Annotated in this window: 49 protein-coding genes and 1 pseudogene (1 of these 50 running past the window's edge); 17 read left to right on the top strand and 33 right to left on the bottom strand. The window is 35.7% G+C overall.

Annotated features, from left to right (window positions below; translation table 11 throughout):
• The 3 genes in view from dnaX to FKR84_RS02385 are tightly spaced (at most 9 nt apart) and all read left to right on the top strand, a layout consistent with a single transcriptional unit that may run on beyond the window.
• A protein-coding gene (dnaX, locus tag FKR84_RS02395) for a DNA polymerase III subunit gamma/tau (protein WP_141420597.1) crosses the window boundary here: on the top strand, window positions 1-756 show its end. The gene continues 960 nt to the left of window position 1, outside the view; 756 of the gene's 1,716 nt are visible here — the last part of the coding sequence; its start codon lies off the left edge, out of view; the stop codon is at window positions 754-756.
• Window positions 757-758: 2 nt separating this feature from the next.
• Window positions 759-1,340: a tRNA-(ms[2]io[6]A)-hydroxylase gene (gene miaE / locus FKR84_RS02390; RefSeq protein WP_141420596.1), complete on the top strand. Its 582-nt coding sequence runs from the start codon at window positions 759-761 to the stop codon at window positions 1,338-1,340.
• A gap of 9 nt (window positions 1,341-1,349) precedes the next feature.
• A complete protein-coding gene (locus tag FKR84_RS02385) occupies window positions 1,350-1,964 on the top strand; it encodes a class I SAM-dependent methyltransferase (protein WP_141420595.1) in 615 nt (204 codons plus the stop codon).
• A gap of 135 nt (window positions 1,965-2,099) precedes the next feature.
• On the opposite strand, the gene FKR84_RS02380 is transcribed toward FKR84_RS02385, so the two are convergent.
• From FKR84_RS02380 to dnaK, 10 genes are all read right to left on the bottom strand, one after another.
• A complete protein-coding gene (locus tag FKR84_RS02380) occupies window positions 2,100-2,924 on the bottom strand; it encodes an alpha/beta hydrolase (RefSeq protein ID WP_141420594.1) in 825 nt (274 codons plus the stop codon).
• A 40-nt stretch (window positions 2,925-2,964) separates the two neighbouring features.
• Window positions 2,965-3,858: a Ppx/GppA phosphatase family protein gene (locus FKR84_RS02375; RefSeq protein WP_141420593.1), complete on the bottom strand. Its 894-nt coding sequence runs from the start codon at window positions 3,856-3,858 to the stop codon at window positions 2,965-2,967.
• Window positions 3,859-3,868: 10 nt separating this feature from the next.
• Window positions 3,869-5,932 carry a polyphosphate kinase 1 gene (gene ppk1, locus FKR84_RS02370; RefSeq protein ID WP_141420592.1) on the bottom strand — a complete coding sequence of 688 codons (2,064 nt, stop codon included), beginning with the start codon at window positions 5,930-5,932 and terminating at the stop codon, window positions 3,869-3,871.
• A complete protein-coding gene (locus tag FKR84_RS02365) occupies window positions 5,932-6,417 on the bottom strand; it encodes a SixA phosphatase family protein (protein WP_141420591.1) in 486 nt (161 codons plus the stop codon). The genes ppk1 and FKR84_RS02365 overlap by 1 nt, the downstream gene beginning before the upstream one ends.
• A gap of 12 nt (window positions 6,418-6,429) precedes the next feature.
• Window positions 6,430-7,077: a pyridoxamine 5'-phosphate oxidase gene (gene pdxH / locus FKR84_RS02360; protein WP_141420590.1), complete on the bottom strand. Its 648-nt coding sequence runs from the start codon at window positions 7,075-7,077 to the stop codon at window positions 6,430-6,432.
• A 60-nt stretch (window positions 7,078-7,137) separates the two neighbouring features.
• Window positions 7,138-8,043 (bottom strand): ribonuclease Z, encoded by a 906-nt coding sequence (locus FKR84_RS02355; RefSeq protein ID WP_141420589.1) that lies wholly within the window; start codon window positions 8,041-8,043, stop codon window positions 7,138-7,140.
• A 9-nt stretch (window positions 8,044-8,052) separates the two neighbouring features.
• Window positions 8,053-8,391 carry a ribonuclease Z gene (locus FKR84_RS02350; protein WP_141420588.1) on the bottom strand — a complete coding sequence of 113 codons (339 nt, stop codon included), beginning with the start codon at window positions 8,389-8,391 and terminating at the stop codon, window positions 8,053-8,055.
• A gap of 4 nt (window positions 8,392-8,395) precedes the next feature.
• Entirely contained in the window at window positions 8,396-9,325 is a 930-nt protein-coding gene (locus tag FKR84_RS02345) for an aspartate carbamoyltransferase catalytic subunit (protein ID WP_141420587.1), read from the bottom strand.
• A 4-nt stretch (window positions 9,326-9,329) separates the two neighbouring features.
• Complete coding sequence (gene pyrR / locus FKR84_RS02340) at window positions 9,330-9,869, bottom strand: bifunctional pyr operon transcriptional regulator/uracil phosphoribosyltransferase PyrR (protein WP_141420586.1); 540 nt, start codon at window positions 9,867-9,869, stop codon at window positions 9,330-9,332.
• Between the two features lie 184 nt (window positions 9,870-10,053).
• On the bottom strand, window positions 10,054-11,982 hold the full coding sequence (gene dnaK / locus FKR84_RS02335; protein ID WP_141420585.1) for a molecular chaperone DnaK: 1,929 nt from the start codon (window positions 11,980-11,982) through the stop codon (window positions 10,054-10,056).
• Between the two features lie 226 nt (window positions 11,983-12,208).
• On the opposite strand from dnaK, the gene FKR84_RS02330 reads away from it, so the two are divergent.
• Complete coding sequence (locus FKR84_RS02330) at window positions 12,209-13,642, top strand: L-serine ammonia-lyase (protein ID WP_141420584.1); 1,434 nt, start codon at window positions 12,209-12,211, stop codon at window positions 13,640-13,642.
• Window positions 13,643-13,710: 68 nt separating this feature from the next.
• Here the strand turns inward: FKR84_RS02330 and pgi are convergent, their stop codons facing one another.
• From pgi to FKR84_RS02285, 9 genes are all read right to left on the bottom strand, one after another.
• A complete protein-coding gene (pgi, locus tag FKR84_RS02325; RefSeq protein WP_141420583.1) occupies window positions 13,711-15,318 on the bottom strand; it encodes a glucose-6-phosphate isomerase in 1,608 nt (535 codons plus the stop codon).
• Window positions 15,319-15,321: 3 nt separating this feature from the next.
• The gene (locus FKR84_RS02320; protein ID WP_141420582.1) at window positions 15,322-16,173 is read right to left on the bottom strand and encodes an N-acetylglucosamine kinase; all 852 of its coding nucleotides are present in this window, start codon (window positions 16,171-16,173) and stop codon (window positions 15,322-15,324) included.
• Window positions 16,173-17,174, bottom strand: a complete 1,002-nt coding sequence (gene gap, locus FKR84_RS02315) for a type I glyceraldehyde-3-phosphate dehydrogenase (protein WP_141420581.1) — start codon at window positions 17,172-17,174, stop codon at window positions 16,173-16,175. The genes FKR84_RS02320 and gap overlap by 1 nt, the downstream gene beginning before the upstream one ends.
• An 11-nt stretch (window positions 17,175-17,185) precedes the next feature.
• A complete protein-coding gene (gene pfkA, locus FKR84_RS02310; RefSeq protein ID WP_141420580.1) occupies window positions 17,186-18,172 on the bottom strand; it encodes a 6-phosphofructokinase in 987 nt (328 codons plus the stop codon).
• A gap of 140 nt (window positions 18,173-18,312) precedes the next feature.
• A complete protein-coding gene (locus FKR84_RS02305) occupies window positions 18,313-20,139 on the bottom strand; it encodes a CocE/NonD family hydrolase (RefSeq protein ID WP_233357655.1) in 1,827 nt (608 codons plus the stop codon).
• A gap of 217 nt (window positions 20,140-20,356) precedes the next feature.
• On the bottom strand, window positions 20,357-22,414 hold the full coding sequence (locus FKR84_RS02300) for a protein-disulfide reductase DsbD family protein (RefSeq protein ID WP_141420578.1): 2,058 nt from the start codon (window positions 22,412-22,414) through the stop codon (window positions 20,357-20,359).
• A complete protein-coding gene (gene tilS, locus FKR84_RS02295) occupies window positions 22,414-23,724 on the bottom strand; it encodes a tRNA lysidine(34) synthetase TilS (RefSeq protein ID WP_141420577.1) in 1,311 nt (436 codons plus the stop codon). The genes FKR84_RS02300 and tilS overlap by 1 nt, the downstream gene beginning before the upstream one ends.
• Before the next feature lie 58 nt (window positions 23,725-23,782).
• Window positions 23,783-25,075 (bottom strand): aminodeoxychorismate synthase component I, encoded by a 1,293-nt coding sequence (gene pabB / locus FKR84_RS02290; protein ID WP_233357641.1) that lies wholly within the window; start codon window positions 25,073-25,075, stop codon window positions 23,783-23,785.
• 2 nt (window positions 25,076-25,077) lie between these two features.
• Window positions 25,078-25,620, bottom strand: a complete 543-nt coding sequence (locus FKR84_RS02285; protein ID WP_141420575.1) for an NADPH-dependent FMN reductase — start codon at window positions 25,618-25,620, stop codon at window positions 25,078-25,080.
• A gap of 94 nt (window positions 25,621-25,714) precedes the next feature.
• Between FKR84_RS02285 and FKR84_RS02280 the strand changes: the two genes are divergently transcribed.
• The 6 genes from FKR84_RS02280 to FKR84_RS02255 all read left to right on the top strand — a co-directional run bounded on the left by FKR84_RS02280 (window position 25,715) and on the right by FKR84_RS02255 (window position 31,884).
• A complete protein-coding gene (locus tag FKR84_RS02280; RefSeq protein WP_141420574.1) occupies window positions 25,715-26,602 on the top strand; it encodes a LysR family transcriptional regulator in 888 nt (295 codons plus the stop codon).
• A gap of 67 nt (window positions 26,603-26,669) precedes the next feature.
• On the top strand, window positions 26,670-27,608 hold the full coding sequence (locus tag FKR84_RS02275) for a YeiH family protein (protein WP_141420573.1): 939 nt from the start codon (window positions 26,670-26,672) through the stop codon (window positions 27,606-27,608).
• 216 nt (window positions 27,609-27,824) lie between these two features.
• The gene (locus FKR84_RS02270) at window positions 27,825-28,928 is read left to right on the top strand and encodes an IS4 family transposase (RefSeq protein ID WP_141420572.1); all 1,104 of its coding nucleotides are present in this window, start codon (window positions 27,825-27,827) and stop codon (window positions 28,926-28,928) included.
• Between the two features lie 60 nt (window positions 28,929-28,988).
• Entirely contained in the window at window positions 28,989-29,333 is a 345-nt protein-coding gene (locus FKR84_RS02265; protein WP_141420571.1) for a hypothetical protein, read from the top strand.
• Window positions 29,334-29,433: 100 nt separating this feature from the next.
• Complete coding sequence (locus FKR84_RS02260; protein ID WP_141420570.1) at window positions 29,434-29,841, top strand: hypothetical protein; 408 nt, start codon at window positions 29,434-29,436, stop codon at window positions 29,839-29,841.
• A 3-nt stretch (window positions 29,842-29,844) separates the two neighbouring features.
• Complete coding sequence (locus FKR84_RS02255) at window positions 29,845-31,884, top strand: T9SS type A sorting domain-containing protein (protein ID WP_141420569.1); 2,040 nt, start codon at window positions 29,845-29,847, stop codon at window positions 31,882-31,884.
• A gap of 79 nt (window positions 31,885-31,963) precedes the next feature.
• Here the strand turns inward: FKR84_RS02255 and lpdA are convergent, their stop codons facing one another.
• Both lpdA and FKR84_RS02245 read right to left on the bottom strand, forming a co-directional pair.
• Window positions 31,964-33,364, bottom strand: a complete 1,401-nt coding sequence (gene lpdA, locus FKR84_RS02250) for a dihydrolipoyl dehydrogenase (protein ID WP_141420568.1) — start codon at window positions 33,362-33,364, stop codon at window positions 31,964-31,966.
• Window positions 33,365-33,508: 144 nt separating this feature from the next.
• Window positions 33,509-33,967 carry an Lrp/AsnC family transcriptional regulator gene (locus tag FKR84_RS02245; protein WP_141420567.1) on the bottom strand — a complete coding sequence of 153 codons (459 nt, stop codon included), beginning with the start codon at window positions 33,965-33,967 and terminating at the stop codon, window positions 33,509-33,511.
• Window positions 33,968-34,125: 158 nt separating this feature from the next.
• Here FKR84_RS02245 and FKR84_RS02240 point away from each other — a divergent pair, with 158 nt between their 5' ends.
• The gene (locus tag FKR84_RS02240; RefSeq protein ID WP_141420566.1) at window positions 34,126-35,325 is read left to right on the top strand and encodes an aminotransferase class I/II-fold pyridoxal phosphate-dependent enzyme; all 1,200 of its coding nucleotides are present in this window, start codon (window positions 34,126-34,128) and stop codon (window positions 35,323-35,325) included.
• Window positions 35,326-35,330: 5 nt separating this feature from the next.
• Here FKR84_RS02240 and FKR84_RS02235 read toward each other — a convergent pair whose 3' ends face one another.
• Window positions 35,331-36,650, bottom strand: coding sequence for a hypothetical protein (locus FKR84_RS02235; RefSeq protein ID WP_141420565.1), 1,320 nt, complete (start codon window positions 36,648-36,650; stop codon window positions 35,331-35,333).
• Between the two features lie 270 nt (window positions 36,651-36,920).
• On the opposite strand from FKR84_RS02235, the gene FKR84_RS02230 reads away from it, so the two are divergent.
• The 4 genes from FKR84_RS02230 to FKR84_RS02215 all read left to right on the top strand — a co-directional run bounded on the left by FKR84_RS02230 (window position 36,921) and on the right by FKR84_RS02215 (window position 41,576).
• Window positions 36,921-37,508, top strand: coding sequence for a hypothetical protein (locus FKR84_RS02230; protein ID WP_141420564.1), 588 nt, complete (start codon window positions 36,921-36,923; stop codon window positions 37,506-37,508).
• A 33-nt stretch (window positions 37,509-37,541) separates the two neighbouring features.
• Complete coding sequence (gene trmD, locus FKR84_RS02225) at window positions 37,542-38,219, top strand: tRNA (guanosine(37)-N1)-methyltransferase TrmD (RefSeq protein ID WP_141420563.1); 678 nt, start codon at window positions 37,542-37,544, stop codon at window positions 38,217-38,219.
• 114 nt (window positions 38,220-38,333) lie between these two features.
• Window positions 38,334-38,705 (top strand): 50S ribosomal protein L19, encoded by a 372-nt coding sequence (gene rplS / locus FKR84_RS02220; protein ID WP_141420562.1) that lies wholly within the window; start codon window positions 38,334-38,336, stop codon window positions 38,703-38,705.
• Window positions 38,706-39,347: 642 nt separating this feature from the next.
• Window positions 39,348-41,576, top strand: a complete 2,229-nt coding sequence (locus tag FKR84_RS02215; RefSeq protein WP_141420561.1) for an NADP-dependent isocitrate dehydrogenase — start codon at window positions 39,348-39,350, stop codon at window positions 41,574-41,576.
• A gap of 278 nt (window positions 41,577-41,854) precedes the next feature.
• Here the strand turns inward: FKR84_RS02215 and FKR84_RS02210 are convergent, their stop codons facing one another.
• The 5 genes from FKR84_RS02210 to FKR84_RS02190 form a co-directional block, all read right to left on the bottom strand.
• On the bottom strand, window positions 41,855-42,313 hold the full coding sequence (locus tag FKR84_RS02210) for a DUF4168 domain-containing protein (RefSeq protein ID WP_141420560.1): 459 nt from the start codon (window positions 42,311-42,313) through the stop codon (window positions 41,855-41,857).
• A 178-nt stretch (window positions 42,314-42,491) separates the two neighbouring features.
• Complete coding sequence (locus FKR84_RS02205) at window positions 42,492-43,388, bottom strand: NAD(P)-dependent oxidoreductase (protein WP_141420559.1); 897 nt, start codon at window positions 43,386-43,388, stop codon at window positions 42,492-42,494.
• 77 nt (window positions 43,389-43,465) lie between these two features.
• Entirely contained in the window at window positions 43,466-45,007 is a 1,542-nt protein-coding gene (locus FKR84_RS02200; protein ID WP_141420558.1) for an acyl-CoA carboxylase subunit beta, read from the bottom strand.
• 17 nt (window positions 45,008-45,024) lie between these two features.
• Complete coding sequence (gene accC, locus FKR84_RS02195) at window positions 45,025-46,470, bottom strand: acetyl-CoA carboxylase biotin carboxylase subunit (protein WP_141420557.1); 1,446 nt, start codon at window positions 46,468-46,470, stop codon at window positions 45,025-45,027.
• A gap of 111 nt (window positions 46,471-46,581) precedes the next feature.
• Entirely contained in the window at window positions 46,582-47,067 is a 486-nt protein-coding gene (locus FKR84_RS02190) for an acetyl-CoA carboxylase biotin carboxyl carrier protein subunit (protein ID WP_141420556.1), read from the bottom strand.
• A gap of 348 nt (window positions 47,068-47,415) precedes the next feature.
• Between FKR84_RS02190 and FKR84_RS13540 the strand changes: the two are divergent.
• A pseudogene (locus FKR84_RS13540) lies at window positions 47,416-47,640 on the top strand (hypothetical protein); the annotation flags it as partial.
• A gap of 84 nt (window positions 47,641-47,724) precedes the next feature.
• Here the strand turns inward: FKR84_RS13540 and FKR84_RS02180 are convergent.
• From FKR84_RS02180 to FKR84_RS02160, 5 genes are read right to left on the bottom strand one after another with little or no spacing between them, the layout of a single operon-like run.
• A complete protein-coding gene (locus FKR84_RS02180) occupies window positions 47,725-47,958 on the bottom strand; it encodes a YgaP family membrane protein (RefSeq protein ID WP_233357640.1) in 234 nt (77 codons plus the stop codon).
• A 20-nt stretch (window positions 47,959-47,978) separates the two neighbouring features.
• On the bottom strand, window positions 47,979-48,284 hold the full coding sequence (locus FKR84_RS02175) for a hypothetical protein (protein WP_141420553.1): 306 nt from the start codon (window positions 48,282-48,284) through the stop codon (window positions 47,979-47,981).
• Window positions 48,285-48,287: 3 nt separating this feature from the next.
• Window positions 48,288-51,482, bottom strand: coding sequence for an efflux RND transporter permease subunit (locus FKR84_RS02170; protein ID WP_141420552.1), 3,195 nt, complete (start codon window positions 51,480-51,482; stop codon window positions 48,288-48,290).
• Between the two features lie 7 nt (window positions 51,483-51,489).
• On the bottom strand, window positions 51,490-52,578 hold the full coding sequence (locus FKR84_RS02165; protein ID WP_141420551.1) for an efflux RND transporter periplasmic adaptor subunit: 1,089 nt from the start codon (window positions 52,576-52,578) through the stop codon (window positions 51,490-51,492).
• Window positions 52,579-52,613: 35 nt separating this feature from the next.
• A complete protein-coding gene (locus tag FKR84_RS02160) occupies window positions 52,614-53,921 on the bottom strand; it encodes a TolC family protein (protein WP_141420550.1) in 1,308 nt (435 codons plus the stop codon).
• A 200-nt stretch (window positions 53,922-54,121) separates the two neighbouring features.
• On the opposite strand from FKR84_RS02160, the gene FKR84_RS02155 reads away from it, so the two are divergent.
• A complete protein-coding gene (locus tag FKR84_RS02155; protein ID WP_141420549.1) occupies window positions 54,122-54,565 on the top strand; it encodes a PepSY-like domain-containing protein in 444 nt (147 codons plus the stop codon).
• A 77-nt stretch (window positions 54,566-54,642) separates the two neighbouring features.
• On the opposite strand, the gene lon is transcribed toward FKR84_RS02155, so the two are convergent.
• Entirely contained in the window at window positions 54,643-57,093 is a 2,451-nt protein-coding gene (lon, locus tag FKR84_RS02150) for an endopeptidase La (protein ID WP_141420548.1), read from the bottom strand.
• Window positions 57,094-57,671: the final 578 nt, after the last annotated feature.

Raw genomic sequence — 57,671 nt, 5'->3', positions numbered from 1 at the left:
CTGGCAAACGATTGTGATTTAAAATACAAAACGAGCAGAAATCCGCGGTTGTTGGTAGAACTTTGCTTAATGCAACTTGCCTCGTTAACTTACGAAGGCCAAAAAAAAAAGTCTAAGTCCTTCATAATTCCGGCAAAGAATTTTGTTACGGCTCCTAAACCAATCCGTAAAGAAGCTAAAAATCTTATCCGTGAAAACGAAAATCCCAAAGCTTCTCCCGTAAACACAGAAAAAGCTCCGCAAACGCAAAATGCCGCTAGCGAGCCGACCACAACTATAAACCCGGTAAAAGATAAAAAACGAACTTCGGCGTTTTCTTTGAGCAGTATAAAAAAGAAAAAAGCGCTGGAAGAAGAAAAAAGAAAATTAAAAGCCGCGGCAGAAAAAACGATAGATGAAAGCTTTACGGAAGAGCAAGTTGTAGAAGCCTGGTTAGATTATACCGAAAAACTTAAAAATAAAGGCAAGAAAATATTGGCATCTATCTTAGAAACAGACAAGCCAAAATTAAACGATAAAATTATTTCTATAGAATTGCCCAATGCAACGATGAAAACAGAATTGGAGCGCGCAAAAGGGCCGTTAATGCGGTATATTAAAGAAAAATGCCAAAATAGTTTTATTCGTTTAGATATTCTGGTTAACGAAGAAGTTTCTAAAAAATATATTTTTACTAATAAAGAAAAATACGAAAAATTAAAAGAAAGCAATCCACTTTTAGACGAATTACGACTCACATTTGATTTAGATATATAATTATGTTAGGATTAAAATTACCAACAGATCCGCGTTGGGCAAACGTTGCAGAAAAAAATATAAAAGAAATTTTAATAGATCACGCTTATTGCGAACAAAAGGCGGCTTCTACCGCTATTTCTTTAATAGTAAGCTTTCCCGAATATACTGAACTCGTGCAAGCTATGAACGATTTGGTACAAGAAGAAATGAGCCATTTTAAAATGGTGCACGACAAAATTATAGAACGTGGTTACACGATGGGGCGCGACAGAAAAGATTATTATGTAGTAGAACTTCTAAAATTTTTCCCTAAAGGGGGAAGCAGAATAGACCAAATGGTGCACAGACTATTATATGCAGCATTAATAGAAGCAAGAAGTTGCGAGCGTTTTAAACTTTTATCTGAAGAATTGCAAGAACCCGAACTTAAAAAGTTTTATAAAAAATTAATGATTAGCGAAGCAAACCATTATACCATGTTTTTAAATTTTGCCAGGAAATACGGCAATACCGATGAAGTAAATAAAAAATGGAATGCTTTATTAGATTATGAAGCAAAAATAATGTTGAGCTTTAGCGAAGGAGAAAGCATACACGGTTAATAATGTAATATGAATAAGCGAGTAGAACATTGGCAAGAAGTTTATAAAAATAAAGATTTGCAAGAGGTGAGTTGGTATCAAGAAAAACCAGAAACTTCTATAGCGTTAATTCAAAAAGCAAACCTAGACAAAAGCGCCGCCATTATAGACGTTGGCGGTGGTAACAGTCGTTTGGTAGATTATCTTTTAAATTTAGGCTATACCAATTTAAGCGTATTAGATATTTCTGAAGCTGCTCTTAAAAACGCACAAAAACGTTTGGGAGAAAAAGCAAAGCAAGTAAACTGGATTTTGGCAGATGTAACAGATTTTAAATCAGATGCTAAGTTTGACTGTTGGCACGACAGAGCAACATTTCATTTTTTAAACAACCAAGAAGATATAGAAAAATACCGTAGCCTATGCAATGCTTCTATAAAACCAAACGGTCAACTTATTGTTGGTGCTTTTAGTAAAAAAGGACCAACAAAATGTAGTGGTTTACCTACAGCCAATTATTCGGCAGACGGCTTGTCTTCTATTTTTGAACCAGAATTTAGAGCGGTAGATTGTTTTACCAAAGACCACCTTACGCCGAGGAATAAAGTACAAAATTTTCAGTTTTGCGTTTTCCTTAAGGAATAAAAAAGTAAAGATCAAAATGTAATTACGTATTTATTTACTTAATATTCAACGGTTTAAAGTTATTGGAATTGTCAGTTTAAGCGTAGGCGAAAACTCTTTATCGTTAGAAAACGTATACAGTATTGTAGCGCGTTTTTATTTCCCGATGAATTCAATTCCGTCGATTAATGATTTTAATCCAGAAGTTGAATGATTTTGATTATCGTAAATTTTCATTCCTACTTTTTGATTTTCGGATTTGTGTTTGTCCAAATATTCTTTTAACCATTCCACATTTTCACGATAACCATTGGCATCATTTAATCCTGCTGTTATGAACATAGAATTGAATTCTAAACTGCCTTTTTCTTCGATTGTTTTAAAAATAAAATGTTGGTCATACATTGTGCTTGGACTTGCTGAAATATAATTTTCAAATATCTCTGGTCTTAATACAGCAAACGATAAAGAACCTAAACCTCCGAGAGAATGTCCAAATATTGTTTTTTGATTAAATTTTATTTTATATTTTTCTTCAACAGACGGAATGAGTTCGTTACCAACAAAGTCAGCAAATCCATTGAATTTTCCAGTTCTCGAATATAAATCCTCAAAACCTTTTTCAATATTAGTTGTATCCTTTGTAGGCGTGTAGTAAGTCCACCTACTTTCTTTAGTGCTTGGCAGTGAAATAATTACTGTAGGATAAATTTTATCGCCAAATTCATAAAGTGAAATAACATTCTTTGCAATTCCAGAATAATCATCACCGTCCAACAAAACCAATAAACTTAAACTGTCTTTTTTAGTTTCTAGATTTTCTGGCAAAATTACTTTATACGGAATATTTTGTTTTAGGCTTTTAGATTGAAATGTTTCTAATTCAGATGATTTTATTATTTCTTTTTCAATCTCAGGCTTTATCGAATTGTTACAAGATATTATCAAGATTGATAGTAAAAGAAATATTGTTTTTTTCATTGATTTTGTTTTTTCAAATGTACTACAACTGCAAAAAAGCTTAATTTTTGTATTCGTTATAAAGCGATTTTACAATGCCATCTGCCAGACCAATTTTTGGCACATAAACCTTGCGCGCCCTACTCCATTTCATTGCAGACAGATAGATTTTGGCTGCCGGGATAATCACATCTGCCCGGTCTACATTTAAACCTAATTCTGCTACGCGTTCATCATAAGTTAAAGATTGTAGTAATTGGTAATAGGAACTCAAATACAGAAAAGACAAAGGTTTGCCAGGTTTCTTTCCGCTAGACTTAAAAATATTATTAATGTTACCACCAGAGCCAATTAGCGCTATTTTGGTATAATTTTTAGTAGTTTTTTTAACCCAGTTTTCTACTTCTTTCCAAAGTTTATCTTCTACCAAATTGTTTAATAAACGCACGGTTCCTAATTTAAACGATTTAGAAGCAACTGTTTTTCCGTTAGAATAAAAAGTGAGTTCTGTGCTACCGCCGCCCACATCTACGTACAAATAATTTTTATCTTTTTGAATTAATTCGTGCAAATCTGTTGCAGCAATAATAGCCGCTTCGTGATCGCCATCTATTATATCTATTGCTATACCGGTTTTTTCTTTAACTTTTTCTGCCAGAAGAGAACCATTTTCTGCATCGCGCATAGCCGAAGTTGCACAAGCTTGATAGCGTTCTATTTTATGGCTTTTCATAAGTAAATCAAAAGCTTGCATGGTGTCTTGCATACGTTGCATATTTTCTTCAGAAATACTTCCGTTTACAAAAACATCTTCTCCCAAGCGTATAGGTACGCGCACCAAACTTGTTTTTTTAAAAGTAGGTTCTTTATTTTCGGGTTCGGTAATGGTAGAAATTAAAAGTCGAACTGCGTTGGAGCCTATATCTATGGCTGCATATTTTTTTATACGTAACAAACTATTTATTTTAAGCGTTTAACTGGTTTAAATAATAATCATACATAGTAAACTGGCTGCGCATTTTTGGCGCATCGTTATGCCGATAAACATTTTCTTTTTCTGCTGAAAATTCTCTGGCTTTCACGTTATCATTCCACGAAATGTTAAACGTATCTAACAATTCTTCCTGAATGTCTTTTTGGTAAATAGGGCAAGTAATTTCTACTCTATAATCTAAATTTCTACGCATCCAATCTGCAGAAGAAATAAAGGTTTTCGGGTGTCCGCCATTTTCAAAAATAAACAAACGCGGGTGCTCTAGATGTTTATCTATTATACTAATGGCTTCAATGTTTTCACTCATTCCGGGTACACCGGGAATTAAACAACAGATACCTCTAACTATTAATTGTATCTTTACTCCTGCTCTACTGGCTTCGTACAATTTATCAATCATTTGATAGTCTGACAAACTGTTAAGTTTTATTTTAATACCTGATTTTTTTCCGCTTTTAGCATTATCAATTTCAGTCTGAATTAACTCTTCAAAACGTTCTCTGCTATAATGTGGCGAAACAATAAGGTGTTTGTATTTATTTACTTTGTAATTGGTCTCAAAAAAGGAAAATACTTTATCTACATCTTTTAAAATAGCTTGACTGGCGGTAAACAGTGTATAATCTGTATAAATTTTTGCCGTACTTTCGTTAAAATTGCCCGTGCTTATAAATCCGTAACGTTTTACTTTTTTGCCCTCTAACCTGTCTATAATACAGGCTTTACAATGCACTTTTAAACCCCGAACGCCAAAAATTAATTTTACACCCTCGCGTTGCATTTGCTCGGCATATTTAATGTTATTTACCTCATCAAATCTTGCTTTTAGCTCTATTGCAACCGTAACTTTTTTGTTATTTTTTACTGCATTTATCAAAGAACTGGCAATGTGTGAAAATTCGGCAAGACGATAAATAGTAATTTTTATATATTTTACTTTGGGATCTATTGCAGCTTCGCGCAAAAATTTAACCGTGTACGAAAAAGTATGATAAGGCGTAAATTGCAGAAAATCTTTTTCAGCTATTTTTTGCAGTAAACTTCCGTTTAACGGTAAATTTTTTATTGGTAATGGCGAGAATTTCTTATATAATAAGTCTTTGGCACCCAGGCTGGGAAACTTCATATAATCTCTGCGATTGTGATAACGCCCGCCGGGAATAACACTATCACTACGGTCTATGCCCATTTTTAAGAGCAAAAATTGCAGCGTGTCTTCATCTATAGTTTTATCAAAAACAAAACGCACCGGATCGCCTTCTAACCGATCTTTAATACTAGATAAAAGCTTTTCTATGTAACTTTTATCTATATCTCCGGCCATATCTAACTCGGCATCTCGCGTAATTTTTATCATATGCGCAGAGATACTTTTATAATCGAAAATGCTAAATAAACTTTTTAGGTTATACCGAATTAAATCGTCTACGATTATAATATATTTCTTACCATCTTTTGAAGGAAGCTCGACAAAACGATCTATCTCAAAAGGAATTTCTATTAGAATGTAGCGCTTTTCGTTAAGCTGATTTTCTTTGGAATTTAAAATCATTTTTACGGCCAAATAAGCTGCGCTATCTTTTAAATGTGGAATTTCTTTTAGATCGTTTAAAATAATGGTTACCAAAGCCGGACTCACTTTTTGCAAAAAATAATCCTGAATAAAACGGGCTTGTTCTTCGTTAATTTCAGTTTCCCGAATAATATGAATATCGTGTTTGGTTAACTCTTCTTGTATATTTTTTAAAATCTCTAAACTTTCGCTTTGTTGGTCTATTACAATTTGGGTAATCTCAGTAAGAAGTTTATTGGCTGTTTTTCCTCCCAATACCTTTTTACCGCCTTTTCCTGCTTGCTTTATTCGCTTTACGGTAGCGTAACGTACTTTAAAAAACTCATCTAAGTTGTTAGAGAAAATTCCGAGAAATCGTAAGCGTTCTATTAATGGCACGCTTTTATCTGCTGCTTCTTGCAAGACTCTCCCATTAAATTGCAACCAACTTAATTCGCGATTTATATATTTATTTTTCAGCATTATTTAAAGTTTCGCGGAAAAAGACTTAACAAGGTTCTACCATCGTTAATTTTGCTCCAGCTATCTGTGTCAAAATCTATAACCACCAAACCGGTAGTTGGCACATTGTCAAAACTTTTACTACCTAATTGATTAACGGTTTCGGTTATGGCAGGATTGTGCCCAAATAGCATTACCTTATCTAAATTATCGTCGAGGTTTTTTATGAAACCGATTAAATTACTAGCATCAAAAGTGTAAAGATCTTTGATAACTGTAAAATTTTCGTCCTTTATATCTAAGCCTTCTTTAAACAATTCTGCGGTTGTTAATGCACGTACGGCATGACTTGAATAAGCTTTAATAGGTTTTTGCAAATAAAGTTTAAAAGCTTTTATAATAAGCTCTGCATCATTAAAACCACGTTTTTTTAACGGACGTTTATTATCTGGCAAATCTTCTTTCCAAGATGATTTGCCGTGTCTAACAATAATTAGTTTTTTCATAATATAATTGGTTTAAGGAGCCAGTCTAGTTGCTGTCCATTCGCCGTTCTGGTTTTGGCGATATAAAAATCTATCGTGCAAGCGGTTGGGCCTACCCTGCCAAAACTCTACACTGTCTGGTTTTACTAAATAGCCACCCCAACTTGCCGGACGCTTTATGGCCTCGTCGGCATATTTTTCTTCTAAACTTTTTAAGTTTTCTTCCAAAACTTCCCGATTTTCTATAGGATCGCTTTGCGGAGAAGCCAATGCTCCCAGTTGACTCCCCTTTGGTCTGGAATTAAAATAAGCATCAGATTCTTCTTCGCTAACTTTAGAAGCCGTGCCTTTTATAATTACCTGACGTTCTAGTCCCGGCCAAAAAAAAGACAAACAAACTTTGTTATTATGCGCGATGGCTTTGGCTTTTTCGCTGTTATAATTAGTATAAAACACAAACCCTTCTGCTTTTACTTTTTTTAAAAGTACAACCCGGTTTTTAGGAAAACCATCTTTACCAAAAGTACTCAGATGCATTGCATTAGCTTCTTCTACACTGCCATTTTCTTCTACTTCGTCAAACCATTTTTTAAATAAATCTATAGGTTGCGCCGCCAAATCTTCACGCTCTAAAGCGTACTTTTGATAGCTTTTTCGGTAATTTTCTAAGTTTTTTTCCATACTGCAATTTACAAGAATTCGCTTTAAGGAAAAAGTGATTTAGCAAAGTTTACATAAGATTTAAAACTCAAAAACCTTTCCGTCTTGCGCCAAATAAACAGGGTTAAAATAACGGCTTGCTTCTTCCTTAAAGATTTCTATACTTTTATATCGTGTAGAATAATGCCCTATAATTAGATTTTTTGCGTTGGCTTTTTTTGCGATAAGAGCTGCTTGGTTTGTGGTAGAATGTTTGGTGCTTTTCGCCAAATCTTCATGTTTTTCTAAAAACGTGGCTTCGTGGTATAAAGCAGTCACATTTTGAATTTGATTGGCAATTTCTGGTTTGTAAACAGTATCACTGCAAAAAGCATAGCTTTTGACAGGCGGGGGCGCAGAAGTGAGCAACTCGTTTTTTACAATGCTGCCATTGTCTAAGCGTATATCTTTTCCTTTTTTTATACTGCGATAATAGGCAACATCTATATCGTATTTTTGCACTTCTTCTATCAACAATTTACGATCGCCGGGTTTTTCCGTAAAGAGAAAACCATTTGCATAAACCCTGTGCTGTAAAGGAATTGTCTGTACGCTAACTTTATCGTCTTCAAAAATAAGTTCTGGTTCTTTACTTTCTAACTCGTGAAAATAAAGCGGATAGCTTGTATAGCTTTTGGAAAGTTTAAGTTGTAATAAAATAATTTGCTTAATACCTTTTGGACCGTAAATATGCAATTCTGTCTGTCGGTTAAGCAAACTAAAAGTAGAGATTAACCCAATTAATCCAAAAAAATGATCGCCGTGCAAATGCGAGATAAAAATCTGTTTTATTTTATTGAATTTTATCTTCTGCTTTCTAATTGCAACCTGCGTTCCCTCTCCGCAATCTATTAAAAACTGGCGGTGGTTTAAAGTTAAAACTTGCGCTGTTGGATTGTTAAATGTGCGCGGGGTGGCAGAATAACAACCCAAAATATCCAGTTGCATAAAGTTGTTTTAAAAAGCGCCCAAATCGCGCTCTATTTCTTCCATTTGTATAACATCTGCAGCCTCTTTTAGCGTAGGAACAACCATTAATTCTGCCGGCACTTCATCTATATTTATTGTATCGTTGGCAATTACAAAAGAGTTTTTTGCTGCGCGCTGTCTATTAGAAATTGGCAAAAACAAGAGTAATTCCTCTAACTTTAGCTCGCCATACTTTAAAATATCTACTACAATATTTTTGTTGGCAATTACATTATCTGCGTGTTTTTCTAAATAATTTGCAAAACCTTTTACATTATTTTTTTCGTCTTCGACAATTATGTAATTATCTTTTTCAGTAACTTTCATATTCTTAGTTTTTAATTTTAGAAGCCAATAAATAAATTACGGCCATTCTTACCGCTACTCCATTTTCTACTTGGTTTAAAATAATAGAGTGTTGAGAATCTGCCACATCACTGGTAATTTCTACGCCGCGATTTATTGGTCCCGGGTGCATAATTACAATCTCTTTAGATAAAGAATCTAATAATTTTTTATTAACGCCAAATTGTTGCACATATTCTCTAGTACTAGGAAAATAACTTATCTCCATCCGTTCGTTTTGAACACGTAACATGTTTGCAACATCACACCATTTTAAAGCTTTTTGCAAATTGGTTTCTACTTTTACCCCCAGGCTTTCTATATGCTTGGGAAGCAAAGTTTTTGGTCCGCAAACCTTTACTTCTGCGCCCTGTAATTTTAGGGCAAAAATATTACTTAGCGCCACTCTACTATGCAAAATATCGCCAACAATTACTATTTTTTTTCCTGCTACCTCGCCCAATTTTTCTCGAATACTATAGGAGTCTAATAAAGCTTGTGTTGGGTGCTCGTGCGCGCCATCTCCGGCATTAATAATTGCAGATTTTACGTGTTGCGATAAAAATACGCTTGCTCCAGGATTGGGGTGCCGCATTATTACCATATCTACTTTCATAGACAAGATATTGTTCACCGTATCTATTAAGGTTTCTCCTTTCTTTACGGAAGAAGATGCCGCCGAAAAATTAACAACATCTGCGCTTAAGCGTTTTTCTGCAAGCTCAAAAGAAAGTTTGGTACGCGTACTGTTTTCAAAAAAAAGATTGGCAATGGTAATATCTCTAAGCGAAGGAACTTTTTTAATAGACCTATTAATAACTTCCTTAAAATGATCTGCTGTCTCAAAAATTAGCTGCAAATCTTCTTTAGAGAGGTATTTAATTCCTAATAAGTGGTTTACACTCAACTCGCTCATCGCTTTATTTATTTATCAGGTAAACGCAATCTTCGCCGGTGTTTTCTTCCCAGTTTACAATTACGCGTTCTTCATTTATTGCATCTACTTGCCTGCCGTTATAATCTGGCTGTATAGGCAAATGTCTGCTAAAACGTCTATCTATTAAACTTAATAATTCTATTTCTTTGGGACGGCCAAAAGATTGTATTGCCGTTAAAGCTGCCCGAATGCTTCTTCCTGTGTATAAAACATCGTCTATAAAAACCACGCGTTTATCTTCTACCAAAAAATCTATTTTAGTTTTGTTGGCTTCCAAAGGTTTTTCGCTACGTCTGAAATCGTCGCGATAAAAAGTAATGTCCAACTTTCCTAAACATACATTTTTAATAGCGTATTCTTCGGTTAAAATTTTATGTACGCGGTTTGCCAAAAAAACACCCCGTGGTTGAATACCAATTAAAACCGCATCCGAAAAATCGTCATAATTTTCTATTAGCTGACACGCCAATCGATGTAGAATAATATCAATTTCGGTAGCGTTTAAGAGTATTCTCCGGCTCATTTAAACATAATTTTTTGGCATTCAATACAAAAATAGACAAAATAATTAGTTTAGCTATCAAAGCTTTCGGGCTTTTAAAAAACTAAGTAATGGCTTTGGATAATTTCGGTTTACCGAAGAAAAAATTTATAAAAAAAAGCGCAACATTGCTGCTGCGCTTTTTTCTATATAAGAGAAGACTATATTATTTAACTTCTTCGAAGTCTACGTCTTCTACGTCGTCACCTTCTTTACTTTCGCCTTGAGCACCGGTTGCGCCTTGTTGCGGACCACCTTGTGCTCCTTGCGCGCCACCTTGTTGTTGTGCTTCGGCTTGTGCTTTATACATTTCTTCAGAAACACTTTTCCAGGTTTCATTCAATTTATCTAAAGCAGGTTCTACTTTTTCCAACTCTTTGGTTTCGTATGCTTTCTTTAATTCTTCTAAAGCATCTTCTACCGGTTTTTTCTTATCGTCAGACAATTTATCGCCAAAGTCTTTTAATTGCTTTTCGGTTTGGAAAATCATCGCATCTGCTTCGTTAAGCTTATCTACTTTTTTCTTTGCTTTTTCGTCTGCTTCTGCGTTGGCTTCTGCTTCTTTTTTCATTTTATCGATTTCCTCTTCGGTTAAACCGGAAGAAGCCTCAATACGAATATCTTGCGATTTTCCTGTAGCTTTATCTGTAGCGCTAACGTTTATAATACCGTTGGCGTCTATATCAAAAGTTACTTCAATTTGAGGAGTTCCTCTTGGCGCTGGTGGTATACCGTCTAAGTGAAATCTACCAATTGTTTTATTGTCTGCCGCCATAGAACGCTCACCTTGTAAAACGTGAATTTCTACAGAAGGCTGGTTATCTGCTGCGGTAGAGAAGGTTTGTGATTTTTTAGAAGGAATTGTTGTGTTTGCTTCAATAAGCTTCGTGTTTACACCACCCATAGTTTCAATACCTAAAGAAAGTGGGGTAACATCTAACAATAATACATCTTTTACATCACCGGTTAAAACACCACCTTGAATAGCTGCACCAACTGCTACAACCTCATCTGGGTTTACACCTTTACTTGGTTTTTTACCAAAGAAATCTTCTACTGCTTTTTGTACTGCAGGAATTCTGGTAGAACCTCCTACTAAAATTACCTCATCTATTTCGTTTTTAGAAATACCGGCATCTTTTATAGCTTTTTCGCAAGGCACGATGGTTCTTCTTACCAAACCTTCTATTAGCTGCTCAAATTTAGAACGCGTAAGTTTTCTTACCAAGTGTTTTGGTCCGCTTGAAGTTGCGGTAACATAAGGTAAGTTGATTTCTGTTTGCGTTGCAGAAGACAATTCTATTTTAGCTTTCTCTGCGGCTTCTTTTAAACGTTGCAAAGCCATTGGGTCTTTACGTAAGTCTATATCTTCGTCTTTAATAAACTCTTCTGCCAACCAATCTATTACGGTTTCGTCTACATCGTCTCCTCCTAAATGCGTATCACCGTCTGTAGAAAGTACTTCAAAAACGCCATCTCCCAATTCTAAGATTGAAACATCGTGCGTACCACCACCAAAGTCAAATACGGCAACTTTTTGGTCTTGACCTTTTTTGTCTAAACCATAAGCTAAAGCTGCTGCAGTTGGTTCGTTTATTATACGTCTAACTTTTAACCCGGCAATTTCTCCGGCTTCTTTAGTTGCTTGACGTTGCGAGTCGTTAAAATATGCAGGAACGGTAATTACTGCTTCGCTCACATCTTGTCCTAAATAATCTTCGGCAGTTTTTTTCATTTTCTGAAGAATCATTGCCGATAATTCTTGCGGAGTATATAAACGTCCGTCTACATCTACACGAGGCGTATCATTATCTCCTTTTTTTACTTTGTAAGCTACTCTTCCTGCTTCTCTTGAAGACTCAGAGAATTTGTTCCCCATAAATCTTTTTATAGAAGAAACAGTTTTTTCCGGATTGGTAACTGCTTGTCTTTTTGCGGGATCTCCAACTTTAATTTCACCATCTTCTACGAATGCAATAACTGATGGGGTAGTACGTTTTCCTTCGGCGTTTGGAATAACCGTAGGTTCGTTACCTTCCATAACAGCAACACAGGAGTTGGTAGTACCTAAGTCTATACCTATTATCTTACTCATAATTATTATTGTTTAGTTTTTTCAATTTTTAATTCGGTTAGTCTAAGTCAAACCTTGTGCCACCAAATTTTTTATGACAGACTGTCATTTTTAAACCTAAAAAGCTACGTATTTTGACATAAAGCCGTATTCTGTTGGTTAATCTATTTTTAAACGCTAACTTCTATAAAAGTTCAAAAAAATCTGTCATATTTGTAAGACAAGAGATAAAATAATAGAAGCGTTTATGAGAAAGATAGAGTGTATCAGTATTTTTGATATGTTAAAAATAGGAGTTGGTCCATCCAGCTCCCACACCTTAGGGCCTTGGCGTGCTGCGCAACGTTGGATAGCCGAATTAAAAGAAAGCAAGCGTTTTGAACAAATAATAACTGTAAAAGTAGATTTATACGGTTCTTTATCGTTAACCGGAAAAGGTCACGCCAGTGATGTCGCTTCTATTTTAGGTTTGTGCGGTTATGATCCTGTCACGATGGATTTGACCATATTAGATGCAACGATAAAAAAAATACAAGAAGAAAAAACAATGCGCATAAACGGAGAGAAAAAAGTAGATTTTGATCCTGAAAACCAGATAATATTTAATAAGAAGTTTTTAGATTTTCATCCTAATGGAATAAAATTTACCGCGCATTTAGAAAATGGCAAAAAAACATCTTCTACCTTCTTTTCTATAGGTGGCGGATTTGTTGTAAAAAAAGAACGTAAAAACACTAAAAAGAAACAAGAAAACTTTCGGCAGTTTCCATTTTCTATAGAAAAAGCAACTGATCTTTTAGCCTTTTGTAAACAAGAGAACAAAAGTATTTCTGAAATTGTATTGGAAAATGAGCGCTCCTTACGCAGCGATGAAGAGATAGACAAGAATCTTCACGATATCTGGGATGTGATGCTAGAATCTATGTACATAGGTTGTCATACAGACGGTATTTTACCGGGCGGATTAAAAGTGCAACGCCGTTCTCACGCTATGCATAAGCGCTTGATGGGTGATGTTACTTACGATAATCCGCAAGAATGGTTAGAAGCCATTAGAGAAACAAAAGTTGCTTTTAGACAAATATTAAAATGGGTAAGTTGTTTCGCCATTAGCGTAAACGAAGTAAATGCAGCTTTAGGTCGTGTGGTTACTTCTCCTACCAATGGCAGCGCAGGAACTTTACCGGCTGTTTTAATGTATTATTTGACCATAGAAAACCACCAAGCTACTTTTAAAGACATAAAACAATTTATGCTTGTAGCTGGCGAAATTGGCAGTTTATTTAAAAAAGGCGCTACCATATCTGCTGCAATGGGAGGATGCCAAGCAGAAATTGGTGTTTCTTCTAGTATGGCAGCCGGCGCTTTAACCGAGTTAATGGGCGGCACGCCAGAACAGGTTTTAATGGCAAGCGAAATTGCAATGGAACATCACTTAGGCCTAACCTGCGACCCTATTGCTGGCTTAGTGCAAGTGCCTTGCATAGAACGTAATGCTATGGGAGCAATAAAAGCTATAAATGCAGCAGAAATTGCTCTAGATAGCGATGCCAGCAAAGCGAAAGTACCTTTAGATAAAGTAATAGAAACTATGTGGGATACCGCAAAAGATATGAGTTCTAAATACAAAGAAACCTCTGAAGGCGGTTTGGCAGTTAGAGTAAATTTAAGCGATTGTTAGATTGAAAAAAATCATAAAAAAAGGCTTGTTTAAGTAGTGTAAACAGGCCTTTTTTTTTATGGAAAAACTTATTGCTTTAAATATTCCTTTAAAAGTTGCGAAGTAGAACTGTCTTGATTCTTAGCTATTTTTTTACTTTCTAATTGAGGAATTATTTTTTTATTCAATTCTTTACCAAGCTCTACTCCCCACTGGTCATAACTAAAAATATTCCAGATTACGCCTTGTACAAAAATCTTATGTTCATACATCGCCAACAAACCACCTAAATTTTTTGGATTTAATTGATCTATAAGAATACTGGTGCTGGGTTTATTACCTTCAAAAACTTTATAAGGTTCTTGACGCGTTTGTTCCGCTTCAAGTAAATTTTTTATTTCTTTTTGAACTTCTTCTTGCGTTTTGCCTGTTAAAAGTGCCTGGGTTTGCGCAAAAAAATTGGCCATTAAAATAGTATGATGCTTTTGGTTGTGATGCAAGGCTTTTTTAAAACCAATAAAATCTATTGGAATTAACTTTGTACCTTGATGCAGCAATTGAAAAAATGCGTGCTGTGCATTGCTCCCTGCTGCCCCCCAAACAATAGTTCCGGTTTCATAATCTACTTTTTTACCGGAACGGTCTATTTGTTTCCCGTTACTTTCCATTACGGCTTGTTGTAGATACGGTACTAATTTTTCTAAATAATGCGTGTACGGAATTACCGCTTCTGTTTCTGTTTTAAAAAAATTATTATACCAAACACTTAACAAACCTAAAACTACCGGAATATTATCTTTAAAATCTGCTTTACGGAAATGTCTGTCCATTTCTTCAGCGCCGTCTAAAAGTTCTTGAAATTTAGAAAAACCCAAAGCGCAAGCAATAGATAAGCCAACAGAACTCCACAAAGAAAACCTGCCACCTACCCAATCCCACATAGGAAAAGTATTTTCTTTTGAAATACCAAAATCTTTCACACCATCTAAATTTGCAGAAACCGCTACAAAGTGTTTTTTTATAGCTTCTTCTTCTGCGGTATTAAGAAACCACTCTTTTATTGTGTTAGCGTTGGTTAAGGTTTCTTGGGTGGTAAAACTTTTAGAAACAACGATAAACAAAGTTGTTTCAGGATTTAATTTTTTCAATATTTCGGCCGGGTGGTCACCGTCTATGTTTGATATAAAATGGGTGTTTAAATGGTTTTTATAAAAGCTTAAAGCTTCTACTACCATTTTAGGTCCTAAATCGCTACCGCCAATACCAATATTTACAACATCTGTAAAAGCTTTTCCGGTATAACCTTTTTTTACTCCACTTATAACCTCTCTGGAAAAGCCTTTAATTTTTTGCAAGTTTTGTTTTACTTCTACCGGTTTTTTCAAGCTTCGCAAAGCGGTATGACTTACTGCTCTGTTTTCTGTATGGTTTATCTTTTCTGCATTAAATTGTGCTTCTATCGCTTCTTTTAATTGCATTTCTTCGGAAAGCTGTACCAAAAGATCTATGGTTTTTTGCGAGATTCTATTTTTAGAATAGTCTACAAAAAAATTATCTGCTTTAATGCTAAATTTTTCTGCCCGCCGAGTATCTTCCATAAAGAAATCTTGCATTTTAGCATCTTTAATTTCCGTAAAGTGCTTTTCTAACTCTTTCCAGGCTTTGGTAGTCGTAGGATTTTTAGCAATTAATGCCATTTATTAATTATTTTTTTTATGATAAGTTATCAATCCGTCAATTGGTTTGCGTTGAATTTTCCCAAGGACTAAATTCTTACTTTTTAAACAATTTTCAATAATATCTTCCGAAAATTTTGCAATAGAACCTACAAAATGAACAGGCAGGTTTTTATCTTTCTCTAAAGTCAAAATTCGGTTATCTATAAATTTATTTATTCCGGCATTTAAAAGCGTATTAAAGTAATTTGGATAATCTGCTTTGTGTTGAAAAATAAACTTTGCAAAGTTTGCCAAATAAGTATTTGGATTGGGTTGGTGGTATAAATTTTCCTTTATAATATCTGCGTCAAGCGCATAGTTTTCTTGAAAAATACTTGCCAAATCTGCTGGTATTTTTGCATAATAATAATCGCGAATGAGCTGCTTACCAAAATAATTTCCGCTGGCTTCATCCATAATAATATAACCCAGAGACGGCATTGGTAAATGCGCTTTTTTGCCGTCAAAATAACAGGCGTTAGAGCCGGTACCCAAAATACAAACTATGCCCGGTTGGGTTGTAACGGCCAGACAAGCGGCTAAAATATCTTCGTGAATATACACCTTGGCAGTAGGAAACATTTTTTTTAAAATAACCTCTATAGTTTTAGCAGGTTTTGGCGTACCGCAACCTGCCCCATAAAAATAAAGCTTCTTTATTTTGTTACCCAATTCTAGAAGTTGTGCATTTTCGCTTAAATGCTTTTGCATAGAAGCTACCGAAAAAACTGAAGGATTTAAACCTTTGGTTTTTGTTTGCAAAACCACTTTGCCCTCGGCATCTAAAACTACCCAATCACATTTGGTCGAACCGCTTTCTGCCAATAAAATCATTATAATTTTGCCGCGTAAATAAGCAGATCTACCAACTTACTGGCGTAGCCATATTCGTTATCATACCAGGCAATTAATTTAAAGAAATTTTCGTTTAATTCCATACTAGCGCCGGCGTCAAATACACAAGTTCGAGGTTCTGAAACAAAATCTTGCGACACGACTGCTTCTTCGGTATAACCTAAAATTCCTTGCAAATTGGTTTCTGCTTGTTCTTTAAATACTTTTTTTATTTCTTCTAAGCTCGTAGCTTTTTCTGTACTTACTGTTAGGTCTACAACAGAAACGTTTGGGGTTGGCACGCGCATAGCCATTCCCGTAAGTCTTCCTTTCAATTCTGGTATTACTTTGGTTACCGCTATTGCGGCTCCGGTAGTAGTAGGTATAATGTTATTCATTGCGCTGCGGCCAATTCTGTAATTCTTTTTAGAAGGCGAATCTACTACAAACTGCGAAGAAGTAGACGCATGTACCGTAGTCATTAATGCTTCTTCTATTCCAAAAGCTTCGTGCATAACTTTTGCCAACGGCGCCAAGCAATTGGTAGTACAAGATGCGTTGCTAATTACTGTTTCTTCCGCAGTTAATTCATCATGATTTACGCCCATAACATACATTGGCGAGTCTTTAGATGGTGCAGAAATTAGTACTTTTTTAGCGCCGGCCTGTAAATGTTTGCTCGCACTTTCTTTAGTTTTAAACATACCTGTGCAGTCTATAATATAATCTGCTTCTATGGCATTCCATTTTAAGTCTTCCGGATTTTTTTCTGCGCTAACGCGGATTTCTTCGCCGTCTACTACCAAATTACCATTTTTAATAGAAATCTGCGCATCAAATTTACCGTGTACGGAATCGTGTTTTAAGAGATAAGCCAACTGTTCTACCTCTACCAAATCATTAATTCCTACAATGCGGATATTTTCATTTTTATGGGCAATTCTAAAGGCCAAGCGTCCGATGCGACCGAAGCCGTTTATTCCTAAATTTATTTTTTTCATAGTATATTTTTTTAAATCGATGTTATATCTGAAACTCTTAAAAGGTCTAAATCTATTTCGTTATGACCTGATATAGCTTCTTTAAAAGGTACTGCGGTTATTTTTTTATGCTGTATACCAACCATTATACCTCGTTGATTGTTTCGTAAAGCTTCTACCGCGCCAATACCTAATCTGCTGGCCAAAACCCTATCGTAACAACTCGGGGAGCCGCCACGCTGAATATGGCCTAAAACCGTTACCCGGACTTCATAATTTTCTAAGCTGCTTTCTATATAATCTGCTAGCTCAAAAATGTTTTTTCCTATTTGGTCGCCTTCCGCCACGACGATAATACTGGATGTTTTTCCAGATTTTCTACTGCGTTGCAAAGATTCTAACAACCGGTCTTTTCCTAAATTTTCTTCAGGAATCAGAATTTCTTCCGCCCCAGCGCCAATACCGGCATTTAAAGCAATATCTCCGGCATCGCGCCCCATTACTTCTACTAAAAATAGTCTGTTGTGCGAATTTGCGGTATCTCTAATCTTATCTATTGCATCTACTACGGTATTTAGTGCAGTGTCGTAACCAATCGTAAAATCTGTGCCGCGAATATCATTGTCTATGGTACCGGGAATACCAACTATTGGAAAATCAAAACTCTCACCAAAGTATTCTGCACCTTTAAAAGTTCCGTCACCACCAATTACCACCAGAGCATCTATTCCTTGCTTTTTAAGATTGTGGTAAGCTTTTTGTTGGCCCTCGGGAGATTTAAATTCTTCTGATCTTGCAGATTTTAAGAACGTACCACCCCGGTTGATTAGATTTTTAACAGACCGTGCGGTAAGTTCTTTAAAGTCGCCTTCTATTAAACCTTGGTAACCTCGATAGATTCCACTACAGTTAATTTTGTAGTAAGCACAGGCTCTTGTTACCGCTCTAATGGCCGCATTCATTCCAGGAGAGTCGCCCCCGGAAGTAAGCACGCCAATGTGATTCAATTGTTTCTTCATACCCTTCAAAGTTATTCGATTTTATTTTGAAATCCTAATGTAATCAGCTAGGCAGATGTAAAAATTGACAAAAATCAGTCTTCCAAGACCAACTGATTATTTTCTGTTATCAGCTTTAGAAAATTTATAGGATAAGTGCTTTATTTCTTCAACCACAAAAATTCTATGGCAGAATCTCCAAAAACCGTGTGTGTTTGTTTTTTAAAATCTTCTTTTTTTGCCTTAAAAATATTATCTACATAAGTTTGCGGATTAATATCTATTAAAGGAAACCAAGTGCTTTGGACTTGAATTTGAAGTTTATGTCCTTTTTTAAACGTGTGGTTTATGTCTTGTAACGTTATATTTACATCGGTTTTTTTATTGGGTGTAAAAGCATCTGGGTTTTTAAAGCTTTTTCTAAATCTGCCTCGCATTACTTCGCTGCGCACCAGCATATGGTAATTGCTCATTTGTAAATGATCCTGAGTCTCTTCTGTGTTTTCTGCATCGGGCGGAAAAACGTCAATAACTTTTACTACCCAATCTGCAGCAGAGCCAGTGGTTGCAACTTTTAATTTGGCCAAAATATCTCCGCTAAATTTCATGTCTTTCTCTAATACTTCTGTTTCGTAAACCAACACATCTGGTCTTCTAGCGGCAAAACGTTGATCGTCTGTCATATACTTACGCGGCGTAAAACCAACCTTAATATCTTCGGAATATGGAACGGGTTTCTGAGGATCGCTAACAAAATTGTTTTTAAAACTTGCGTTTGGTAAACTTTTTAACTTTTGTTCTTTCCCTAAATAAAAAGTCTTTTTTTGCGTATTTTTTGGCGGCCAGTTTTTATATCTGTTCCACTTTTTTGTTCCAGTATCAAAAACCAATGCCTCCGGTAAATCTATGTTTTTTGGATTGGTGTTTTCTTTTAAAAAAAGACGAAAAAATTTAGCTTCTATATTTTTTTGATAATCTAAAGAAATATCATCACCAAAATATACATTTCCTACAGCTTGGCGTTTTTTAGTTCGCGCCCAATCGCCATGGCTCCAAGGTCCAAAAACCAATGTATTATAAGTATCGCTGTTTTTCTCAATAGTTTTATAGGTATTAAACGGGCCGTACAAATCTTCTGCATCAAACAAACCACCAACCGTCATTACTGCAGGTTTAATTTCTGTGTTTTCTAAATGCTGAATTATTCCGCGAGACTGCCAAAACTCATCATAATTGGGATGCTCTTTAAGTTGTTGCCAAAAAAAGTTGTCTTTATAATGCTTGTCTAATTTACTAAGCGGGGTGTTATCTAAGAAAAATTGGTATTGGTCTTTGGTACCCAATTTAGGAAAATTGTACCAAGCTTTATCTGTGGGACCATCGTGTTGCTCACCAAAAAGCGCAGTTGCCACCCAATAGCTTAAAAAGTATGCTCCGTTATGGTGAAAATCATCAAAAAAGAAATCGCCAATACTAGCTTGCGGAGAAGCTGCTTTTAAAGCCGGATGTTCAGACAACAACGAATAGGTGGCATAAAAACCGGGATACGAAATTCCCCAGGTTCCTACTCTGCCGTTATTGTTTTCTACATTGTTTACCAACCATTCTATCGTATCATAGGTGTCGCTGGCTTCGTCTATTTGGTCTCCGCTTTTATTAGGGATAAAAGCTCGCATATTATCATAATCTCCTTCGCTCATCCAACGGCCACGCACATCTTGATAAACCACAATATAACCTTCTTTCATCATAAACTCATTGGGACCAATTTTAGAACGAAATTCATTTTCGCCATAAGGCCGTGAACTATATGGCGTGCGTTGCATCACAATAGGATATTTCTTAGAAGTATCTTTTGGCGAATAAATTGTGGTGTGCAATTTCTTGCCATCGCGCATTTCTATAGTTACTTCTTGTTTGGTATAATGTTCTTTTACAGCATAAGTTTCCGGATTTTGTCCGTAAAGCAAAACACTGCCAAAAAGCATAAAAAACACTAAAAGATAGGAGAAGGATGATTTCATAAAGGTGATTTTTTCAGTTAAAAAAAGGAAATAAAAATATGAATTTAAAATAAGTTCTATAAAGGTAAGAATTGCTTTTTCTTTACGGAACTAAAAAGCCGTCTCAAACTTTTAAAAGTCATGTCTGCTATTTTGACAAACTTTTCTGTTGAGACGGCTTTATTAGATTCTTTAAACAAGTTTAATTTTTTGTTTCTTTAAAATTGTCTAAACCTTCTTGCAACCAACTATTATATTCTTCTACATCTGGCGTGTAGCCAACATGCGAATTAAGCGGGTTGCCTTCGTGGTCTAACATAATATAATAAGGTTGCGCATTGGTGCTATAATGCTCTATTTGAAAATCACTCCATTTATTACCAATGGTACGTATGCGTTTTCCGGTAGTTTTACTAGTATACTGCTCGTCTTCTGGCAACTCTTCTTTAATATCTACGTAAAGCGAAATTAAAACCATATCGTTTTTAAGTTTAGTTAAAACCTGTGGTTCACTCCAAACTCTTTCTTCCATTTTACGGCAATTAATACAAGCTTTCCCTGTAAAATCTAATAAAACAGGAAGATTATTTTCTTTAGCATATTTCATTCCGGCTTCATAATCTGTAAAAGCCAAAATATCGTGCGGTCCTAATTCTGCATGTTCCGGAAAATCTCCTTCTGGCATCGTGTTTCCAAAACCGGTAGATTTTGTGTTTCCAACTCCGTATGGAGATTCGCTATAATTCATTGGTGGTGGGAAACCGCTAATAATCTTTAATGGTGCGCCCCATAAACCGGGAATTAAATAAATAGTAAAGCTTAAAACTACCAAACCAAAACCTAATCGGCCAACAGAAATATGCGTAATTGGCGAATCATGTGGTAGTTTTAATTTACCGAATAAGTACATTGTTAAGGTACCAAATATAGCTATCCATAAAGCCAAGAATACTTCACGTTCTAACCAATGCGCTTCCAATACCAAATCTGCATTCGATAAAAATTTGAGTGCTAAAGCCAATTCTAAGAAACCTAAAACCACCTTTACGGAATTTAACCAGCCACCAGAACGCGGTAAATTGGTCATCCAGGCAGGGAACATTGCAAACAACACGAACGGGATAGCGATGGCTAGCGAGAAACCTAACATTCCTACAATTGGCGCCAAACCTCCTTTAGATGCCGCTTGCACCAACAACGTACCTACAATTGGTCCGGTGCAACTAAAACTAACAATTGCCAGCGCTAAAGCCATAAAGAAAATACCTATCAAGCCGCCTCTTCCGGCTTGTTTATCTACCTTGTTTGCCCAAGAGTTGGGAAGCATAATCTCAAATGCCCCCAAAAATGAAGCTGCAAAAATCAACAATACTAAGAAGAAAACAATATTAAAAGTAACATTGGTAGATAGCGCATTTAGAGAATCTGCTCCAAAAACGGCAGTTATAATAGTTCCTAAAAAAAGATAGATTACAACAATAAAAAATCCGTAAAGCAAAGCGTTGCGAATACCTTTTGCTTTGGTCTTACTTTGTTTAGTAAAGAAACCAACCGTCATTGGTATCATGGGAAAAACACAAGGCGTTAACAAAGCAACAAAACCATATAAAAATGCCAACCAAAATATCGTAAAAATACCGCGGTCTTCTTCATCGTTAGAAGCTTCTATTTTTTTAGGTTCAGAAGAAGAAGCGTCTGTTTTAGCTTCTTTGTTATCAACATCTGCCGAAGCAATCGCGCCGCCGTAGTTTTCGAATTTATCGTACTTGCTAAATACCTTTACTTCATTGTTTTTTAAATCAAAAACAAAATAAAACTCTTGGTTTATACAACTTTCCTTACAAACTTGGTAACTAAGTTCTGCTTTTATAAAATTGACGCTTGCATCGTTTAAGACAATTTTTTGCTTTAAGGTTGCATTATTTGCAAAAAATATTTCTTCTACCCCAAAAATTTCATTGTATAACGAATCTGTTTCGCTTTCGGTTGTTTCCCCTTCAAGGGAAAAATTAGTTTCTGCATTTAAGAAGTCAATTTCTAAAGGAAGCGAACCTCCATCTGGCGTGTGCTGTGAATACACGTGCCATTCGGGTTCTATTTCTGCTTTAAAAATAAGTGTGTAATTTGTGTCGGAAGTTTTTTCTATAGAACCACTCCAATCTACCGGATCTAGCATTTGCGAAGACTGAAGGCCTCCAAATTGCGCCTGAGCAAAAACGATACTAAAAAAACTAACAATTAAAAAGAGGTGTTTTTTCATTATACTAAACTAAATTTTACTATTTTTTTGGTGTCTTTTTCTACTTTAAAACGATTATCTATACGATGATTTATTACCCAAACTATTTTTTCTCCAGACATTAAAACCCAAACATTTTCTTTTTCGATAGGCGAAACTTTCTCGTCTTTTAAAAAGTCGCTTAGCTTTTTGGTACCTTTCATTCCAAACGGACAAAAAGCATCTCCCGCTTGCCATTTTCTAAGCTTAAGCGGAAAATCTAATTTATCATAATCTAAAAAAGCAAGGTTATTTTGGGGCTTGCCAAGTTCTTCTATAATCTCTTTGACTAACAACTTACCCGAAAAGTTTAATTTCCGATCCTCCTTTTTAAAAAGAAAAGTAGTTTTTTCATGCTCTTTTGGTTTTTTAGCCAAAATTAAAACTGCTCTATCTCTCACCAACCTATGCGTGGCAGAGAATACTTGTTTTCCGGTTTGCGCGTGTAATAAATTATAAATATCGTTCCATTCCGTAAAGCCAAACGAATTTAGTAATTGGTATAAAACTGCTTTGGTATGTGGAGTTTCTAATAATTGCTCTACATTAATATAATATTCTCCGTTGATGTTTTGCACCAATTTAGAAAATAAGATAGCGGTATAATCTTCTAATAAATCTTCGGTTTGCTTTAGATTAGCTTGTGTTTTTTGTATTGTCTGAAACAATTGCGAATTTTCCTCTACTAAAGGTGGCACTACTTGATGCCTTATTCTATTACGAAAATAATCGTCTGTATCGTTGGTTTGGTCATGCCGCCAATTTATTTTGTTTTTTTCCGCAAAGTTTTCTAAATCTTTTCGGTTAAAAGGTAGTAACGGACGTACAATTTTATTGTTGTTTTCTGGTATTCCCGTCAAACCTTTTAACCCTGTGCCACGCGACAAATTTATTAACATCGTTTCTAAACTGTCGTTGGCGTGGTGTGCGGTTAAAACATAATCTAATTCGTGTTCTGCCAAAAGCTCATAAAACCAAGCGTAACGCAAATCGCGCGCTGCGACTTGGGTAGATAATTTTTCTGCTTTAGCATACTCTGTTGTGGCAAAACCTTGGGTGTAAATTTCTACATCTAAAGAAGTAGCCAGTTCTTTTACAAAATCTTCATCTTGGTCGCTAGCTTTCCCACGTAGTTTAAAATTGCAATGGGCAAGCACGAAATTCAATTCTGCTTGTTTGCATAAATGTGCCATAACCACACTGTCTAGCCCGCCACTTACTGCTAATAAAAGTTTGGCCGGTTTTAAATAAGATAAATTTTTTGCGAGGTGATTTTTAAAAAGCTGCAGCATGAAAGCAATTTTACCGTTCAAATATACATTATTATTTTACCGAAAAACGTAACTTAGGTTACATTTTTAAGGCTTTATGCATCGCTGCGGCTTTTAGCGTGCATTCTTCGTATTCTTTTTCAGGAATAGACTTGGCAGTGATGGCGCCTCCAACAGAAAAACTGCAATATTTTTTCTCTTTATTGTACAAAACACTTCTAATTACAACATTAAAATCAAAATCACCATTTGGCGTAAAATAGCCAACCGCTCCAGAGTATAAGCCTCTTTTGCTTTCTTCTAATTCTTCAATTATTTGCATAGCAGATAATTTTGGTGCGCCCGTCATACTTCCCATCGGGAAAGTGCTTTTTATAATTTCTACCGGTGCTATATTTTCCTTTACGGAAGAAGAAATGGTAGAAATTAATTGATGTACCGTTTTAAAGCTGTAAACTTCGCACAATTCTTCTACCTTTACGCTTCCTTTTGCTGCAGTTTTAGATAAATCGTTGCGCACCAAATCTACAATCATAATATTTTCGGCACGTTCTTTTGGGTCGTTTGGTAAAGCTTCTTTTAAGGCTTGGTCTTTGGCAGGATTTTTACTTCTGGCGGCCGTTCCTTTTATGGGTTGCGAAATTATTTTTTCTCCTTCTTTTTTTAAATAACGCTCCGGACTACCGGAAAGCAAGAAAAATTCTTCCAATTTTAAAAATGCGGCAAATGGCGCTTTGCTAAGCAAGTTGAGGTTTTGAAATGTCTTTTTTGGATCTATTTGGACGTTTTCTACATAAAATTCTTGACAAAAATTAGCTTCATAAATGTCTCCCCGTTTTAAATGTGTCAAGAATTGCTCTACTTTTTCTAAGTACTTTTCTTTACAAATTTTTGAGGTTACTGTATATTCTTTCGCTTCCGCGGAAGCGTAACTCGCAACACTACAGTTTTTAATGGCTAGAAAATCTTCTTCTATCTCCTCTCCCACCAAATTTAAATAGTCAAAACAAATTTCATCTTTCTTTAAAAAAATAAGCCGCTGCGGCTGAAAGAAATATAAATCTGGGAAAGCTAGTCCGTCGTGGTTGGTAGAAGTAATTTTTTCGGTGTCGTTTTTCAAATCGTAACTCAGGTAACCAAAAATCCAATCTTTTGTGGTTTTTTGGTATTCGTCCAACTGTTCAAATGCATTTTTATAATCGGTTTTTAAAGCGGTAAAGGCTTCTACCGCCAAAATAGCTTCAAACGGGTGTTGGGCGGAATACGAATTGGAATCTAAATAGACGATTTCTTCAAAAGCTTGCGCCCATTCCAAAAGTTGCGCTTTTAAAGCGCCAGAATCATTTATTGGAAATGTACGTTGAACCCGCAAAATTATTCAGCTATTTCTTGCTGAAAGTTTGATAAGGTGTCTTTTACGCCCAAGAGCAAAGTTTCATTGGTTATTTCTTGTTTTTCTAGGTCAAAATTATCGGTAAATGAAGGAAAGCCAAAACTGCTCACTACCTCGCCTTTATAGCGTTCTATGGCGGCTTCTACGTAAGTTCGCGCCAAAGAAGCCGCACCGGGACCGGTAGAAGTACTCATAAGCAAAACTTTTTTACCTTCAAGAAAGTTACGATCTACGCGGGAGAGCCAATCTAACACATTTTTAAAAAAACTAGAAATCATGCCGTTATGCTCGTTTACCGAAATAATAAGTGCTTTTGCGTCTTTTATCTCTCGATACAACAAATCTAAAACAGGCGGGAAGCCATTGTCTTCTTCGTTATTGATGTTGTACATAGGTAAATCATAATTGGTTAGTTTAATTAGTTTTACCTCTTCTTCTATTAGTTGATCGCTTACAAATTTTACCAACTCATAATTAATAGAAGTCTTGCTGTTAGAGCCTGCAAAAGCTAAGATTTTGCCCATAGAATTATTTTTCGGCTAAAATAAATAGAATTTGCCCATTTACACAAATTTTATTTCCAGCCAAATAGTTAATTTTGAGTTATAACTTTATATTATGGAATTCAGATTACGGGTTTTTGTTCAGGTTGCGCAGAATTTAAGTTTTTCAAAAGCATCTAAAAGTTTGCACCTTTCGCAACCGGCGGTTTCTAAACATATTAGAGAAATTGAAAATAAATATGCCGTAAAATTATTTGACCGTCAAGGTAATAGTATTGCACTTACCCCTGCCGGAGAAGATTTACTGGCTTATGCCCATAAAATATTAGCTATGTACGATGGGTTGGAAGATCATTTTTTGAGTTTGCAAAAAAAATTACCGAAAGAACTAAAATTGGGCGCCAGCACTACTATTGCACAATACATTTTTCCTAAATCTCTGGCAGAAATAAAACAACGTTTTCCCGACACCAGTTTTACTCTTATAAACGATAATTCTGCCACTATAGAAAAGAAAATAGAAAACAATGCCTTATCTTTTGCTTTAATCGAGGGAAGCAACCACAACCCTTTACTACAATACGAGAAGTTTTTAGATGACGAGTTGGTTTTAGTAAGCAACACCAAAAATAAGCAAAGTTCTGTCATTTTAGAAGATTTGCCTAAACTGCCTTTGGTACTGCGGGAAGAAGGCTCCGGCACGCGAAATATTTTAGAAAACCATTTACAGAAAATAGGAATAGACAAAAAAAGCTTACAAACTGAAATGGTTTTAGGCAGTACAGAAAGCATAAAAACCTATTTGTATTATGGTAACAGCTACGCCTTTGTCTCTATTTTTTCCGTCTTGGAAGAATTAAAAGCTAATAAATTACAAATTATAGATATAGACGATTTTGAGATAAAACGTCCGCTTTATTTTGTTTCTAAACAAGGTTACCAATCTTCTTTTCTAAATTTGCTTAAAAAGTTCTTTCAAAAAGATTATAACCAAAAGTTATAAAGCATAAAAATTTACGTTGACCTATACCGGGATAAATACCCGAACTTTGTTATCAAATTAAAGTAGGATGCGTATAAACTTATCTTCGGCAGTAGCCAAAGCACTTTTTATAATCTTAGCACTTTTGTGCTTAAGCCCTTTTATATCTTCGCCTATAGCTTTATTAATGGGTTTTATTGTAACCAATGTGGTTTACAATCCGTTTAAGCAATACACCGGCAAAATTGTAAAATGGTTATTAAAAATTTCGATTGTTGGTTTAGGTTTCGGTATGAACCTCAACAAAACCTTAGAAGTAGGAAAAGAAGGTTTAGGATTAACCATTTTTACTATAGTTACCGTTTTAATCTTAGGCTATTTTTTAGGAAAATTATTAAAAATAGATAAAGGCATTGCTTATCTAATTTCTTCCGGAACCGCTATCTGCGGTGGAAGCGCAATTGCCGCAGTATCTGCCGTAGTAAAAGCTAAAGAAAACCAAATTTCTATTGCCTTGGGCGTTGTTTTCTTTTTAAACGCAGTAGCCTTATTTGTTTTTCCCACATTAGGACATTTATTAAATCTCTCACAAGCAGATTTTGGTTTATGGAGCGCCGTGGCCATTCACGACACCAGCTCTGTTGTTGGAGCGGCTTTGGCTTATGGCGAAGAAGCTTTAGATATTGCCGTTACCGTAAAACTGGCCAGAGCTTTATGGATTATACCTCTAACTATTGTTTCTATGTTCTTATTTAAAGGAAAAACAGACAGTATAAAAATACCTTGGTTTATTTTTTTATTTATTGCCGCAGTAGTTTTTAGCTCGTACGTAGATTTACCCAACCTAGTAACCGTTGGTATTCCTGCAGTAGCTAAGCAATTATTGGTTTTGACATTGTTTTTGGTGGGTTCTGGTTTAACCATACAATCTATTAAAGAAAGCGGCTTACAACCCATTGTTTTGGGCAGCAGTTTATGGATTGTAATTTCAGTTACTTCTTTATGTTATATTCTATTTCTTCATTAAGGAGTAGGTTTTTGCAAAAAACATTTAGAGTAAAAATTTGTGTTAAGTGTTTTCCTTACCTCATTCGTAACGTAAATAAAAGATATAAAATTGTTTTTAGTACACGACAAAAACCACTTAAATCTTTGATTTATAACAAAGTAAGTTGAATTTTTATCTTCTTTTTATTGTATAAAATACTGGAGTTCAGTATATTAAAGTATTATTCTTCAAGTAATGATTTTAAAAAAGAACTCCAGTACAAGTACTAAAGATACTCAATTATTAACACTATTCAAAGCCCATTTCAAAGGACATCTCAACTTGGCTAGGATCCGTCTTATCTGTCTGTTTATTGACGCCCTGTGCAAAGTTAAGTCTGTCAATTTTGCAAAGTTATCTGCCGGGTTTGACACATCTGTAGATGCTTCAAGCAGTTACAGGCGTATTCAACGCTTTATGGCACTTGCCGATCTATCTATGATCTGGGTGGCCAAGTTTATTTTTTGCCTTCTTCCAGAGAAAGATAAATTGGTTCTCTCTATGGATAGGACCAACTGGAAGTTTGGTGATAAAAACATCAATATCCTTATGTTGGGTGTTAGTTATAAAAACCTAGCTTTTCCCATAATGTTCAAAATGCTGGACAAAAGAGGAAATTCCAATACTTCTGAGCGTATTGCATTGGTACAAGATTTCATTGACTGCTTTGGGAAGGACTGTATCAATTGTTTATTGGCAGATAGGGAGTTTGTGGGTGAGCAATGGCTTAATTTCCTTAATTCAAATAATATACGCTACTTCATTCGAATACGTAATAACTTCAAAGTATTCTGTCCAAGAAAGCAAAAAGAAATTACGGCACAGCACTTATTTCATAGTTTAAAAGCTGGGGAACTAAGACACTATCCTAAAATAGTCAGGATGCACGGGGAATATTGTTACTTATCGGGTACAAAATACATTAAAGATGGAAAAGTTGACTTTTGCATTATAGTATCATTCAACAAACCAGATGAAGCCTTGGAATACTACCGTAAAAGATGGCAGATCGAGACCTTGTTCAGGGCTCTAAAAACCAGCGGGTTCAATCTTGAGGATACTCACGTTACACATCCTGAAAGACTGGAAAAGTTGATTATGCTCGTGATGATAGCATTTGTGTGGTGCTATAAAATCGGGGACCATATTGATACTCAAATAAGAGCGATAAGAATCAAAAAACACGGAAGAAGAGCTATATCAGTCTTTAGGTATGGATTGGACTATCTCTCAAGATGCTTGTTATCGGGAACTAATAGATATGATCTTAACCTATTTCAATTTTTGTCGTGTACTTAAAAATTTGTTTTAACGACTAAATATTCATACTTTTAACAAAAATTAACTAAATTTATTATTATGAAAAATAACCAACTGCCGTTTTTTCTATTTTTACTAATGTTTTGCAGTCTTTTTTCTTGTAATAGTGATTCCGAAATTCAAAATATATCTGAAGCGGAAACTAGTATTCAGGTTTCAAAAGCAAATTTTTCAGATGCCTTAAGAATATGGAATAAACCTGAGAACTTCAAGGACAGTACAATAAAAACAAATGAAAAAATACTAGAAAAAAGATTAGCTTATATTGAACCGTATGCTAAAGATCTATTACTGGCAGAAGGCAAAAGTATAAATTTGATAAAAACTTATACAATTGAAAAGACTTTTAAAGAAGCCTTAAAATATTATTTTAAAAAAAATTAATTAACCTACATTTTATTAACCAAAAATTATAAATTATGAAATCTATTTTATATATCTTTTTTTAACCTTAAGTACATTTTCCCTATACGCCCAAAGTTCTATGCCTTTAAATCTTATTAACAACACAAATGAAAATATTTTAATTTATTTAGTAGCCACTGGTACTGACCCTTTCAATATAGATTGTGATAATTGCACTTATACAGTTAACTCTAATTCCGAATTTCAATTAGATGCTTCTTCTGAAATGTCTATTGCTTCATTTGCGCAATCACCCTCTATGTGGAATGGTGGCCCACCTTTTGTTAATTGTGATTCTTGCGAAGGTGGAAGTATTGCAGTTTGTGGCGACCCCATTTTTCAATATCTAAGATTTGCTTATCCTGGAATTGCACATGGTTTAGGAGAAGGTTGTGGTGATTTTTATGATTTGAGCTTTACGGAAGGTAACTTTTCAGCTACTTGGCAAGTTATTGGTAGTGAAATTTATGTGGTATTTAACGACTAAAATATGAAACTTCTTATCACTATCATATTAACCCTTTCCACTTTTTCTATTTTTGCGCAAACCGAAAGCTTTACACGGGAATGGGGCACATATTTTAATAATGTTGAAATAACTTCGGTAGATACAGATAACGAAGAAAATATTTGGGTCTTGGCGGAAGTAAGGCAATACCAAAGTTTTTTTTTGAACGATATAATTACTCCAAATGCACAGCAAACCAATTATGGTGGTGGGATAAAAGATGTGTTTTTGGCAAAATTTACACCAGATGGTAGTTTGTTGTACGCCACTTACTTTGGGGGGGAAGGAGACGATTTTGCCGGAAGTATTTCTATTAAAAACGGTAATATATATATTACCGGTAATACCAATAGCACCCAAGGTATTGCTACCACAGGGGTTTATCAAGAAAACCTTAACCAACCCCCCTCAAATTATACAAATCCTTTAAATTCTGCTTTTATTGCCAAATATGACACCTCTGGACAATTGGAATGGAGTAGCTATTTTCAAGGCAACACTTCTGCCACTATACGTCAAGTAAGTGCGGGTAACGCTAATGATGTTTTTTTATGGGGTACTACCCAAAGTGATAATCTAGGTTCTCCAGGTGTCTTTAAAAATAGTATTCCGCCTCCTTATGTAGATGATAATGATATTTACGTTTACCCCTCTTATCCTATTTTAGCGCGGTTCAACGATACAGGACACTTGCTATGGGCAACATATTATGGACCGGATATAGTTGCTCAAGACAATCCTAGAGGGTATAGCGTATTATCGGGTTTAGGAGTAGATTATAATAATAATGTTTATATAAGTGGCAACTGTAATGGTACATCCAATTTCTATAGCACGCCAAATTCTCACCAAAGCAATTATGCAGGTGGCGAAAGGGATATTTTTATAGCTAAATTCACACCATCTGGTCAACGCATTTGGGGTTCTTATTTTGGAGGGGCAGGAAGCGAAGGACTGGATAAACTGGAGGTTTTACGAGGAAATCAAATTTATTTAACCGGTATAACTACAAGTCAAAACGGTATAAGTACGCCTAATACTTGGCAGCCCAATTATTTACCGGGACAAAACAATAGTGCTTTTATTGCCAGGTTTACTCAAAATGGTCAAATTATGTGGAGTACTTATTTGGGACCAATAGCTGGACACCCCGTGTCATTAGGAGCCGACACCTCAAACAATGTTTATATTTATGGTGAAATTTTGGCAAACCCCAATATTATTACGACAGGAAGTTATATGGATGAGTTTTTCGGAAACAGTTCTCAAATGGCAATTAGTAAACTTGATTATAATGGTCAGAACTTATTGTGGGGTACTTATTATGGCGGGTCACAAAATGAATATACTTCGTGGACAAAGGCTTTTACCGTTACAAACAATAATGCTTTGGTAGCAGTGGGTTTAACTAAAAGTCACGATTTTATTGCTAGTGATAATGCTTTTCAGGCAACATTTAATAATTCTTCGCAAGTAAATTCTTTTATTACAAAATTTGTGCCTTGTGTAGATCCTGTAGTCCCACAAGGAGAAAGCGTACAATGGTTTACAGAGGGAGAAACCTTGGAAGATTTAATTATTGATACTACCACTTGGCCTGGTGCAGATGTAATTATTACTTGGTATGCAGATGCAGCAAATACGCAAGTCTTACCCGCAGATACGGTTCTGGAAGAAAATACTACTTATTATGTTACCCAAACTATACAAGGGTGTGGCGAAAGTGACGCTTTGGAAATAACTGCAATCCAAAATTTAAATGTTGACAAAGCTTATTTTGAAAAAGTAATTGTTTCTCCAAACCCAAATCAGGGAAAATTTAACATAGATAATATTCCTCCAGGTAAAACCGAGATTGAAATACATAGCTTAAACGGTAAATTATTGTTTTCAACAACAACATATATTCAGGATTTAAGCAATACTATAAAAATTAGGGAACAATTAGCCCCGGGGGTTTATTTCTTAAAATTAATTTCTGCTGATAAATATTCCAAAGCTTTTAAATTATTGATAAACTAAACTTTAAAAATAGTTTGGAATAAAAAACCGTCTAAAGAAACTCCTTAAGACGGTTTTTTTAATTGTTATTTCTATTATTCTATACGTGAATTGGTCTGTCTTCTGTGGCAGCCAAAGCAGCTTCCTTAACCGCTTCTGCGTAAGTTGGGTGCGCGTGGCTCATACGTGCTATGTCTTCTGCACTTGCCCTAAACTCCATTGCGGTTACGGCTTCGGCAATTAAATCTGCCGCGCGTGCGCCTACAATGTGTACACCAAGCACTTCGTCTGTTTTCTTATCGGTTAAGATTTTTACAAAACCGTCTGTGTCGCCACTAGCGCGAGAACGTCCTAAAGCCCGCATAGGAAACTGTCCGCTTTTGTACTCTTTTTTATCTTCTTTTAATTGCTCTTCGGTTTTTCCTACCGAGGCAACTTCCGGCCAGGTATAAACCACTCCCGGAATTAAATTATAGTCTATATGTGGTTTTTGTCCGGCAATAGTTTCGGCAACAAAAACACCTTCTTCTTCGGCTTTGTGTGCCAACATTGCGCCTTTAACAACATCGCCAATTGCGTAGATGTTATCTGCGCTGGTTTGCAGGTTTTCGTTTACTCCAACTTGGCCTTTATCGTTTACTTTTACGCCGGCGGCATCTGCATTTAGACCATCTGTATATGGACGTCTACCTACAGAAACTAAGCAGTAATCGCCTTTAAATTCTACTTCCTTATCTTTTTTATCTTTAGCCTTTACGGTTATTTCGTCGCCGTCTCTTTCCACGGAAGTGACCTTATGCGAGAGTGCAAATTTGGTTTTTTGCTTTTTAAGGAATTTCATCAAATCTTTACTCTGGGCTTTATCCATAGTTGGAATAATGCGGTCCATATATTCAATTACTGTAACCTCTGCTCCAAGGCGTTTGTACACTTGGCCAAGTTCTAAACCAATTGCGCCACCGCCAATAACTAGCAAGTGTTTTGGTACTTCTTTAAGCTTAATAGCTTCTGTAGAAGTGATAATGCGTTCTTTATCTAACTCTATAAAAGGCAAGTTAGCCGGCTTACTTCCGGTGGCAATAATACTGTGTTTTGCTTCTATAGTTTGGCTTTCTTCGCCTTCTATTTTAATGTGGGTTTTATTTTTAAAAGATGCAACGCCTTGAAAAGAGTCTATTTTATTTTTATCCATCAAGAAATCAATGCCTTTGGTGGTTTGTTCTACCACGCTATCTTTGCGAGACATCATTTTCTTGAGGTTTAGCTTTAGGTCTCCGTCTAATTCTATGCCGTGATCTTCAAAATGTTTTACGGCATCTTCGTAATGGTGCGAAGAATCTAACAAAGCTTTAGATGGGATACAGCCTACGTTTAGGCAAGTTCCTCCTTTGGTGTTATATTTTTCTATAATGGCGGTTTTTAACCCAAGCTGTGCGCAGCGAATAGCGGCAACATAACCTCCGGGTCCCGACCCAATGACAGCAACGTCGTAAGTACTCATAATATAGTTTTATTGATTTTTTTAAAACAGTTACAAAAATACGATAACTAAATCAATCGACAATGTTAGGAATTAAAAGGATTGTTAAATTATTTGCATTTTGAAATTTAATGTTTAAGCCAAGTAGTGTTTTTCTAGGTACGATTATAAGAAAATTTGTGTACTGCTTTTTACTTCATTTACCGTAAACATACCGTGCGTATTAGAAATACCATCTATAGCTGTAAGCTTATGAACCAAAAAATCACGGTAAGCTTCCATGTTTTTTACGTAGATTTTTAAGATATAATCGTAATCGCCGCTAACGTGGGCACATTCTAAAATTTCCGGTAATTGTAAAATTTCGCGTTCAAATTTAGAAAGTGTCTCTTTATTATGTTTACTTAACTTTACATGGCAAAAAACCATCAGGTTTTTTTCTACTTTTTTCTTATTGATTAATGCTACATATTTGGTAATAATTTCTTCTCTTTCTAATTTTTTAATTCGCTCATGAATGGCCGTCATAGATAATTGTAATCGAAATGCAATTTCTTTGGTTGTGATTTTTGCATCGTTTTGTAGCAGATTTAAAATAGCTTTATCTGTTTGGTCTAATCGCATTTTTTGAAAATTTTTCGGTTTTTTACGTAAACAGGGTTTAATGTAAACTTATTTTCCGTAAAATTTTAAATTATAGAAATATTTTCTAAATATAGGATTTCTACTTGATATTATTTCTAAATATAACGAGATTTACCTAAACCTAAAAAATTATTATTATGTCTTATAATCCAGCAGACAAAATTCAAGATTTGCAATATTTTGGAGAATTTGGCGGCGTTAACCCGTCTATATCTGACTCCTCTACCTATACTTTTTTATCGGCTAAAACAATGTTTGACACCTTTGAAGGCAATGCAGAAGGTTGTTATTTATACTCCAGACATTCTACGCCCAGTAATTTATATTTGGGCGAAGCTTTGGCACAGATGGAAGCTACCGAAAATGCAACAGTAACCGCCAGCGGAATGGGTGCAATTGCTCCTACCCTAATGCAACTTTGCGAAAGCGGCGATCATATTGTGGCCAGCAGAACTATTTATGGTGGCACTTTTGCGCTTATGAAAAACTTTTTACCAAAATTGGGTTTACAAACTTCTTTTGTAGATATAACCAATTTAGAAAAAGTAGAAAAGGCAATTACGCCAAAAACCAAAGTTTTGTTTTGCGAGACCGTTAGCAATCCGCTATTAGAAATAGCAAACATCAAAGCTTTGGCTAAAATTGCAAAAAAACACGACATGCAATTGGTGGTAGACAATACGTTTTCGCCATTATCTGTTACGCCAAAACTCCTGGGAGCAGATGTGGTAATCCATTCGCTTACCAAATTTATAAATGGTAGCAGCGATACCGTTGGCGGCGTAATTTGCGGTAGTAACGATTTTATTAATGCTTTGCGAAGTGTAAACGATGGCGCATGTATGCTTTTGGGCGCTACAATGGATTCTTTTAGAGCGGCTTCTATTTTAAAAAACTTACGCACTTTACATATTAGAATGCAAAAACACAGTGAAAATGCACTTTACTTAGCTAAAAATTTTGAAGATTTAGGCTTAAAAACCGTTTATCCGGGTCTTGAATCGCATCCCGGACACGAAACCTATAAAAAGATGATAAACCAAGAATACGGCTACGGCGGAATGTTGACTGTTGATGTTGGTTCTCTAGAAAAAGCAAACCAATTGATGGAATTAATGCAAGACCGCAATTTGGGTTATTTGGCGGTAAGTCTTGGTTTTTACAAAACTTTATTTAGCGCGCCGGGAACCTCTACCTCTTCTGAAATTTCTGTAGAAGAGCAAGAAGAAATGGGTTTAAGCAACGGCCTTATTCGTATTTCTATAGGTTTAGACAATCATATAGAACGCACGTTTAAAGCTATGCAAAACTGTATGGAAAAAGTTGGAATTTTATAAGCCGTTTATTGCGCTTGTAACAATTCTACACTCAGATTGGTAGCATTTGCAAACAAAATTATTTCGGTATCGTTGCCGGGAACGTCACCCGTCTTTTTAATACCCAAATAATATTTTTGATACGCCTGTAAGCTTAACATTTTGGTTAGGCTTACAGTTGTTTTCTTATTTTTTTCTACACGAGACTTTACGGAAGTACCAGCGATTGGATTGGTATTTTTACTTATGAAAACCTCAATTTCATCTGCGCCAGAATTGTTTTCTTTCTGAAAAGTAACCGTATAAGTTACACGGTAAATTCCGTTTATAGTAGGTTTTATACCATTATCTGAAAGTTGCATATTATTGCTATGTAAACCTTCTACTGCATCGGGGAAAATTTGATTGTTATATTGTCCAATTTCCATTTCTGCGTCTTGGTCTAGGTAAACTTCCGCGAAAGCGCTATTAATATACTGCCAAGAAGCTTTACCAGTGGCATCTGAGGTTAAAACCTTACCTTCTGCTTGCGAGCCGTCTACGATTTTTACATTTCCGTTAACTTCTAATTTTTCGGTTGGCTGGCTGGTTCCTACACCAATTTTGGTATTGTCTGTTCCCAGAATAATGGTATTAGGGCTGTATGCGTTGGCATTGTTACCAATAGCAATCGCATTTTGTGCCGCGCTGGCGTTGTTTCCAAGACTAATTGATTGTTGGCCGTAAGCATTAGCGTTTTTTCCAATAGCAATGGCTTTATCTTCGGCTTGAGCCGACTCGCCAATACTTATGCTATTGTCTCCGTAAGAATTAGAGTTTTTACCAATAGCGATGGCCTTATCTTCTGCTCCTGCGTTTTTTCCTAATGCAATTGCTTCTTCTCCGTATGAATTGGAATTTGGCCCTAAACTTATCGCTCCATTTGGTTTTAAACCACCAAAATTTTGATTGTTTACTACAAAATCTAAGGCATTATTACTGCTGGTACCAATGGTTAAGTCTTCATTAACCGCGCTGTTGTTAGTCAAAAATTTACTATTGAAAGAAATCCAGGTTTGTCCGTTATAAAAATAGAAACCCTGTCTGCTGCCTCCACCTTCCGCATCGGTATTCCATACTAAAAGACTTTCTGCAGGATTATTGATTGTAGTAGAGTTAGAAACATCTCCTAAGTCTACGCGTGGTAATAAAAGACCTTGGTTTTCTGCTTGAATATCTAAAATACTAGAGGAATGCGGATTGGTTGTGTTTATTCCTACTTGCGAAAATGCAGAATTTACTACAAATAAGATGAAAATTATTAAATAAAAGTGTAAATAAATTGGAGAGTGTAGTTTTTTGCTCATAACAAACGTAGTTTTTTAGCGCTTGCAAAATTAATTTGTTATGCCGGTAGTAACCGTTATAAGCGCAATTACTCGATGTTTGTCAAGAATATTTCGATAAACTAATTTTTTAACAAAAAATAATAGATAAACGGTAAAATTAATCAGCTAAAAAACACTAGGCACATTACGTCTCAATACCTTATATTTGCAAAAAATACCGAGACATAATTATACTAAGCAAAATTTTGCAACGTTTTGCCAATAATCCTAAAAAGCATATTTTGAGTAATGACACATAAGATTTTTGTTTTAGCGACCCTTTTTTTATTTTTTGGCGGTATACTGCAGGCACAAAATACAGGCGATAAAAATATAAATGAACAATTTGAAGAGCTTTTAGAAAGTTCTAATAATTACCAAGATTATAAAGTGGTAAAGCAATATAAGCTTACACGCCTACAAAAAAGCACGGTAAATCACATTAAGGAGTTAAAAACCGAAATAGATTCTGCTAACGTCAAGATTGCTAAGCAACAAAGCCAAATTGACAAACTACAAGAAAAACTTAATACGGCCAATGCAGATTTGGAGCAAGTTAATCTAGAGAAAGATCAAATTAAATTTTTCGGTTTACCGACAGATAAAGGCACTTACCAAACTATTATGTGGTTAATTGTTTTAGGTCTTGTATTAATTTTATTATTTTTTATCTACCGTTTTAAAAAGAGCAATGCTTTGACAAAAGAAGCCAAACATAAGCTGAATGAAAACGAAGAAGAATTTGAGTTATACCGTAAAAAAGCGCTAGAAAAACAACAAATTTTAGGCAGACAACTACAAGACGAACGTAATAAAGTAAACAAAAATAAACAGTAAAGTTATTTTTAAATTAGCATTTTACCTTTAGCAATGCGTATAGATATTCTAACCGTAGTACCAGATATTCTTAAAAGCCCGTTTGAAGCTTCTATTTTAAAACGAGCAATAGAAAAAGGTTTGGTAGAAGTCCATTTGCACAACTTGCGCGATTATACTACAGATAATTACAAACAAGTAGACGATTATCAATACGGCGGTGGCGCAGGAATGGTAATGATGATAGAGCCCATAGACAAGTGCATTAGCAAATTACAAGCAGAACGCGATTATGATGAGATAATTTATATGACGCCAGACGGTAAAACGCTAGAACAAAGAACAGCTAATAACTTATCTTTACAGAAAAACTTGATAATTTTATGTGGGCATTATAAAGGGGTAGACCAACGGGTGCGCGACCATTTTATTACCAAAGAAATCTCTATTGGAGATTATGTACTTTCTGGCGGAGAGTTGGGAGCTGCAGTACTATGCGATGCTGTAATACGCTTAATTCCCGGGGTGATTGGCGACGAAACCTCTGCTTTAACAGATTCTTTTCAAGACAATTTACTTGCCCCGCCAATTTATACCAGACCGGCATCTTATAAAGGTTGGGATGTTCCTGAGATACTAACCAGCGGGAATTTTCCTAAAATAGAAGCTTGGCGCGAAGAAAAAGCATACGAGCGTACACAAGAAAAACGTCCAGACTTACTTAAAGAATAAACAAGAAAAGCTTGCTATATTATAATTTATAATTATTTTTGCAGCCAATTCTGAATCAACCTCTGACGAAAATCGTGCATGTTGCTTTAGACCATATCCAAACATACAACAAATATGGAATCGTTAATTAAATTTGTGCAAGACGAATTTGTAGAAAAAAAAGACTTTCCGGAATTTAAAGCTGGAGACACCCTTACCGTTTATTACGAGATTAAAGAAGGTAGTAAAACGCGTACACAGTTTTATAAAGGAACTGTAATTCAAAAAAAAGGTATAGGATCTGCCCAAACTTTTACCATTAGAAAAATGAGTGGTACAGTTGGCGTAGAACGTATATTCCCAATTAATTTACCTGCTTTACAGAAAATAGAGGTAAATAAACGCGGTAGTGTGCGTCGTGCAAGAATCTATTACTTTAGAAACCTTACCGGTAAAAAAGCTAGAATTAAAGAGCGCCGTTATATCGATAACGAGAAAAAAGCTTAATTCTAAGACGACAAAAATTTATAAACCGTGTTTAAAACTAGTTTTAAACACGGTTTTTTTATGAACAATTGTTAATAAGCTGTGTTCATAAAAGGTTAATATTTAATTGCTTAAAAAACTCCGTTTAATTAAAAATTAAACTATCTTTAAGATGTGAAAGAATGACAAAAGGATTTCTTTTACTTTAGATGTCCTTAATATATAGACGACGAATTTTATTTTAAGCAGGACATTAACTATTTTTATTTGAATACAAGTGGTTTAGTTTGCTTGTATTTATTTTGAAGAAAGCCATTTCGTTTAACTTTAAACGAAATGGCTTTTATTATTTTATTTATATTTAGTTTTTTAGCCAATATTACAATACAAACTTTCGCCTTGCTCCAAAAATCACATCACCAAGAAATATTATATTAAAACTACCTTTACAGAAATCTCTTCGGAAAAATTTCCATAAAGCAAAAAAATAAGATTTTAGGTTAAATTGCTGCTCTTCAAAACAATTCTTAACAGTATTCTAATACTATTCAAGACTGTTAAAACCTTCTGTTTTATTATATTTGCAAATTATAAAAAGTATATAATCAATTGGCAATTTAAAGTTGTTTCTCACTTTAAATGTCTTAAAATAAATTATTAAAAATGGCAGAACAAGGAAGAATTATCTACACCAAAACAGATGAGGCTCCATATTTGGCAACTCATTCGTTATTACCAATTATTGAATCGTTTACAAAATCTTCGGGCATTAGCATAGAAACCAAAGACATTTCTTTGGCCGGAAGAATTTTAGCGGTTTTCCCCGAAGTATTAACTGAGGATCAACGCCAAGAAAATGCTTTAGCACAATTAGGAAAATTAGTAAAGCAACCGGAAGCTAATATCATCAAACTTCCTAACATTAGTGCTTCTTCTCCGCAACTTAAAGCTGCCATAAAAGAATTGCAAAGCACAGGCTATAACTTACCAAATTATCCAGACGAACCACAAAACGATAAAGAAAAAGATATAAAATCGCGCTACGATAAAGTAAAAGGAAGCGCGGTAAACCCTGTTTTGCGAGAAGGAAATTCTGACAGACGTGCTCCCAAAGCGGTAAAAAACTACGCCAAGAAAAATCCGCACCGCATGGGAGAATGGAGTGCAGATTCTAAATCGCATGTGGCAACTATGCAAGATGGAGATTTCCGTGCAAACGAAAAATCGGTTACCATAGAAAACAAAGGAGAATTAAAAATCCAACTGAAAACAAAACAAGGTAAAACCCAAGTTTTAAAAGAAAAATTAGCTGTACTACCGGGAGAAATCATAGACGGTACGTATATGAGCAAAAAAGCCTTGGTAAAGTTCTTAAAAGAGCAAATTGCCGAAGCTAAACAGCAAGGCGTGCTTTTTTCTTTGCATATGAAAGCAACTATGATGAAGGTTTCTGACCCCATTATTTTTGGTCACGCGGTAAAAACTTATTTCGACGATGTTTTTGAACAATACAGCAAAGACATAGAAGAAGCCGGTGGCGACCCAAATAGTGGTTTAGGAGATGTTTTGGGCGCAATAGAAAAAATGCCCGAAAGCAAACAAAAAGAAATCAACCAAATAATAGAAAGAGATTTACAAGAAGGCCCGGATATTGCTATGGTAAATTCTGATAAAGGTATTACCAACCTGCACGTACCAAGTGATGTTATTATAGATGCTTCCATGCCGGCTATGATTAGAACCTCTGGCCAAATGTGGAATAAAAATGACAAAACCCAAGATACTAAAGCTGTAATTCCAGATAGTAGTTACGCGCCTTTATACCAAGCTACCATAGATTTTTGTAAAAAGAACGGCGCTTTTGATCCTACCACAATGGGAACTGTTCCTAATGTTGGCCTTATGGCGCAAAAAGCAGAAGAATATGGCTCGCACGATAAAACTTTTGAAATTCCTGTAGACGGAACCGTAGAAGTTGTAGACCAAACCGGTAACGTTATTATGACGCACACGGTAGAAGAAGGCGATATTTGGCGTATGTGCCAAGTAAAAGACGAACCTATTAAAGATTGGGTAAAACTTGCCGTAAACCGTGCAAAAGATACCGGATGGCCAACAATATTTTGGTTAGACCAAGACCGCGCACACGATGCCGAATTGATTAAAAAAGTAGAGCTTTATCTAAAAGAACAAAATACAGAGAATTTAGATATTCGAATTATGAGCGTAGAAGATGCAACTACTTTTACGTTAGAACGCGTTAAAGCCGGAGAAAATACAATTTCGGTTACCGGAAATGTTTTACGAGATTACTTAACAGACCTCTTCCCTATTCTAGAATTAGGCACAAGTGCAAAAATGTTGTCTATAGTACCTTTAATGAATGGTGGCGGCTTATTTGAAACCGGCGCAGGAGGTTCTGCCCCAAAACACGTACAACAATTTTTAGAAGAAGGACATTTACGATGGGATTCTTTAGGTGAGTTTTTGGCGCTTTCTGTTTCTTTAGAACATTTAGGTAAAAAATATAATAATGAAAAAGCTTTAATCTTATCGGAAACTTTAGATACGGCAACCGACCAGTTTTTAGATAACAAAAAATCGCCTTCCCGTAAGGTAAACGAACTGGATAACCGTGGAAGTCATTTTTATCTAGCGCTTTATTGGGCAATGCAATTGGCCGCTCAAAACAAAGATCAAGAACTTAAAAAAGAATTTGAAAGTATTGCTAAAAAATTGCAAGACAATGAAAAGCAAATTCTAGAAGAGCTTAATGCAGTGCAAGGTCACGAAGTTAATATAGATGGTTATTACAAACCCGACGAAGCTTTAGTATATAGAGAAATGCGTGCTAGCGAAACCTTAAACCATATTATTGACAGATTAGATTAAAATAAATAGTTGTTAAATACTCGTTATTAGGTATTTGATTAATTATAGTTTCTATTAATAAAGCCTGCTTCTTATGTATGAGCGGGCTTTATTAGTTTAGGTGTATGCCAAAAAAAGAAGTTTAACGCTTTAAATACCAATATGTTTTTCTTTACGGAAACTATAAGCGATTCAAACCTTTATAATACTTTTATTTTAAGCATACTTTAGAAAAAACCAAAATAAAAAAAGCCGTTTCTACTCGAAACGGCTTTTTTTATTTTCTGTTGTGATTGCTTTTAACCTTGCTGTTGCATCATGATTTTTTGCAAACGCTGTTGTAAGCTTTGGTCTTGTTGTATTACAGCTGCAATCTCTTGATAACGCTCTATAGACATTCCGGTAGATTCTATAGCTTCTGTAGCTTTTCTTTCAAGTTCCGGACGCATTTTTTCTATTTTATCGGAAATACTTTTATGCTTTTTAATTTCTGCTTCAGTAGCATTACCTTTTTGATTTGGGTTCATAGACGCTTGCTGAATTTCATTAAAACGTTGTAACTCCATACCCTCGTCTTGAATCATCGTCATCATTTGTTGTTGTGCTTCTTGATTTTGCATCTGCACTTTTTGATAAGCATTTGCCCATTTATTCAATTCGGCGTCAGATATCTTATTTTCTTGTGCATTGGTATATGCAACAGAACTTAAGATTGCAACAAAGAAAAATAAGCCTTTTAATTTGATTGATTTAAACATAATTGATTTTTAAATTGTACTTCTATTTTAATTTTCGATAATAATAGTTATTTATCGTTTTACCAATAAAACAATAAAGAAATTTTGATAACTGACTCAAAATCTATTAGTACCAATTTTCAAAGGTAACCGCTTCAGTTTCTAAACAAAATAATTTAATCTACTTAACTTTAAATTATCATTTATTTAAGAAAACAGCTATATTCTTTACTACTTTATCGGAAAGTCGGTTTTGGGTTTTTTTAGACCATCCTGCACTTTTTTTTGAGATTAATAAATTTTTGTGCTTTATTTTTTCCGTAAAACCGTTTGCTGCATCACCATCTACAATGGTATAACTAGATGTAGCTTCTAACCAATCTATTAGTGCTTTTTGTTTATAAGGCAAGCCCAAAGAAGTGTTAATCAAAATCTTGTTGTCCCCTAAATTTTTAAACGCTTCTGCATCTAACAAACAGGTGTTTTTGGGCAAATGCAAAGAAATAATGGTGCAAGTTGCCAGTAATTTATTTAAACTTAAATAATCTACTCCTTTTTCTTCCCAATCTTCTTCTCGGGTTCGGCTGTAGTAATAAACGTCTGCATTTAGGGCTAAAAGTGCTTTGGCCAAAAGTTGACCGGTGGTTCCCAAACCAATAATCCCTACTTTGCAACCACTTAATTCCCTTGGCATTTCTTCCAATTGTTCCTTGCCAAAACCATGTAATAAATCTATACTTTTAGATAGTACAAACTCCACTACCCCGGGATCTCCATAATCAAAAATTCCGCTTACTTTTATATTCTTCTTTTCTGCTGCTTTTATATCAACATTGGCAGCTTCAGCATCGAGCAAACTACACGCCATCCCGATATACCGCAAATTGGAAGCTTTTTCTATGGCTTTTGCACCTATTTCTGTTCGCCAAGAAACCAAGACAGCATCTGCATCTCCTATTCGTTTTATTACTTCTGATTCAGTTTTGGGAACTTCTTTATATTCTTTTACTTCTTCTGCATAGCTTTGCAATTTCCGTAAAGTTTCTGCATTCATTTTGGTTTCGTCTAAAACCACCAATTTTTTAAATTTTTTCATCACTTTAAGGAATAAAAAACTGCTTGATAAGAAAAACAAATATTTACTCACCAAGCAGTTATAATTTCTAAATCTTCTTACAAAGGTATATTACCGTGCTTACGTTTTGGACGTAAAACTTCTTTGTGCTCTAACATACTAAAGCCTTTTAACAATTTACGACGCGTATCTTTTGGCATAATAACTTCGTCTATAAAACCGCGTTTTGCAGCTTCAAACGGATTGGCAAACAACTCTGCGTATTCTTCTTCTTTTTCTGCCAGTTTTGCTGCGCTGTCTTTTGCAGCTTGAATTTCTTTTCTAAAGATAATTTCGCTGGCGCCTTTGGCTCCCATCACCGCAATTTCTGCTGTTGGCCAAGCAAAATTTAAGTCGGCCCCAATGTGTTTAGAATTCATTACATCATAAGCTCCGCCATAAGCTTTACGCGTGATAACAGTTACTTTTGGCACAGTTGCTTCGCTTAAAGCGTATAACAATTTGGCACCATTAAGAATAATTCCGTTCCACTCTTGATCGGTTCCAGGTAAAAATCCCGGAACATCTACCAATACCAACAACGGAATATTGAAAGCATCGCAAAAGCGGGTAAAACGGGCAGCTTTTTTAGAAGAATCTACATCTAAAACCCCGGCCAAACTCATTGGCTGATTGGCTACAATACCAATACTTCTTCCGCCCAAGCGTGCAAAACCAACTATAATATTATCTGCATAATCTTTATGAATTTCGTAAAAAGAATCTTTATCAATAATGCCGTTGATCACCTCGTGCATATCGTAAGGTTTGGTAGAACTTTCCGGTACAATGCTGTCTAATTGCTCGCGTATTTCGTCTCCTAATTTATACGGTAACTTCTCGGTTTTTTGCTGATTGTTTTGCGGCATATAACTAATAAGTTGCTTTACATCTTCTAAACAAGCAATATCGTTTACGGCAGTTCTATGCGTCACGCCAGATTTGGTTGCGTGCGTACTGGCGCCACCTAATTCTTCTGAAGTTACTTCCTCGTTAGTTACGGTTTTTACCACATTTGGACCGGTAACAAACATATAACTGGTGTCTTGCACCATTAAAGTAAAATCTGTCATTGCGGGAGAATAGACCGCACCGCCGGCACAAGGCCCCATTATGGCAGAAATTTGCGGAATAACGCCGGAAGATTTTACATTTCTATGAAAAATATCTGCATAACCGCCAAGTGATTTTACGCCTTCTTGAATTCTGGCACCACCGGAATCGTTTAAACCAATCATTGGAGCTCCTACTTTTACGGCCAAATCCATTACTTTACAGATTTTTTCTGCGTGGGTTTCGGATAATGCGCCACCAAAAACGGTGAAATCTTGGGCGAAAACATATACCAATCTGCCGTTAACAGTACCATAACCGGTAATTACGCCATCGCCATAATATTTTTGCTCATCCATACCAAAATCTGTGGTACGATGGGTTACTAAAATACCAATTTCTTCAAAAGAACCTTCGTCCAGCAAATAATTTACTCGCTCGCGGGCGGTAAGTTTTTTCTTAGCGTGCTGCTTGGCAATTCTTTTTTCGCCCCCACCTAAATGGGCTTGTTTAATTTTATCGTTTAATTTCTCTATATTTTTACTCATAGTAATTTTTCAGCTTTTTATTCGGTAATGGGTAATCGTAATTGTTTTTGATCTTTTAAATACTGGCGTAAAGCAATCAAAGCTGCCAACTTTGCTTCTTCTTTGGTTTCTTCTTCCAACTTTTCTGCCGAATAGTATTTTTTTACAAAATGTGTATCGAAATTACCACTGCGGAAAGCTTCGTGCTCCATCACAAATTTTCCAAAACTCAACGTAGTTTCCACGCCTTCTACCAAATAATTGTTAATAGCATCTATCATTAATTGAATGGCTTCTTCGCGGGTTTTTCCGTAAGTAATTAATTTAGAAAGCATGGGATCGTAATAAATAGGTACGTCCATCCCTTCTTCAAAACCATTATCTATACGAATATTTTCGCCGGAAGGCAACTGGTATTTTTCTAATTTTCCTACACTGGGCAAGAAATCGTCTAATGGATTTTCTGCATAAACGCGCAGCTCCATAGCGTGACCATTAATTTTTAAATCTTCTTGGTTAAACGCCAATTTTTCTCCTCTGGCAATATTAATTTGCTCTTCTACCAAGTCTATGCCGGTAATAAACTCTGTTACCGGATGTTCTACCTGCAAACGTGTATTCATTTCTAAAAAGTAGAAATTTTTGTTTTCATCCAGCAAAAATTCTACAGTTCCGGCGCCAACATAGTCGCAAGATTTTGCAACTTTTACAGCGGCTTCACCCATTTTTTTCCGTAAAGCTTCGTCTAAAACCACAGAAGGCGCTTCTTCTACCACTTTTTGATGACGCCGTTGAATGCTGCATTCGCGTTCAAATAAATGCAGGTTATTGCCGTGCGTATCTGCCAGTATTTGAATTTCTATGTGTCTTGGAGAAGCCACATATTTTTCTATAAAAACAGAACCGTCGCCAAAAGCAGATTCTGCTTCGCTTATGGCGCGTTTCATTTGGTCTTCTAAGTCTTCTTCTTTTTCTACCACGCGCATTCCTTTTCCGCCGCCACCGGCAGAAGCTTTTATCAAGATAGGAAAGCCTATTTCTTTTGCAATTTCTTTTGCTTTTTTGGTATCTGTTATGGCTTCGTCAATACCGGGAACCATAGGAATATCGTAAGCTTTTACCGCGTCTTTGGCGGCTAATTTGCTTCCCATAATTTTGATGGCTTTTGAGCCGGGGCCAATCCACGTGATGTTGTTTTTTTCTACTTTTTCCGCGAAAGCGGCATTCTCACTTAAGAATCCGTAACCGGGATGAATGCCATCTACGTTTAAACTTTTTGCGACTTCTATAATTTTATCGCCCAGTAAATAAGATTTATTGGAAGGTGCTTCGCCAATGCAAACTGCCTCGTCTGCAAACTTTACATGGGGCGCATTTCTATCTGCCTCCGAAAAAACCGCTACGGTTTTGATACCCATTTTCTGAATGGTTTCCATAATCCGTAAAGCGATTTCGCCTCTATTGGCAACTAATATTTTTTTCATAAATAGTATTTTGTGTATGGAATTTTTCAAGTTTGTTATAACTACGGTGTTTTGTTTCCTGTTTTTTTGGCTTCTAATAATTAAGAAACTATTTTGCAGGATTAAAAACCACTATTCCATTTCTATAAGCAACTGATTTTTTTCTACGGTTTCGCCTTTTTTGATATTAATGGCTTTAATTTTAGCTTCGCGCGGCGCGGTTAAAGCGTTTTCCATTTTCATAGCTTCCAATACCATTAAATAATCGCCTTCTTTTACCTCGTCGCCTTCTTGTACATTTACTTCTAAAATTAAACCGGGCATTGGCGCTTTGATATCGTTTACCATAGCGGTGTCTACCAGTTCTAGACCCATTTTTTCGATAAGTTGGTCCAACTCGTTAGAAATATCTACCTGATAGGTATTGGCGTTTATCTTTACGGAATAATGGTGTTTTAAAAAATCGTTTTTTACGATTTCTGCTTTAAACGAACGCTGTTCTTGTAAGACGTGATACTTGTTTTTCTCGATAGAATTGGCGTCTAAATTTTGAATTTCGTCTAAACCAAATTCCATCTCCAAATCGTTATTTACTTTTACTCGGTAAGTTTTATCCATATTTTTTTCGTTTGCTACTACTTCGTTGAAAGGTAAAGATATAAAAAATGATAGTTTCCGCTTTAAGCGAAAGGAATTTTAATTTATTTTACTAAGTCTTATATGCTTTCTTGGCAAGTATGATATTATTTGTATCTTGAGAAAAAAATTTATTATCCCATGAAATCTTTAAAAATTACCCGAAATTTTATTTTACTTTTTGCATTAACCGCTGGTATTCTAAGTTTTTCTTGCAAGGAAAAGGAAAATGAAAACACAAAAACCGAGCAGCAAAAAGAAGTAAATACCGAAACTACTACGACAAGCAACCAAAAAAATGCTCCGGCAGCAAAAATGGAAATTCCTAGTGGAGACGATCCCAATCCGTCTCACGGCCAACCCGGACACCGTTGCGATATTCCGGTTGGAGCGCCATTAAACTCCAAAGCTAAAAATCAACAAGCCAGACAAAATACCGTAACCGGAAATCCTATTAAGTCTTCTAATACAAATAGCGGCAAGGTGAATCCGCCGCACGGGCAACCTGGTCACCGTTGCGATATTCCGGTAGGAGCTTCTTTGGAAGGAAAGTAAGCTTATACAGCTTTTAAGTAAAAAACCTGTACTTTTTCCTTTACGGAAAAAATACAGGTTTTTACTTTTAAGAAAATTGTAGGTTTAAGAATCGGCAGCTTTTGTTGTTTTGGTGACGCCAGAACAATCTCCTTCGCGTTTAACACCAAGTTTTGCCAGGATATCTTCCATCAAACACCATTTGGTAATAGATGATTGTAGAAGGTTAAGCCCGACAAAGCCGGTAAACCATAACCAATTAATATTTACATAAACTGCCAGTAACAGGCTTATTAAAATAAATGTACCTGCAATGGCACGTATCCATCTGTTAATCATAATTTTATTGTTTTAAAGTTTTAAATATATCTTTCTACATTAACCACCACTGCTTTAATGGGGTTGTTAGTTTCTAAATTTTCATTGAAAGCTTTTACCTCTTCAAAAAATTTATTGATGTATTTTTCTTCCGTAAAAGAAAAAAACATACTCGAATCTGCTCCTGCACTTGCCGATGGAAACCAAGCAGCATTCATCAAAAAAGAATTGGCTTGTTTATAACCGGCAATTTCGGCACCGCTAAAACTTTCTATATTACTTTTTTTAAAAAGCGCTAAGACTTCTTGCTGAAATTGATCTACCGCGGTAACAATTAATAGTTTCATAGTTTAAGGATGTTTTTTACGTTCTACTAAATAATATACCAATGGCACTACCAATAAAGTTAAAAAGGTAGAAGCAATGGTCCCTCCCATAAGCGAAATTGCCAAGCCTTGAAAAATTGGATCAAACAAAATAACAAATGCGCCAATTACTACCGTGCCGGCTGTTAGCAAAATAGGAGTTGTTCTTACGGCGCCGGCTTCTATTACGGCCTCTTTAAAAGGTCTACCTTCTGCCAATTGAATGTTGATAAAATCTATGAGTAAAACCGAATTCCGGACCATTATTCCCGCTAAGGCAATCATACCAATAAAAGAAGTTGCTGTAAAAAATGCTCCCATAATCCAATGGCCTAAAATAATCCCGATTAGCGATAACGGAATGGCAACCATCATTACGATTGGTGCTTTAAAGTTTTGAAACCAACCAACAATTAACATGTAAATAATGATAATTACTCCCAGAAATGCGAGACCTAAATCGCGGAAAACTTCTAAAGTAATTTGCCATTCTCCGTCCCATTTTACCGTAAAATCGTCTTCATTTTTGGGAGAGCCCAAATACATTTCGTTAATTTTATAGCCTTGTGGCAAGTCTATTTTTTCTAATTTATTGGTCATTCCTAAAATTGCATATACCGGACTTTCTAAAGCACCCGCCAGATCTGCGGTTACAAAAACCACTCTTTTTTGATCTTTACGATAAATGCTTTTGGGTGCAGTTCGTTTTTCGATTTCAACTAAAGAACTTAGCGGAATCATTTGCCCTTGTTTACTTTTTACCTTTAACCTACTAATGTCTGCTAAAGTAGATTTTTCGGCTTCTTCTAAAGTCAAAATTATGTTTACCGGATCTGTCGCTTGTGGTTGGTATATTCTGCCAACAGGACTTTTTCCCATAGCCATTGCCATAGTTTGCACAATTTGCTGAGGCGCAATACCGTTAAGCATTGCTTTCTCTTTGTCTATTTTGAAATTGTATTCAACGTGGTCTGCTTCTGTCATCCAGTCTACGTCAACAACATCTTCGGTTTGGTTTAGGATGTTTTTTATTTCTTGTCCTAATTCTATTTGTTTCTCGTAATCGGGTCCATAAATTTCAGCTACGATAGTAGAAAGAACCGGTGGTCCCGGCGGAACTTCCACAATTTTAATATTAGCGCCATAAACCAATCCAATTTTCTGAATTTCAGGGCGCAATAGCTTGGCAATATCGTGGCTTTGAGCGCTGCGCTCTCCTTTTCCAACCAAATTAACCTGAATATCTGCCGTATTGCTGGCCCCACGTAAATCGTAATGCCGTACCAAACCGTTAAAGGTTATTGGCGCCGAAGTGCCCACATAACTTTGGTAATTTACAACCTCTGGCCTATTTTTTAAATATTGACCTATTTCGCGAGTTACTACTGCGGTACGTTCTAAAGTGGTACCTTCCGGCATATCTATTACTACCTGAAATTCGTTTTTATTATCAAATGGCAGCATTTTTACCGCAACGCTTTCCGTAAAGAATAAACCAATACTTAAAAACAAGATTAAAAAAGTAATTCCTAAGAATCCCCAGCGTTTAGCTTTGCTTTCTAATAAAGGTCTTTCTAAACGATTGTACCATTTATATATAAAAGCATCTTCCGGTTTTTTCTGTTTTTGGGGTTTGTTAGATTTCTTTTCTTTTTCCCGTAAGAAAATATAGCCCAAATACGGCGTGATTGTTAATGCAACAAACAACGAAAGAATCATAGCAATAGACGCGCCAATGGGCATCGGACTCATATATGGCCCCATCATTCCGCTTACAAAAGCCATTGGTAATACAGATGCAATTACCGTAAAAGTTGCCAAAATTGTTGGATTTCCTACTTCGTTAATTGCATATAAAGCTGCATCTTTAAACGGCAAGCGTTTCATTTTAAAATGCCGGTGCATATTTTCTGCAATAATAATCGAGTCGTCTACCACTATTCCTGTTACAAATACCAAAGCAAATAAAGTAATGCGGTTTAAGGTATAATCTAACATATAATAACTTAGCAACGTGAGTGCAAAAGTAATGGGTACCGAAAGGAAAACCACCAAACCACCGCGCCAACCCATTGCTAGCATAACTACCAAAGTTACTGCTATAATTGCACCGATTAAGTGCAACAAAAGTTCGCTTACTTTTTGGGAAGCGGTCTCGCCATAATTTCTTGTTACTTCTACTTTTACATCGTTGGTTATGGTAGTCTTTTTTAAATGCTCTATTTTATTAACAATTACCTCCGCCAACTGCATGGCATCTGCGCCTTTTCTTTTGGCTACTGAAATTGTTACCGCAGGATATTCTGCTTGGTATTTCTTTACGGAATCGCTTCCTTGACCAAAGCCTAACGAAACATAATTGGCCGGAATTTGTGCGCCTTCTTTTATTTCTGCTATCTGTTTTAAATAAACAGGCCGATTGTCTTTAGAACCCACGACCAAATTTTCTATATCTTCTGGAGTTTTAAGAAAACTGCCGGTTTCTATACTATATTCAGTATCGTTTAAGTCAAATTTGCCGGTATGTAATTGTTGGTTGTTAGCCTGAATCATTTTGGCCACGCCTAAAAAATCTAATTCGCTGGCGGCCAATTTATCTTTGTCTATAACCACCCGAACCTGTTTGCTTCTTCCGCCAATTACTTTAGTGCCGCTTACATTTGGTATTTTCTCAATTTCCGAAAGTACTTCCGTAGAAATTTGTTGCAACATATAATCATCTAAAGTCTCACTCCATAAAGTTAAACCCAAAACCGGCACATCATCTATAGCTCGCGTTTTTACCAATGGCGTGGTGACGCCTTGTGGCATCATATCCATATGTTTGTTGATTTCGTTATATAATTTTACGTAAGAACGTTCTACGTCTTCGCCAACATAAAACTGTGCGATTAACATTCCGCCGTCTTTTTGCGAAATAGATTGCACGTGTTTTATACCCGTAATATTAGAAACAATTTTTTCTAAAGGTTTGATTACCCTGGCTTCTACTTCTTGCGGACTAGCGCCGGGATAACCCACAAAAATATCTGCCATTGGCACTTCTATTTGTGGTTCTTCTTCGCGCGGAATTAAAAACGAGCTCCACACGCCAACCACCATAAAAACAATCATTAATAATATGGTAAGCTTAGAGCCGATAAATGCTTTGGCTATTTTGCCTGCAAATCCTTCTTTCATTCGTTTTTTATTTTTGCGTTAGCTTTACGCCGTTATACAATTTTCCTTCCGCTTGACGGATAATAGTTTCTCCGGTTTTTAAACCGCTTAACACTTCTACTTGATCGCCATGGGTTTTACCCAAACGCAACCAACGTAAAATAGCAGTGTTTTTCTGACTAATGGTATAAACCCCAGTAAGTTGCCCTTGTTTTACTACGGCTGCTTTAGGAATAAGTACGTTGGGATTATTTGCTTCTACAGTTGATTTTGCTGAGTTTGCAAAATTAACCCGCGCAAACATGCCGGGTTTTATATTTTGGCTAGGATTTAATAACCGAACTTTTACCAAGTACTGTCCGCCGGTATTTTGCGCAGACGGACTAATCTCTACCACTTCACCTTCTAATTCTTGTTCTATAGAACTAATGGTAACGTTAGCCTTTTTATCTTTTTGTATAGAATTTATTTGACTCTCTGGCACCATTGCAATAATTTGCAAAGCCTTTTCACCTTCTAGACGCATTAAAACCTGCCCTGGATTTGCCAAATCTCCCTCTTGAATATTTTTGCTTGTAACTAAACCTTTAAATGGAGCTTTTATATTGGTATAGGAAAATTGCGCTTGCACTTCTTTTTTCATTTCCTGTGCAACATTTAAACGAGCTTGCGCCATTTTAAAATTTGCTTGCATATCGTCCAGTTCTTTTTGAGTAGCACTTTTTTTATTGAAAAGGCTTTGGTAGCGCTCATAATCTTTTTTTGCTGTTTGGTAAGCGGCTTGGGCTTCGGCTACATTTGCTTTGCTTTGCGCTAATTTTGCCGAAAGGTCTGCATTGTTTATTTTTATTAAAAGTTCTCCTTTTTGCACTTTATCACCTAAAGAAACCAAGACCTTATCTACATAGCCGGAGTTACGTGTACTCAAATTGGCAGTGTTGGCTGCTTCAACACTTCCGCTAACGCTAATTTTATTGGCAGAAGTTTGGTTGCTTATCGTGTAAGTAGTAACCGTAACCGGTGTTGTGGTGTCTTTTATGCTTTGACTTTTTTCTTCTTGACAAGAAGAAAGTAGCAAAACAGCTAATAAATTTATACTTAATACTATTCTTTTCATTGTTTATGGTATAGGATTAATTGCTAGTTGTTTTTTTATAAATTATTGGTTAAAAACCGCAGGTAAGCTGCCGCATAATTGTAGTTATAAATGCTTTGAAAGTATTCTAATTGTTTTTCGGCGTATAAAACTTCGGCTTGGAGCAACTCGGTTGTTTTTTCCAATCCTTCTTCAAAGCGATTGCTTCTAATGCGTAAAGCTTCTTTTGCTTGGTCTATTGCCATTTTTGCTAAGTTTACCTGGTTTTTGATATCTGCTTTTTGGCGTCTTGCTTTTTGAAGTTCTAATTGACTGTTATTTTTATACTGTTCGGCTTCTAAACGCGCTTTTTCAAAACGCGCTTTGGTTTCTTTGGTTTTACCGAAACGTTTACCGCCTTCGAATAAATTCCACGAAAGTTCTGCTCCAAAAAGATAGCCGTTTGCCCCGGCTTGAAAAATCTCGTCGTCGTGCCATTCGTAGGAACCAAAAGCATTAAGTCTTGGTAAGAAATTCATTTTACTTGCTTTATATTGTTGTTTTTGAGCTTCGCTGGCGCGTTGCATTGCTAAAATATCCGGACGATTTTCTAAATTCCCTGATACTTCGGAAAGGGTTTGAACCATTTCTAAACTATCTGTTGGTTTAAATTGAATATCTGCAGGTTCATTCATTAAAACCGATAAATAATTGGAAGCATTCTGAATATTACTCTTTGCAAATTGCAGTTTATTTTTTAGTTCGGTTACCCGCATGTTTACCATTAAGACATCGGCTTGCTGTAAATATCCAGCCTCTTGATTGTCTTCTGCAACCCGCAAGTTTTCTTCGGCTACAGCCAAAGATTTTTTTATAAGGTTTTTTGTTTTATACGCCAATTGCAATTGCATATAGGCCTGTTCTACTTGCAAACTAATATATTGCGCGGTGCGTTGCTGTTGCAATTGATTGGCCTGCCAGGCAGATTTGGCCGCTTTGCGTTGGTAAATGCCATCTAAATTAAGTAAAGGCATTTGCACTTCTACTTTGGTTTGAAAATCTTCAATTTGAGAAGGATTGTTTAATGTAGAGGGATTAAAATCTGCTTGCGTTAAAATTTCTTGATTTAACTTAGAACCAAAAGCCATTAACGGATTGGTAGTTGCCATGCCTGTATGCGACGCTTTGATTTGTGGCAAAAAAACAGCAGCAGTTTGTTGGTAGGCAGCTTTGGCGGCCAAAACATCTTTTTCTGCTATTTTAATTTGTGTATTGTCGGTTTTAGCCTTTTGTAAGACTTCGGCTTTTGTAAGACTCTGTATATTCTGCGCTTGTGTGCGAAGTCCCGCAAGAATTATTAGTATTATAAATAAGCTTCCTCTCATTTGTATTTGATTTTGATACAAAGATAGGTGGTCAAAGCAGTGCATTTGGTAACTTAGGTTACGCACAGAAAGAGAATATTGTAAATATAACAAAAGATTAATTTATGTTAAAACATTATCAATTCACAAAATTTTAGTTTGAATAATTATCAATAAGAACTCTTTGTTTGTATTTTTGGAGAAAACAAAAAGCAAAAACTATGAAAAAGATAATTTTAACTGGTTTATTAGGCGTATTTGCGTTTGGTGCATCAAATGCACAAAGTATATTAGATTTACCAAAAAATGCACAAAGTGTCTTAAATGAGCATTACAAAGATTGGAAAGTTGAGCGAGTAAATATTGATAGAGATAAGGATGATCGCGATGAAATGTATGAAGTGCGATATGAAAATGGTACTAAAATTGACTTTAATGATAAAGGAGAAATAACCGAAATTAAAGGCAATAAAGAAATACCTGCAGAGCTTTTACCAATGTCTATTAAAGATTACGTGAATAAAAAATTTCCTGAACAAAAAGTTACCGAATGGGAATGGGACGATAATGAACACGAAGTAGAACTATCTGATGGTACCGAATTGGAATTTGATGAAAACGGAAAGTTTTTAGAAGAGAATAAATTCTTAGGTATAGATTGGTAATTCTAACCTCTATAGAAATAACAAAAAAAGCAGCTCTTTTAATAAAAGAGCTGCTTTTTTATAATGTAAAACGATTTTTAAAAAGTTTTTGCGTTTTTTACTTTTTGTTTAGTAATGGCTTTTTCCAGAACATCTTTCATATCTGATACGTAATGGAATTTTAAACCTTTTAAATAATCTTCTTTAATTTCTTCTACATCTTTTTTATTCTCTTCACAAAGAATTATTTCTTTAATCCTAGCGCGTTTTGCCGCTAAAATCTTTTCTTTTACACCACCCACCGGCAAAACTTTGCCACGTAAAGTGATCTCACCTGTCATAGCAATGTTTTTCTTTACTTTGCGTTGTGTAAATAGAGAAACCAAAGAAGTTAACATCGTAATACCGGCACTAGGTCCGTCTTTTGGAGTTGCACCTTCAGGCACGTGAATGTGTACGTTATATTTATCAAAAATATCCGGTTTTATACCAAACTCTTTTGCGTTTGCTTTAATATATTCCATTGCAATTGTAGCCGACTCTTTCATCACTTTCCCAAGGTTTCCGGTGATGTTCAAATTACCTTTACCTTTAGACAGAATAGATTCGATAAAAAGAATATCGCCACCAACGCTTGTCCACGCCAAACCGGTTACCACACCGGCAACCTCATTGTTTTCGTATTTATTATGTTCTAACCTGGCAGGGCCCAAAATTTCACGAACATCTTCGTTAGTTATTTTGGTGTTATATTCTTCTTCCATAGCAATGCTTTTAGCTACATACCGCACCACTTTTGCAATTTGTTTTTCCAAACCACGAACACCGGATTCTCTGGTATAACCTTCAACAATTTTTTCTAGTTGCGGCTTACCAATTTTAATATCTTTAGAAGTAAGACCGTGCTCTTTTACCTGTTTAGGAAGCAAATGTTGCTTGGCTATTTCTATTTTCTCTTCTATAGTATAACCGGTCATATTTATTATCTCCATCCGGTCTCTTAAAGCAGGTTGAATGGTGCTCAAGCTATTGGCCGTTGCAATAAACATAACTTTAGAAAGATCAAAACCTAACTCTAAAAAGTTATCGTGAAACTCGCTATTTTGCTCAGGATCCAAAACTTCCAGCAAAGCCGAAGAAGGATCTCCCTGATGGCCGCTACTCAATTTATCTATTTCATCTAAAACAAAGACCGGATTGCTTGTGCCGGCTTTTTTCAAGCTTTGTATAATTCTACCCGGCATTGCTCCAATATAGGTTTTTCTATGTCCGCGTATTTCGGCTTCGTCGCGTAAACCGCCTAAAGAAATGCGTACATATTCTCTACCCAAAGCTTCTGCAACAGATTTTCCTAACGATGTTTTACCAACTCCCGGAGGACCAAACAAACAAAGAATAGGCGATTTCATATCGTTTCTAAGTTTTAAAACCGCTAGATATTCTATAATTCTTCTTTTTACTTCTTCTAACCCATAATGGTCGCGATCTAATATTTTTTGCGCCCGCTTTAAATCGAATTTATCTTTACTGAATTCATTCCACGGCAAGTCTAAAAATAAATCCAAGTAGTTTCTTTGAATAGAATATTCTGCCACTTGCGGATTCATACGTTGCATTTTGGCGAGTTCTTTTTTAAAGTGTTTCGCCTCTTTTTCATTCCATTTTTTCTTTTGCGCACGTTTACGCATTTCTTCAATTTCTCCTTCGTTGGTAGCGCCACCAAGCTCTTCCTGTATAGTTTTCATTTGCTGATGCAAGAAATACTCTCGTTGTTGTTGGCTCATATCGCTCTGCACCTTAGATTGAATATCATTTTTCAATTCTAATTTTTGGTACTCAACATTCATCAACTTTAAGGTAGATAACGCCCTATTTTTTAAGTCGTTGGTAGCCAATAAATTTTGTTTTTCCTCTACTGAAAGGTTCATATTAGACGAAACAAAATTTATTAAAAAAGACGGAGTTTCTATATTTTTAATAGCAAAAGAAGCCTCAGAAGGAATAGCCGGACTGTCTTTAATAATACGCAAAGACAAGTCTTTAATAGAGTCTATTATAGCCAGAAACTCTCCATTATCTTTGGCAGGTTTTTCTTCTTGTACCGGAGAAATTGAAGCTGTTAAATAAGGATTGTCATTAACTATTTCGCTTATTTCGAAGCGCTTTTTACCCTGAATAATTACGGTTGTATTACCGTCAGGCATTTTTAAAACCCGCAAGATTTTAGCTACCACGCCTAGAGAGTATATGTCTTTAGCGCCAGGATTCTCAACAGAAGAATCTTTTTGAGCTACTACTCCAATAGTTTTATTGCCGTTATTAGCATCGTTTATCAACTCGATAGATTTGTCTCTACCGGCAGTAATAGGAATTACAACCCCCGGAAACAATACTGTATTTTTTAGTGGTAATATTGGCAACTCTAACGGCAATTCTTCGCGCTCAATTTCATCTTCATCTTCCGGCGTCATCAACGGAATAAGTTCTGCGTCTTCGTTAATATCTTGTAATGACAAATTGTCTATACTAAATACATTCGATTTTCCCATAGTTTATATTTGGTCAAACTGTCAGTTTCACAGCTTATATTATACTTATTTTATTTATCTGCAAGCTTTACAAACTTGCCTCTAGTATAGGTCAATTCTTATGCCACCTTTTAAAAAGCGTAAATACAAAGAGCATTATTTAAATTAACGCAAAAACTTAAAATAAAAAAGTTAAAACATTCTTCTAAATAGTAAGTGATCTAAAAATATTTCTTAAAAAGTTAGTTTCTATTTTTTTAATGTTTAGAAGGCTTTTTATTTTACAGCATAATTATTAAGGCGTTCCCCTCCCCAATGAAAAATTGGGGAGGGGTCAGGCTATCCGCTATTACGCTCCAACAAGCCCAAAAAAGCTTGTTTGCAGGGTAACCGCTACTATCCTTAACGCAATTTTCAGCTTTAAGCTATATGCTTTAGGCATTATGTTAATTCTTTTTGGGTTTTATAGCGTACAGCTTACCGCTTATAGTAGTCTATAATTCTTGATAACGGAATGAGAGTTTGTATTTTATCAGCTTTTAAGACACGTGCTATCCCTGCGCTTACAGCTTACAGCATAAAACTTATAGCTAATAACC

This window comes from Haloflavibacter putidus, from assembly GCF_006546625.1.
Classification (GTDB): Bacteria; Bacteroidota; Bacteroidia; order Flavobacteriales; family Flavobacteriaceae; genus Mesonia; species Mesonia putida.
This window is presented reverse-complemented; position numbering and strand designations above follow the sequence as displayed.

What these genes read in the sequence shown, in the direction of transcription:
- miaE (WP_141420596.1), top strand. Translation starts at nt 759, where the DNA reads ATGTTAGGATTAAAATTACCAACAGATCCGCGTTGGGCAAACGTTGCA.
- FKR84_RS02385 (WP_141420595.1), top strand. Translation starts at nt 1,350, where the DNA reads ATGAATAAGCGAGTAGAACATTGGCAAGAAGTTTATAAAAATAAAGAT.
- FKR84_RS02380 (WP_141420594.1), bottom strand. Translation starts at nt 2,924, where the DNA reads ATGAAAAAAACAATATTTCTTTTACTATCAATCTTGATAATATCTTGT.
- ppk1 (WP_141420592.1), bottom strand. Translation starts at nt 5,932, where the DNA reads ATGCTGAAAAATAAATATATAAATCGCGAATTAAGTTGGTTGCAATTT.
- FKR84_RS02365 (WP_141420591.1), bottom strand. Translation starts at nt 6,417, where the DNA reads ATGAAAAAACTAATTATTGTTAGACACGGCAAATCATCTTGGAAAGAA.
- pdxH (WP_141420590.1), bottom strand. Translation starts at nt 7,077, where the DNA reads ATGGAAAAAAACTTAGAAAATTACCGAAAAAGCTATCAAAAGTACGCT.
- FKR84_RS02355 (WP_141420589.1), bottom strand. Translation starts at nt 8,043, where the DNA reads ATGCAACTGGATATTTTGGGTTGTTATTCTGCCACCCCGCGCACATTT.
- FKR84_RS02350 (WP_141420588.1), bottom strand. Translation starts at nt 8,391, where the DNA reads ATGAAAGTTACTGAAAAAGATAATTACATAATTGTCGAAGACGAAAAA.
- FKR84_RS02345 (WP_141420587.1), bottom strand. Translation starts at nt 9,325, where the DNA reads ATGAGCGAGTTGAGTGTAAACCACTTATTAGGAATTAAATACCTCTCT.
- pyrR (WP_141420586.1), bottom strand. Translation starts at nt 9,869, where the DNA reads ATGAGCCGGAGAATACTCTTAAACGCTACCGAAATTGATATTATTCTA.
- dnaK (WP_141420585.1), bottom strand. Translation starts at nt 11,982, where the DNA reads ATGAGTAAGATAATAGGTATAGACTTAGGTACTACCAACTCCTGTGTT.
- FKR84_RS02330 (WP_141420584.1), top strand. Translation starts at nt 12,209, where the DNA reads ATGAGAAAGATAGAGTGTATCAGTATTTTTGATATGTTAAAAATAGGA.
- pgi (WP_141420583.1), bottom strand. Translation starts at nt 15,318, where the DNA reads ATGGCATTAATTGCTAAAAATCCTACGACTACCAAAGCCTGGAAAGAG.
- FKR84_RS02320 (WP_141420582.1), bottom strand. Translation starts at nt 16,173, where the DNA reads ATGATTTTATTGGCAGAAAGCGGTTCGACCAAATGTGATTGGGTAGTT.
- gap (WP_141420581.1), bottom strand. Translation starts at nt 17,174, where the DNA reads ATGAAAAAAATAAATTTAGGAATAAACGGCTTCGGTCGCATCGGACGC.
- pfkA (WP_141420580.1), bottom strand. Translation starts at nt 18,172, where the DNA reads ATGAAGAAACAATTGAATCACATTGGCGTGCTTACTTCCGGGGGCGAC.
- FKR84_RS02305 (WP_233357655.1), bottom strand. Translation starts at nt 20,139, where the DNA reads ATGCTTTTTGGCAGTGTTTTGCTTTACGGACAAAATCCGGAAACTTAT.
- FKR84_RS02300 (WP_141420578.1), bottom strand. Translation starts at nt 22,414, where the DNA reads ATGAAAAAACACCTCTTTTTAATTGTTAGTTTTTTTAGTATCGTTTTT.
- tilS (WP_141420577.1), bottom strand. Translation starts at nt 23,724, where the DNA reads ATGCTGCAGCTTTTTAAAAATCACCTCGCAAAAAATTTATCTTATTTA.
- FKR84_RS02285 (WP_141420575.1), bottom strand. Translation starts at nt 25,620, where the DNA reads ATGGGCAAAATCTTAGCTTTTGCAGGCTCTAACAGCAAGACTTCTATT.
- FKR84_RS02280 (WP_141420574.1), top strand. Translation starts at nt 25,715, where the DNA reads ATGGAATTCAGATTACGGGTTTTTGTTCAGGTTGCGCAGAATTTAAGT.
- FKR84_RS02275 (WP_141420573.1), top strand. Translation starts at nt 26,670, where the DNA reads ATGCGTATAAACTTATCTTCGGCAGTAGCCAAAGCACTTTTTATAATC.
- FKR84_RS02270 (WP_141420572.1), top strand. Translation starts at nt 27,825, where the DNA reads ATGATTTTAAAAAAGAACTCCAGTACAAGTACTAAAGATACTCAATTA.
- FKR84_RS02265 (WP_141420571.1), top strand. Translation starts at nt 28,989, where the DNA reads ATGAAAAATAACCAACTGCCGTTTTTTCTATTTTTACTAATGTTTTGC.
- FKR84_RS02260 (WP_141420570.1), top strand. Translation starts at nt 29,434, where the DNA reads ATGCCTTTAAATCTTATTAACAACACAAATGAAAATATTTTAATTTAT.
- FKR84_RS02255 (WP_141420569.1), top strand. Translation starts at nt 29,845, where the DNA reads ATGAAACTTCTTATCACTATCATATTAACCCTTTCCACTTTTTCTATT.
- lpdA (WP_141420568.1), bottom strand. Translation starts at nt 33,364, where the DNA reads ATGAGTACTTACGACGTTGCTGTCATTGGGTCGGGACCCGGAGGTTAT.
- FKR84_RS02245 (WP_141420567.1), bottom strand. Translation starts at nt 33,967, where the DNA reads ATGCGATTAGACCAAACAGATAAAGCTATTTTAAATCTGCTACAAAAC.
- FKR84_RS02240 (WP_141420566.1), top strand. Translation starts at nt 34,126, where the DNA reads ATGTCTTATAATCCAGCAGACAAAATTCAAGATTTGCAATATTTTGGA.
- FKR84_RS02235 (WP_141420565.1), bottom strand. Translation starts at nt 36,650, where the DNA reads ATGAGCAAAAAACTACACTCTCCAATTTATTTACACTTTTATTTAATA.
- FKR84_RS02230 (WP_141420564.1), top strand. Translation starts at nt 36,921, where the DNA reads ATGACACATAAGATTTTTGTTTTAGCGACCCTTTTTTTATTTTTTGGC.
- trmD (WP_141420563.1), top strand. Translation starts at nt 37,542, where the DNA reads ATGCGTATAGATATTCTAACCGTAGTACCAGATATTCTTAAAAGCCCG.
- rplS (WP_141420562.1), top strand. Translation starts at nt 38,334, where the DNA reads ATGGAATCGTTAATTAAATTTGTGCAAGACGAATTTGTAGAAAAAAAA.
- FKR84_RS02215 (WP_141420561.1), top strand. Translation starts at nt 39,348, where the DNA reads ATGGCAGAACAAGGAAGAATTATCTACACCAAAACAGATGAGGCTCCA.
- FKR84_RS02210 (WP_141420560.1), bottom strand. Translation starts at nt 42,313, where the DNA reads ATGTTTAAATCAATCAAATTAAAAGGCTTATTTTTCTTTGTTGCAATC.
- FKR84_RS02205 (WP_141420559.1), bottom strand. Translation starts at nt 43,388, where the DNA reads ATGAAAAAATTTAAAAAATTGGTGGTTTTAGACGAAACCAAAATGAAT.
- FKR84_RS02200 (WP_141420558.1), bottom strand. Translation starts at nt 45,007, where the DNA reads ATGAGTAAAAATATAGAGAAATTAAACGATAAAATTAAACAAGCCCAT.
- accC (WP_141420557.1), bottom strand. Translation starts at nt 46,470, where the DNA reads ATGAAAAAAATATTAGTTGCCAATAGAGGCGAAATCGCTTTACGGATT.
- FKR84_RS02190 (WP_141420556.1), bottom strand. Translation starts at nt 47,067, where the DNA reads ATGGATAAAACTTACCGAGTAAAAGTAAATAACGATTTGGAGATGGAA.
- FKR84_RS02180 (WP_233357640.1), bottom strand. Translation starts at nt 47,958, where the DNA reads ATGATTAACAGATGGATACGTGCCATTGCAGGTACATTTATTTTAATA.
- FKR84_RS02175 (WP_141420553.1), bottom strand. Translation starts at nt 48,284, where the DNA reads ATGAAACTATTAATTGTTACCGCGGTAGATCAATTTCAGCAAGAAGTC.
- FKR84_RS02170 (WP_141420552.1), bottom strand. Translation starts at nt 51,482, where the DNA reads ATGAAAGAAGGATTTGCAGGCAAAATAGCCAAAGCATTTATCGGCTCT.
- FKR84_RS02165 (WP_141420551.1), bottom strand. Translation starts at nt 52,578, where the DNA reads ATGAAAAGAATAGTATTAAGTATAAATTTATTAGCTGTTTTGCTACTT.
- FKR84_RS02160 (WP_141420550.1), bottom strand. Translation starts at nt 53,921, where the DNA reads ATGAGAGGAAGCTTATTTATAATACTAATAATTCTTGCGGGACTTCGC.
- FKR84_RS02155 (WP_141420549.1), top strand. Translation starts at nt 54,122, where the DNA reads ATGAAAAAGATAATTTTAACTGGTTTATTAGGCGTATTTGCGTTTGGT.
- lon (WP_141420548.1), bottom strand. Translation starts at nt 57,093, where the DNA reads ATGGGAAAATCGAATGTATTTAGTATAGACAATTTGTCATTACAAGAT.